Origin of the sequence: Halomonas sp. NO4 (assembly GCF_010994375.1) — a bacterium.
Classification (GTDB): Bacteria; Pseudomonadota; Gammaproteobacteria; order Pseudomonadales; family Halomonadaceae; genus Halomonas.
Window position 1 is genome coordinate 112,612 of record NZ_WHMA01000006.1, and the last position, 52,699, is coordinate 165,310.

49 protein-coding genes (1 of these 49 cut by a window edge) are annotated in these 52,699 nt (G+C 68.0%); 34 read left to right on the forward strand and 15 right to left on the reverse strand.

Annotated elements, in window-relative coordinates; translation table 11 throughout:
• The 12 genes from FEF15_RS07085 to FEF15_RS07140 all read left to right on the forward strand — a co-directional run.
• Positions 1 to 293 carry the 3' portion of a muconate cycloisomerase family protein gene (locus FEF15_RS07085; RefSeq protein ID WP_163558456.1) on the forward strand. Its footprint begins 826 nt before the window's first position, so only the last 293 of its 1,119 coding nucleotides appear in the window; its start codon lies off the left edge, out of view; the stop codon is at positions 291 to 293.
• Between the two features lie 37 nt (positions 294 to 330).
• Positions 331 to 621: a muconolactone Delta-isomerase gene (gene catC, locus FEF15_RS07090; protein ID WP_163558457.1), complete on the forward strand. Its 291-nt coding sequence runs from the start codon at positions 331 to 333 to the stop codon at positions 619 to 621.
• Positions 622 to 687: 66 nt separating this feature from the next.
• Positions 688 to 1,662: a catechol 1,2-dioxygenase gene (gene catA, locus FEF15_RS07095; RefSeq protein ID WP_163558458.1), complete on the forward strand. Its 975-nt coding sequence runs from the start codon at positions 688 to 690 to the stop codon at positions 1,660 to 1,662.
• A gap of 75 nt (positions 1,663 to 1,737) precedes the next feature.
• Positions 1,738 to 3,117 (forward strand): Rieske 2Fe-2S domain-containing protein, encoded by a 1,380-nt coding sequence (locus FEF15_RS07100; protein WP_163558459.1) that lies wholly within the window; start codon positions 1,738 to 1,740, stop codon positions 3,115 to 3,117.
• Positions 3,118 to 3,148: 31 nt separating this feature from the next.
• The gene (gene benB, locus FEF15_RS07105) at positions 3,149 to 3,637 is read left to right on the forward strand and encodes a benzoate 1,2-dioxygenase small subunit (protein WP_163558460.1); all 489 of its coding nucleotides are present in this window, start codon (positions 3,149 to 3,151) and stop codon (positions 3,635 to 3,637) included.
• A 24-nt stretch (positions 3,638 to 3,661) separates the two neighbouring features.
• A complete protein-coding gene (benC, locus tag FEF15_RS07110; protein ID WP_163558461.1) occupies positions 3,662 to 4,711 on the forward strand; it encodes a benzoate 1,2-dioxygenase electron transfer component BenC in 1,050 nt (349 codons plus the stop codon).
• The gene (gene benD / locus FEF15_RS07115) at positions 4,708 to 5,508 is read left to right on the forward strand and encodes a benzoate diol dehydrogenase BenD (RefSeq protein WP_163558462.1); all 801 of its coding nucleotides are present in this window, start codon (positions 4,708 to 4,710) and stop codon (positions 5,506 to 5,508) included. The genes benC and benD overlap by 4 nt, the downstream gene beginning before the upstream one ends.
• A 54-nt stretch (positions 5,509 to 5,562) precedes the next feature.
• A complete protein-coding gene (locus FEF15_RS07120; RefSeq protein ID WP_163558463.1) occupies positions 5,563 to 6,816 on the forward strand; it encodes a benzoate/H(+) symporter BenE family transporter in 1,254 nt (417 codons plus the stop codon).
• A 481-nt stretch (positions 6,817 to 7,297) separates the two neighbouring features.
• On the forward strand, positions 7,298 to 8,329 hold the full coding sequence (locus FEF15_RS07125; protein WP_163558464.1) for a TRAP transporter substrate-binding protein: 1,032 nt from the start codon (positions 7,298 to 7,300) through the stop codon (positions 8,327 to 8,329).
• Between the two features lie 5 nt (positions 8,330 to 8,334).
• Positions 8,335 to 8,862: a TRAP transporter small permease subunit gene (locus FEF15_RS07130; RefSeq protein ID WP_163558465.1), complete on the forward strand. Its 528-nt coding sequence runs from the start codon at positions 8,335 to 8,337 to the stop codon at positions 8,860 to 8,862.
• Positions 8,852 to 10,141, forward strand: a complete 1,290-nt coding sequence (locus FEF15_RS07135) for a TRAP transporter large permease (RefSeq protein ID WP_163558466.1) — start codon at positions 8,852 to 8,854, stop codon at positions 10,139 to 10,141. The genes FEF15_RS07130 and FEF15_RS07135 overlap by 11 nt, the downstream gene beginning before the upstream one ends.
• A gap of 175 nt (positions 10,142 to 10,316) precedes the next feature.
• Positions 10,317 to 10,760, forward strand: coding sequence for a hypothetical protein (locus FEF15_RS07140; RefSeq protein WP_163558467.1), 444 nt, complete (start codon positions 10,317 to 10,319; stop codon positions 10,758 to 10,760).
• Positions 10,761 to 10,823: 63 nt separating this feature from the next.
• Here the strand turns inward: FEF15_RS07140 and FEF15_RS07145 are convergent, their stop codons facing one another.
• Complete coding sequence (locus FEF15_RS07145) at positions 10,824 to 11,732, reverse strand: helix-turn-helix domain-containing protein (RefSeq protein WP_163558468.1); 909 nt, start codon at positions 11,730 to 11,732, stop codon at positions 10,824 to 10,826.
• 137 nt (positions 11,733 to 11,869) lie between these two features.
• Between FEF15_RS07145 and pobA the strand changes: the two genes are divergently transcribed.
• Complete coding sequence (gene pobA, locus FEF15_RS07150) at positions 11,870 to 13,054, forward strand: 4-hydroxybenzoate 3-monooxygenase (RefSeq protein ID WP_163558469.1); 1,185 nt, start codon at positions 11,870 to 11,872, stop codon at positions 13,052 to 13,054.
• Between the two features lie 338 nt (positions 13,055 to 13,392).
• On the opposite strand, the gene FEF15_RS07155 is transcribed toward pobA, so the two are convergent.
• The 4 genes from FEF15_RS07155 to FEF15_RS07170 all read right to left on the reverse strand — a co-directional run bounded on the left by FEF15_RS07155 (position 13,393) and on the right by FEF15_RS07170 (position 15,894).
• Positions 13,393 to 13,788, reverse strand: coding sequence for a hypothetical protein (locus FEF15_RS07155; protein WP_163558470.1), 396 nt, complete (start codon positions 13,786 to 13,788; stop codon positions 13,393 to 13,395).
• A gap of 95 nt (positions 13,789 to 13,883) precedes the next feature.
• Positions 13,884 to 14,192, reverse strand: coding sequence for an AzlD domain-containing protein (locus FEF15_RS07160; protein ID WP_163558471.1), 309 nt, complete (start codon positions 14,190 to 14,192; stop codon positions 13,884 to 13,886).
• Complete coding sequence (locus FEF15_RS07165) at positions 14,189 to 14,902, reverse strand: AzlC family ABC transporter permease (protein WP_163558472.1); 714 nt, start codon at positions 14,900 to 14,902, stop codon at positions 14,189 to 14,191. The genes FEF15_RS07160 and FEF15_RS07165 overlap by 4 nt, the downstream gene beginning before the upstream one ends.
• On the reverse strand, positions 14,899 to 15,894 hold the full coding sequence (locus FEF15_RS07170; protein ID WP_163558473.1) for an LLM class flavin-dependent oxidoreductase: 996 nt from the start codon (positions 15,892 to 15,894) through the stop codon (positions 14,899 to 14,901). The genes FEF15_RS07165 and FEF15_RS07170 overlap by 4 nt, the downstream gene beginning before the upstream one ends.
• A gap of 159 nt (positions 15,895 to 16,053) precedes the next feature.
• Between FEF15_RS07170 and FEF15_RS07175 the strand changes: the two genes are divergently transcribed.
• The 5 genes from FEF15_RS07175 (at position 16,054) to FEF15_RS07195 (ending at position 21,968) form a co-directional block, all read left to right on the forward strand.
• Entirely contained in the window at positions 16,054 to 16,230 is a 177-nt protein-coding gene (locus tag FEF15_RS07175) for a hypothetical protein (RefSeq protein ID WP_163558474.1), read from the forward strand.
• Between the two features lie 70 nt (positions 16,231 to 16,300).
• Positions 16,301 to 17,239 carry a cobyrinic acid a,c-diamide synthase gene (locus FEF15_RS07180; protein ID WP_163558475.1) on the forward strand — a complete coding sequence of 313 codons (939 nt, stop codon included), beginning with the start codon at positions 16,301 to 16,303 and terminating at the stop codon, positions 17,237 to 17,239.
• 73 nt (positions 17,240 to 17,312) lie between these two features.
• Positions 17,313 to 18,533, forward strand: a complete 1,221-nt coding sequence (locus FEF15_RS07185; protein ID WP_163558476.1) for a toxic anion resistance protein — start codon at positions 17,313 to 17,315, stop codon at positions 18,531 to 18,533.
• A 75-nt stretch (positions 18,534 to 18,608) separates the two neighbouring features.
• Entirely contained in the window at positions 18,609 to 19,913 is a 1,305-nt protein-coding gene (locus FEF15_RS07190; protein WP_163558477.1) for an ATP-grasp domain-containing protein, read from the forward strand.
• Between the two features lie 9 nt (positions 19,914 to 19,922).
• A complete protein-coding gene (locus tag FEF15_RS07195; protein ID WP_163558478.1) occupies positions 19,923 to 21,968 on the forward strand; it encodes a CocE/NonD family hydrolase in 2,046 nt (681 codons plus the stop codon).
• Positions 21,969 to 21,977: 9 nt separating this feature from the next.
• On the opposite strand, the gene FEF15_RS07200 is transcribed toward FEF15_RS07195, so the two are convergent.
• Together FEF15_RS07200 and FEF15_RS19395 are read right to left on the reverse strand one after the other, a co-directional pair.
• Positions 21,978 to 23,243: a GGDEF domain-containing protein gene (locus tag FEF15_RS07200; protein WP_163558479.1), complete on the reverse strand. Its 1,266-nt coding sequence runs from the start codon at positions 23,241 to 23,243 to the stop codon at positions 21,978 to 21,980.
• The gene (locus FEF15_RS19395) at positions 23,240 to 24,643 is read right to left on the reverse strand and encodes a transporter substrate-binding domain-containing protein (protein WP_240454102.1); all 1,404 of its coding nucleotides are present in this window, start codon (positions 24,641 to 24,643) and stop codon (positions 23,240 to 23,242) included. The genes FEF15_RS07200 and FEF15_RS19395 overlap by 4 nt, the downstream gene beginning before the upstream one ends.
• A 240-nt stretch (positions 24,644 to 24,883) precedes the next feature.
• Between FEF15_RS19395 and FEF15_RS07210 the strand changes: the two genes are divergently transcribed.
• From FEF15_RS07210 to FEF15_RS07230, 5 genes are all read left to right on the forward strand, one after another.
• Positions 24,884 to 26,272 (forward strand): MFS transporter, encoded by a 1,389-nt coding sequence (locus FEF15_RS07210; protein ID WP_163558480.1) that lies wholly within the window; start codon positions 24,884 to 24,886, stop codon positions 26,270 to 26,272.
• Positions 26,273 to 26,308: 36 nt separating this feature from the next.
• Positions 26,309 to 26,833, forward strand: a complete 525-nt coding sequence (locus FEF15_RS07215) for a TIGR02281 family clan AA aspartic protease (protein ID WP_163558481.1) — start codon at positions 26,309 to 26,311, stop codon at positions 26,831 to 26,833.
• 94 nt (positions 26,834 to 26,927) lie between these two features.
• Positions 26,928 to 27,965, forward strand: a complete 1,038-nt coding sequence (locus FEF15_RS07220; RefSeq protein ID WP_163558482.1) for a nitronate monooxygenase — start codon at positions 26,928 to 26,930, stop codon at positions 27,963 to 27,965.
• A gap of 56 nt (positions 27,966 to 28,021) precedes the next feature.
• On the forward strand, positions 28,022 to 29,746 hold the full coding sequence (locus FEF15_RS07225; RefSeq protein WP_163558483.1) for a VRR-NUC domain-containing protein: 1,725 nt from the start codon (positions 28,022 to 28,024) through the stop codon (positions 29,744 to 29,746).
• Entirely contained in the window at positions 29,743 to 32,112 is a 2,370-nt protein-coding gene (locus tag FEF15_RS07230; RefSeq protein WP_163558484.1) for an ATP-dependent DNA helicase, read from the forward strand. Before FEF15_RS07225 ends, FEF15_RS07230 begins: the two co-directional genes overlap by 4 nt.
• Here the strand turns inward: FEF15_RS07230 and FEF15_RS07235 are convergent.
• Complete coding sequence (locus FEF15_RS07235) at positions 32,052 to 33,869, reverse strand: monovalent cation:proton antiporter-2 (CPA2) family protein (protein WP_163558485.1); 1,818 nt, start codon at positions 33,867 to 33,869, stop codon at positions 32,052 to 32,054. The genes FEF15_RS07230 and FEF15_RS07235 overlap by 61 nt on opposite strands.
• A gap of 175 nt (positions 33,870 to 34,044) precedes the next feature.
• Between FEF15_RS07235 and FEF15_RS07240 the strand changes: the two genes are divergently transcribed.
• The gene (locus FEF15_RS07240) at positions 34,045 to 34,710 is read left to right on the forward strand and encodes a cupin domain-containing protein (protein ID WP_163558486.1); all 666 of its coding nucleotides are present in this window, start codon (positions 34,045 to 34,047) and stop codon (positions 34,708 to 34,710) included.
• Positions 34,711 to 34,809: 99 nt separating this feature from the next.
• Here the strand turns inward: FEF15_RS07240 and FEF15_RS07245 are convergent, their stop codons facing one another.
• Both FEF15_RS07245 and FEF15_RS07250 read right to left on the reverse strand, forming a co-directional pair.
• On the reverse strand, positions 34,810 to 35,619 hold the full coding sequence (locus FEF15_RS07245; RefSeq protein ID WP_163558487.1) for a DUF2182 domain-containing protein: 810 nt from the start codon (positions 35,617 to 35,619) through the stop codon (positions 34,810 to 34,812).
• A gap of 99 nt (positions 35,620 to 35,718) precedes the next feature.
• On the reverse strand, positions 35,719 to 36,360 hold the full coding sequence (locus tag FEF15_RS07250; protein ID WP_163558488.1) for a DUF1326 domain-containing protein: 642 nt from the start codon (positions 36,358 to 36,360) through the stop codon (positions 35,719 to 35,721).
• A 167-nt stretch (positions 36,361 to 36,527) separates the two neighbouring features.
• Here FEF15_RS07250 and FEF15_RS07255 point away from each other — a divergent pair, with 167 nt between their 5' ends.
• Both FEF15_RS07255 and FEF15_RS07260 read left to right on the forward strand, forming a co-directional pair.
• A complete protein-coding gene (locus FEF15_RS07255; protein ID WP_163558489.1) occupies positions 36,528 to 37,607 on the forward strand; it encodes a helix-turn-helix domain-containing protein in 1,080 nt (359 codons plus the stop codon).
• 134 nt (positions 37,608 to 37,741) lie between these two features.
• Entirely contained in the window at positions 37,742 to 37,921 is a 180-nt protein-coding gene (locus tag FEF15_RS07260) for a PLDc N-terminal domain-containing protein (protein ID WP_163558490.1), read from the forward strand.
• On the opposite strand, the gene FEF15_RS07265 is transcribed toward FEF15_RS07260, so the two are convergent.
• The 3 genes from FEF15_RS07265 to FEF15_RS07275 all read right to left on the reverse strand — a co-directional run bounded on the left by FEF15_RS07265 (position 37,918) and on the right by FEF15_RS07275 (position 39,107).
• Positions 37,918 to 38,136, reverse strand: a complete 219-nt coding sequence (locus FEF15_RS07265; protein WP_163558491.1) for a DUF3565 domain-containing protein — start codon at positions 38,134 to 38,136, stop codon at positions 37,918 to 37,920. The genes FEF15_RS07260 and FEF15_RS07265 overlap by 4 nt on opposite strands.
• A gap of 37 nt (positions 38,137 to 38,173) precedes the next feature.
• Positions 38,174 to 38,683 (reverse strand): GspH/FimT family pseudopilin, encoded by a 510-nt coding sequence (locus FEF15_RS07270; protein ID WP_163558492.1) that lies wholly within the window; start codon positions 38,681 to 38,683, stop codon positions 38,174 to 38,176.
• Between the two features lie 160 nt (positions 38,684 to 38,843).
• Positions 38,844 to 39,107, reverse strand: coding sequence for a PP0621 family protein (locus FEF15_RS07275; protein WP_163558493.1), 264 nt, complete (start codon positions 39,105 to 39,107; stop codon positions 38,844 to 38,846).
• Positions 39,108 to 39,205: 98 nt separating this feature from the next.
• On the opposite strand from FEF15_RS07275, the gene FEF15_RS07280 reads away from it, so the two are divergent.
• Entirely contained in the window at positions 39,206 to 40,837 is a 1,632-nt protein-coding gene (locus FEF15_RS07280; RefSeq protein WP_163558494.1) for an NAD+ synthase, read from the forward strand.
• A 105-nt stretch (positions 40,838 to 40,942) separates the two neighbouring features.
• On the opposite strand, the gene FEF15_RS07285 is transcribed toward FEF15_RS07280, so the two are convergent.
• On the reverse strand, positions 40,943 to 41,767 hold the full coding sequence (locus tag FEF15_RS07285; RefSeq protein ID WP_163558495.1) for an outer membrane protein assembly factor BamD: 825 nt from the start codon (positions 41,765 to 41,767) through the stop codon (positions 40,943 to 40,945).
• A gap of 116 nt (positions 41,768 to 41,883) precedes the next feature.
• Here FEF15_RS07285 and rluD point away from each other — a divergent pair, with 116 nt between their 5' ends.
• The 5 genes from rluD to ilvN all read left to right on the forward strand — a co-directional run bounded on the left by rluD (position 41,884) and on the right by ilvN (position 49,234).
• Positions 41,884 to 42,843 carry a 23S rRNA pseudouridine(1911/1915/1917) synthase RluD gene (gene rluD / locus FEF15_RS07290; RefSeq protein ID WP_163558496.1) on the forward strand — a complete coding sequence of 320 codons (960 nt, stop codon included), beginning with the start codon at positions 41,884 to 41,886 and terminating at the stop codon, positions 42,841 to 42,843.
• Positions 42,840 to 43,595 carry a peptidoglycan editing factor PgeF gene (pgeF, locus tag FEF15_RS07295; RefSeq protein WP_163558497.1) on the forward strand — a complete coding sequence of 252 codons (756 nt, stop codon included), beginning with the start codon at positions 42,840 to 42,842 and terminating at the stop codon, positions 43,593 to 43,595. Before rluD ends, pgeF begins: the two co-directional genes overlap by 4 nt.
• 284 nt (positions 43,596 to 43,879) lie before the next feature.
• Entirely contained in the window at positions 43,880 to 46,501 is a 2,622-nt protein-coding gene (gene clpB / locus FEF15_RS07300; protein ID WP_163558498.1) for an ATP-dependent chaperone ClpB, read from the forward strand.
• 517 nt (positions 46,502 to 47,018) lie between these two features.
• The gene (locus tag FEF15_RS07305; RefSeq protein ID WP_163558499.1) at positions 47,019 to 48,743 is read left to right on the forward strand and encodes an acetolactate synthase 3 large subunit; all 1,725 of its coding nucleotides are present in this window, start codon (positions 47,019 to 47,021) and stop codon (positions 48,741 to 48,743) included.
• Complete coding sequence (ilvN, locus tag FEF15_RS07310; protein ID WP_089687343.1) at positions 48,743 to 49,234, forward strand: acetolactate synthase small subunit; 492 nt, start codon at positions 48,743 to 48,745, stop codon at positions 49,232 to 49,234. Before FEF15_RS07305 ends, ilvN begins: the two co-directional genes overlap by 1 nt.
• Positions 49,235 to 49,301: 67 nt before the next feature.
• On the opposite strand, the gene ilvY is transcribed toward ilvN, so the two are convergent.
• Positions 49,302 to 50,189 (reverse strand): HTH-type transcriptional activator IlvY, encoded by an 888-nt coding sequence (gene ilvY / locus FEF15_RS07315; RefSeq protein ID WP_163558500.1) that lies wholly within the window; start codon positions 50,187 to 50,189, stop codon positions 49,302 to 49,304.
• Positions 50,190 to 50,364: 175 nt separating this feature from the next.
• On the opposite strand from ilvY, the gene ilvC reads away from it, so the two are divergent.
• Both ilvC and pssA read left to right on the forward strand, forming a co-directional pair.
• The gene (gene ilvC, locus FEF15_RS07320; protein WP_163558501.1) at positions 50,365 to 51,381 is read left to right on the forward strand and encodes a ketol-acid reductoisomerase; all 1,017 of its coding nucleotides are present in this window, start codon (positions 50,365 to 50,367) and stop codon (positions 51,379 to 51,381) included.
• Positions 51,382 to 51,518: 137 nt separating this feature from the next.
• Positions 51,519 to 52,397, forward strand: coding sequence for a CDP-diacylglycerol--serine O-phosphatidyltransferase (pssA, locus tag FEF15_RS07325; RefSeq protein WP_163558502.1), 879 nt, complete (start codon positions 51,519 to 51,521; stop codon positions 52,395 to 52,397).
• Positions 52,398 to 52,699: the final 302 nt, after the last annotated feature.

The window sequence follows — 52,699 nt, forward strand, 5'->3', positions numbered from 1 at the left end:
CCGGCGGTCTGCAGGGCGTGCTGGAGCTGGCCCACCTGGCCCAGACGGCCGGCATCGGCCTCTACGGCGGCACCCTGCTCGAGGGAACCATCGGCACCGCTGCCTCGCTGCACGCCTGGGCGACCCTGCCCGAGCTCGCCTGGGGCACCGAGATGTTCGGCCCGCTGCTGCTCAAGGACGACATCGTCGCCGAGCCGCTCGCCTACCGCGACTTCGGCGTCGCGCTGCCCACGGGGCCCGGGCTCGGCATCGCCTTGGATGAAGACAAGCTCGCTCACTACGCGCGCCGCTGAGCGGCCGAGCCCCGACACCCCAGCAAAGGAGACCCCCATGCTGTTTCAGGTGGAAATGACCGTGAAGTTGCCCCCGGAGATGCCGGCCGAACAGGCCGCCGAGATCAAGGCCCGGGAGAAGGAGTACGCCCAGGAGCTGCAGCGCGCCGGCAAGTGGCGCCACCTGTGGCGGGTCGCCGGCAGCTACGCCAACGTCAGCATCTTCGACGTCGAGGACAACGCCGAGCTGCAGGAGGTCGTCGCGGGCCTGCCGCTCTTTTCCTACATGGCGATCAGCGTCACGCCGCTGTGCCGCCATCCGTCCTCCATCCGCGAGGGCGATTCCTGAGTCACGGATGAAGCACGCCAGTGCCCGTCACCGACGGGCGTGATGACAACAACCGAGGACAACACCATGACCGTGAAGATATTCGATACCCCCGAAGTGCAGGATTTCCTGAACAGCGTCGCCGGCTTTGATCAGACAGGCGGCAACGAGCGCGCCAAGCGGATCATGCATCGCCTGCTCTCCGACCTGTTCAAGCTGATCGACGACTTCGACGTCACCCCCGAGGAGTACTGGTCCACCGTCAGCCTGCTCAACGCCCTGGGCGGCCAGACCCAGTTCGGCCTGCTCTCGCCGGGCCTGGGCTTCGACCACTTCCTCGACATGCGCCAGGACGCCATCGATGCCGAGGCCAAGCGCGTAGGCGGCACCCCGCGCACCATCGAGGGGCCGCTCTACGTGGCCGGCGCCCCGGTCGCCGAGGGCTTTGCACGCATGGACGACGGCCAGGACCCGGACGGCGAGACCATGTGGCTGACCGGCCAGGTGCGCGACGTCGACGGCAACCCCGTCGCCGGTGCCAGGGTGGAGATCTGGCACGCCGACTCCAAGGGCGGCTACTCCTTCTTCGACCCGTCGCAGTCCGACTACAACCTGCGCCGCACCATCGTCACCGATAGCGAGGGCTGCTACACCGCGCGCAGCATCATCCCCTCCGGCTACGGGGTGCCGGAAGGCGCGCCCACCGACCAGGTGCTCAAGGCCCTGGGCCGCCACGGCGAGCGTCCGGCGCACATTCACTACTTCATCTCCGCACCGGGCCACCAGCATCTGACCACCCAGATCAACCTGGCCGGCGACCCCTACACCTTTGATGACTTCGCCTTCGCTACCCGTGAGGAGCTGGTGGTGCCGGCACAGCGCATCGAGGACGCCGACGAGATCGCCCGGCGCGAGCTGGACGGACCCTTCGCCGAGGTGGTGTTCGACGTCGAGCTGGCCCGAACCGACGCACCCGAGCTGCAGGTGCGCCACAAGCGCCCCCGCGCCAAGGATGACGAGCAGGATCAGGCCAGCCAGCTGGCCGGTACCGCTCAGGTCTAATCCGGGACTGTCCCTGACCGCCGGCGGCTCGCGGGGCGAGCCGCCGGACACAACAAGATTGCGAGGAGCCTGACCATGACTACCCAACTTGATCGACTCGAAAAGCGTGTCCGCGGTGCCGTCGTCGACGACCCCGAGACCGGCATCTTCCGCTGCCATCGCAGCATGTTCACCGACCGCGACTTCTTCGAACTCGAGATGAAGCACATCTTCGAGGGCAACTGGCTGTTCCTGGGCCACGAGAGCCAGGTCGCCGAGCCGGGCGACTACATGACCGCGACCATGGGCCGCCAGCCGGTGGTGATCACCCGCGACAAGGCCGGCGAGCTGCACGGCCTGATCAATGCCTGTGCCCACCGCGGCGCTACCCTGTGCCGGCGCAAGCGCGGCAACAAGGGCACTTTTACCTGCCCCTTCCACGGCTGGACCTTCAAGAACGACGGCAAGCTGCTGAAGGCCAAGAACGAGAAGAACGGCGCCTATCCGGAGGGCTTCAAGCAGGAGGGCTCCCATGACCTCAAGCGCCTGCCGCGTTTCGAGAACTACAAGGGCTTCCTGTTCGGCAGTCTGAGCGATGACGTCGCCCCGCTCGAGGAGCACCTGGGCGAGACCACCAAGATCATCGACAACATCGTCGACCAGGCGCCGCAAGGCCTGGAGATCCTGCGCGGCACCTCGTCGTACACCTTCACCGGCAACTGGAAGCTGCAGGCCGAGAACGGCGCCGACGGCTACCACGTCAGCACCGTGCACTGGAATTACGCCTCCACCATGGAGCGGCGCAACTACGATGCCGGCGGTACCCAGGCGGTGGATGCCGACGGCTGGTCGAAGAGCATGGGCGGCTTCTATTCCTTCGAGAACGGCCACATGCTGCTGTGGACCCGCCTGCTCAACCCCGAGGTGCGTCCCGTCTACCAGCAGAAGGCGTGGCTCGAGCAGGAGCTCGGCGAGGCGCGGGCCGATTCCATCGTCAACCAGACCCGTAACCTCTGCCTCTACCCCAACGTCTACCTGATGGACCAGTTCTCCACCCAGATCCGCGTGCTGCGGCCCATTGATGTGGATAAGACAGAGGTCACCATCTACTGCTTCGCGCCCAAGGGCGAGTCCGCGGAGAATCGGCGGGTGCGCATCCGCCAGTACGAGGACTTCTTCAACGTCTCCGGCATGGGCACGCCGGACGATCTGGAGGAGTTTCGCGCCTGCCAGGAGGGCTATAACGGTCAGCTTGCCGAGTGGAACGACCTCTCGCGCGGCGCCAAGCAGTGGATCGAGGGTGCCGACGACAACGCCAAGCAGATCGACATGAAGCCGCGCTTGAGCGGGGCCTCTCCCGAGGACGAGGGCCTCTATGTGCTGCACCACCAGCACTGGGTCGAGGAGATGCAGCGCGCCATCGACAAGGAACGCAGCCGGTTTATCCCAACTGAGCCCGCCACCCAGTCCGCGTAAGCCCGCCACGACCTGACAAGGGAGAACAACCATGCACATCAGCCATTCGGATATCCAGGCCTTCCTCTACCGCGAGGCGCGCCTGCTCGACGACCGCCAGTGGGACGACTGGCTCGCGTGCTACAGCAAGGAGGCGCTGTTCTGGATGCCGGCCTGGGACGACGACGACCGGCTGACTCAGGATCCCGAGTCCGAGATCTCGCTGATCTACTACCCCAACCGCGAGGGGCTCGAGGACCGGGTCTACCGGATCAAGACCGAGCGCAGCGGGGCGAGCACGCCGGAGCCGCGCACCACTCACCAGATCAGCAACATCGAAGTGCTCTCCCAGGAAGGTGACCAGGTGGCGCTGCGCTTCAACTGGCACACCCTGAGCCACCGCTACAAGAAGACCGACAGCTACTTCGGCACCGCCTTCTACACCCTCGACGTGTCGGGCGAGGCGCCGCTGATCACCAGAAAAGTCGTGCAACTCAACAACGACTACATCCACCAGGTCATCGACGTCTACCACGTCTGATCCGGTGCGGGAGGAGATTCGATCATGAGCTATACCATTGCGCTCAACTTCGAGGACGGGGTGACCCGCTTCATCGGCTGCAAGGAGGGCGAGACCGTCCTCGACGCCGCCTACCGCCAGAAAGTCAATCTGCCGATGGACTGCTCCGACGGCGTCTGCGGCACCTGCAAGGGGCGCTGCGAGCAGGGGGCGTTCGATCTGGGGGACGAGTACATCGACGAGGCGCTCTCCGACGAAGAGGCCGCCGAGGGGCAGGTGCTCACCTGCCAGATGGTGCCCGCCTCGGACTGCGTCATCCAGGTGCCGGTGGCCTCGACCCTGTGCAAGACCGCAGTGGGCCAGGTCGAGGGCACGGTGGCCGCGGTCGAGTCGCTCTCCGAGGACAGCATCGAGCTGACCATCGACCTGGACGACGGCGCCGAGCTGGCCTTCCTGCCCGGCCAGTACATCCATATCACGGTGCCGGGCACCGGGGAGCACCGCTCCTACTCCTTCAGCTCCAGGCCGGGCGAGTCACGGGTCACCTTCCTGATCCGCAACGTGCCGAATGGGGTGATGAGCGGCTATCTCACCGAGCGGGCCGCTGTGGGGGATCGCCTGACCCTGACCGGCCCGCTGGGCAGCTTCTATCTGCGCGAGATCACCCGCCCGGTGCTGATGCTGGCCGGTGGCACGGGCCTGGCGCCCTTCCTCGCCATGCTCGAGCAGCTGGCCCGGAAGCGCGAAGAAGGGCAGGGCGGTGAGGCGCCGATCCACTTGATCTACGGGGTGAACCAGGACGACCACCTGGTCAAGACCGAGGCGCTGGATGCCTTGACCGAGCAGCTGCCGACCTTTACCTATTCCACCGTGGTGGTGGACGAGGCGAGCGACCACCCGCGCAAGGGCTACGTGACCCACCACATGGACGCCGAGGTGCTGCACGACGGCGATGTCGACGTCTACCTGTGCGGGCCGCCGCCCATGGTCGACGCCGTGCTCAAGCACTTCGATGCCCAGGGTATCGTGCCCCAGAGCTTCCACTACGAGAAGTTCACCCCCAACCAGGTCGCGGTGGCCGAGGAGGTGGCATGAGCGCCGCACGCTTCGATGGCTCGCGTTTCCAGGGACGGGTGATGGTGATTACCGGCGCCGCCCAGGGCATCGGGCGGCGGGTCGCCGAGCGCGCCGGGGCCGAGGGCGCCCGCCTGGCGCTGGTGGACCGGGCCGACCTCGTCCATGAGGTGGTGGCCGGCCTGCGCGAGCAGGGCGTGGAGGCCATCGCCCTGCAGGCCGACCTGGAGACCTGGGAGGGCGCCGCGGATGTGATGACCCGGACCGTCGAGCACTTCGGACGCCTGGACATCCTGATCAACAACGTGGGCGGGGCGATCCACTTCAAGCCGTTCACCGAGTTCAGCAGCGCCGAGATCTCGGCCGAGATCACCCGCTCGCTGATGCCGACCCTGTGGTGCTGTCGTGCCGCGCTGCCCACCCTGGTGGCGCAGGGCAGCGGCGTCATCGTCAACGTCTCCTCGGCGGCGACCCGCGGCATCCACCGCATCCCCTACTCGGCGGCCAAGGGCGGCATCAATGCCCTGACCGCGTCGCTGGCCTTCGAAGTCGCCGAGCACGGCATCCGCGTGGTGGCCACCGCGCCCGGCGGCACCGAGGCGCCGCCGCGGCGCATCTCGCGGGGCACGCCGGCGCCGCGCAACGCGACTGAGCAAGCCTGGTTCCAGGCGCATGTCGACCAGACCAAGGCGAGCTGCCTGATGGACCGCTACGGCACCCTGGACGAGATGGCTGCGCCGATCCTCTTCCTGGCCTCCGATGCGGCCAGCTACATCACCGGCAGCGTGCTGCCGGTGGCGGGAGGGGACCAGGGCTAGCCGTCCGTCACCCCGATCCGGATTCCAATCACAACAAATCCCCTGGAGCACAGCATGAAAAATCTCGAGAAGGGCGTCGGCCTCGCGTCGGCGCCACGCGACTTCCTTCGCGACCTCAACGTCGACAACCTGAGTGCCGGCCTGGTGGCAGGCATCTTCGGCCTCAGCGCCGGCATCATCCATATCAGCGCCGGCACCGCCGCCGGGCTCCCCCAGGAGTTCACCCTGCTGTGGGTGATCAGCTACCTGATGATCAACGGCCTGTTCGGCCTCTTCCTGCCGGCCTACTACCGGCTGCCCTTGCCCATGGCCAACTCCATCCCCGGGGCGCTGCTGTTCGCCGCCATCATTCCGGTGGTGGGGCTCAACGAGGCGCTGGGGGCCACGCTGATCGCCGGGGCCATCGCCCTGGTCGTGGGTCTGGCCGGGTGGATGAGCCTGGTCATGCGGCTGATTCCGATGCCCATCGTCATGGGCATGGTGGCGGGGGTGCTGCTCAAGTTCGGCACCAACATGGTGATGCCGCTGCAGAACGCCCTGCTGCCGGCGGCGGTGATGATCCTCTCCTTCTTCTTCGCCGCGCGCTACCTGCGCCGAGTACCGCCGCTGGTGGTCACCCTGCTGGTGGGCGTCGGCTACATGGCGCTTTCGGGTGCCGACTTCTCCAGCGTGACGTTCTCCTTCCGGCTTCCCGAGCTCATCCTGCCGACGTTCACCCTGGAGGCCTTCCTGGCCTATGGCCTGCCCCTGGCGCTGATCCTGGTGGGCATGGAGACCCCCGCCGGCGTGGGGCTGGTCAAGGGCATGGGCTACAAGGAGGCGCCGGCCAACGCCATCACCGCGCTGGGCGGTTTCGGGACCATGCTCTCGGCCTTCTTCAACCTGCACAGCACCTGCATCGCCGCGCCGATGACCGGCATCTGTTCGGGACCGGAAGCCGGCAGCCACGACAAGCGCTGGGTGGCGGCGGTGATCGTCGGCATCATCTTCGTGGTGGCGGCGCCCTTCTACGGCTTCGTGTTCAGCCTGATCGAGGCCATGCCGAGCTACTTCATCGCCATCATCGCCGGCCTGGCGCTGCTGCGGGTGATCAGCTCGGCGATGCACATGACCTTCTCCGGCAAGCATGAGGTGGGGGCCATGTTCTCCTTCCTGATCGCCGTCTCCGGCGTGGAAGTCTTCGGCATCGGCGCCTCCTTCTGGGCGCTGGTGCTGGGCGTCGGCCTGTCGATGCTCGTCGAATTCAAGGACTTCGAGTTCACCGTCGCGCTGCCCCGGCGGCGCAAGGCCAGTACCCTGGCGCGCTGATCGGTATCACAGGATCCTCCTTGGCCCGAGACGGCAATGCGGTCCGGGCCCTTTTTCGTCTCGCGACTTCTTGACCCACTCTTCAATAAAGGCCCTTGCCATAATGGTGGGGGGGACTGGCCTACCTTCTTCTGCACCGGACGCTGCACTTCGCTGGACGGGGAAAGGAGGGGGGAAGCGCCTCGGAGGCGTCCCGTTCATCCTGAGCCGGTGCGATACGGCCTCTTGTGGGGAGGCTGCCACTTTGGTCGTGCCACAATATGGGAAATGTCCAAGCAAGTGAGGGGATTTGCTCAGTTATTGCCCGAATAGAGCGCTATGGTGGTCTAGAGAGCCTTGCGTTGTCCGTTAGGGCAGGTGACCTTCGACCAAAGTAGGTTATCGGAGTCGCACGGCTTCAGTTACTTTTTACACAACATGCGAACGTAAGTTCGTTATGCGTACTCTGCCAGTCGTACAACGATAATCCCGGAGGATCCTGATGAACCGCACGCTAACCCGCTGCCTGCTGGCAGCCTCCATCGCCGGTCTGACCGCTGCCTCCGCCTCCGCCCAGGCGACCACCCTGCGCATGGCGCACTTCTGGCCGGGCGCTTCGGGCATCAACCAGGAGATCTTCGAGGCCTGGGCCGCGACCCTCGAGGAGGAGTCCGGCGGCGAACTCGAGGTCGAGATGTTCCCCTCCGGCACCCTGGCCAAGCCCGACTCCATCTACGAAGCGGTGGCCAACGGCATCGCCGATATCGGTGCGACTGCCCAGGGCTATACCGCCGGGCGCTTCCCGCTGTCGCAGATCGTCGAGCTGCCCGGCGTGGCGACCACCGCGACCCAGGGCGCCTGCGTGCTGCAGACCCTCTACAACGAGGGTCACCTCGACGAGGAGTACGCCGATACCCGGCCGCTGTTCTTCTTCACCACCGGCCCGGGCGGCATCCATACCATCGATACCGACGTCCAGGTGCCGTCCGACCTCGAGGGGCTGCGCATCCGCCGTCCCACCGCCGTGGCCGGCGACATACTCGAGAACATGGGGGCGAGCCCCGTGGGCATGCCGGCGCCGGACATCTACACCGCCATGCAACGTGGCGTCATCGATGGCCTGAGCTTCCCCTGGGAAGGCCTCAAGGGTTTCCGCATCAACGAGCTGGTCGAGTACCACACCGAAGTGCCGTTCTACACGTTGATCTTCGTGGCCACCATGAACCAGCAAACTTATGACAGCCTGAGCCCCGAGGAGCAGGCGGTGATCGATGACAACTCCGGCATGCGGTGGGCTGGTAACGCCGGCGAGGTCTTCGATCGTCTCGATGTCGAGGGCAAGCAGGAGGCGAAAGAGGCCGGCCACACCATCCGCGAGATCGAGAACCCGCTGGAGCACCCGGACTGGCAGCAGCCGCTCCAGGAGGGCATCGACAACTACCTCGCCCAGCTCGAGGAGCGCGGTCTGCCGGGCCGCGAGGTCTACGAAGCGGCACTGGCGGCCAGCGAGTCCTGCGCCGCCGACCAAGGTTAAGCGACATGCAGTTCTATCTGGAACGGGCCAGCCACTGGCTGGCCCTCGCCTGTCGCGTGGTGGCGGGCATCGCCCTGCTGGGGCTGCTGGCGGTGACCATTGCCGATGTCGGCACCCGTTACCTGTCGCGCCTCACCGAGGGGGTGATTGCTCTGCGGGTCATGGGCAGCGTGGAGCTGGTCAGCTACCTCATGCTGGTCTCCCTGCTCGCCGCCATGGCGGCCAACGTGGAGAAGAGCCAGGTGGTGGTGGAGGCCTTCTCCCATGGCCTCTCTCCCAACATCAAGAACCGCCTGCATGGCGTTTATCTGCTGGGCTTCGCCGCACTCGGCCTGATTCTCTTCGTCGGCCTGCTCGACTCGGCCACGGCCGCGGCGCGCCACGGCGAGGTGACCCAGGATTTGCGCCTGCCCATGGGGCCCATCTACACCGTGGCCGCCGTGTTCAGCTTCTTGCTGGGACTGCGCAGCCTGATCCATGCGCTGCTCAGCGCGCTCTTCGGTGCCGAAGGGGAGGTGTCCCATGGCGAGTGAGATGATCGGTGCCATCGGGCTCGCCCTGCTGCTGGTGTTGATGGTGCTGCGCGTGCCGGTGGCGTTGACCATGCTGGTCGTCGGGGTGGTGGGCTTCGCGCAGATCATCAGTTGGGATGCGGCCATCGCCCAGGTCAAGACCGTGCCGGTGGAGGTGCTCTCCAACTACAGCTTCAGCGCCGTGCCCATGTTCATCCTCATGGGCGTGCTGGCAGCGCATTCCGGCATGGCCGGCAAGCTCTTCCACTCTACCCGGGTGATCTGCGGTGGCTGGAAAGGGGGGCTGGCCATCGCCGCGGTGGGCTCCTGCGGGGTCTTCTCGGCGATCTCCGGCTCGTCGCTGGCCACCGCCAGCACCATGACCCGGGTCGCCCTGCCGGAGATGGAGCGCTACGGCTACAACCGTGGGTTGGCCACCGGGGCGCTGGCCGCCGGCGGCACCCTGGGCATCATGATTCCGCCCTCCATTGCGCTGCTGATCTACGCCATTCTCACCGAGCAGTCGGTGGGCGACATGTTCATGGCCGGCCTGGTGCCGGGGCTGATGGGGCTGGTCATGTATGCCCTGACCGTGAGCGTGATGATGCGCCTCAAGCCTTCCCTGGCGGTGGCCGGCGAGCCCACCGCCTGGAAGGAGAAGCTGGCCTCGCTCGGCGGGCTGCTGCCCTTCTTCGCGGTCTTTCTGGTGATGATCCTGGGCATCTACTTCGGCGCCTTTACCCCCACCGAAGGGGCCAGCGTGGGCGCCTTTGCCACCCTGCTGTATGCTCTGGTGAAGGGGCTGCGCGGCGCCGAGCTGTGGCGCAGCGTGCAGGAGACCCTGGCGCTCTCCGCCGTGGTGTTCTTCATGCTGGTGGGCGCCGAGATGCTCGGCTACTTCATCTCGGTGTCGCGCATCTCCTTCTCGATCAGCGACCTGCTCTACGGCATGGAGCTGGCACCCATCGTGGTGGTGCTGTGCATCCTGCTGCTCTACTTCGTGCTGGGGATGTTCATGGACTCCATCGCCATGCTGGTGATCACCGTGCCGGTGGTGTTCCCGATCATCCAGTCGCTGGGCATCGACCCGGTGTGGTTCGGCATCATCACCGTGCTCACCGTGGAGCTGGGGCTGATGACGCCGCCGGTGGGCATGAACGTCTTCGTGATCAAGGCGATGGCGCCCCATGTGGGGCTGGGCGAGATCTTCCGCGGCGTGGCGCCCTTCGTGGTCTCCGACCTGCTGCGGCTCACCCTGCTGATCCTCTTCCCCGTGCTCTCCACGATGTTTTTGATCTGAGCGAATCCGTGCCCTGGAAGCGCCCTGGCCAGGCTGGGGCGCTTCGCTATAACCATGGAGTTATGGGGAGTCGCCAAAGCCTCAATTGGCAGCCTGCCGCTGCCGGGTCATCCTTCAGGCAGAGAAACCCGCATGGCAGCCGGCCATGACGGCCTGACGGATCCGGAGGTGTGACATGACCGACAAGCAGACCCAACGCCAAGGCTGGCTGACTCGCCTGGAGGAGCGCCTGTTCGCGGCATCCATGCCGCAACTGGTGCAGGGGATGCGCAACGAGGCGTCCACGAGCTATCGCGAGATGGTGCGCGACCTGGCCACGCCGATGGCGCCGGCCTTCGAGCGCGAGGTGGCGCGCACCCTCAACCGCGGCGGCAGCCGCGAGTTGATTCCTGCCGAGACCCTGATGCCCGAGATGATGCAGCGCTTCGACCTGGCGGTCGCGGACTTCGGCGCCGAGGAGGCGACCCACCTCGAGGAGCTGCAGACGGTGTGTAACCGCTGCCCGGCGGTGGGGCGCTGCTGGAAGGCGATGCGCGCCGGCGAGGGCTGGGAGAAGTGCCGGGGGTTCTGCCCCAATGCCGAGGCCTTTGAACAGAAGACGCTGGCCACCATCGGCTGAGCCACTTCAGCCGTACCTTGCGTCCCGGCAGGCATCGCGTCTGCCGGGGGCCTGCGTTGGGCGTCACGTCTCGGGCTGGCGCAGCCGGAAGTCCCGCGGCGAGAGACCGGTCAGCCGCTTGAAGAAGCGGGTGAAGTAGGCCGGTTCGGAGAAGCCCAGCCCATCGGCGACCTGGCCGATGGTCAGATTGGTGTAGGTGAGCTGGCGCTTGGCCTCCAGCAGCAGCCGCTCGTGGAGCAGCTGCAGGGCGCTGCGCCCGGCCAGGCGACGGCACAGCAGGTTGAGGTGGGTACCGGTCATGCCCAGCTGGTCGGCGAACTGCTCGATGCTGGGCTGCTGGCGGAACTGGGCTTCGATCAGCGCCTGGTAGTTCTGCAGATGGCCCCGGGCCCGGTCGCGGCGGCGGGGCACGCGGCGGACGCCGGGGCGCCCGTCGCGGTCGGCCAGGCGGGCGAGCGCCACGGTCAGGGCCTCGATCAGCGCCTCCAGTAGCCGGTCGCGGCCGGGGGCCGGATGGCGGTATTCGTCCTCGACCTGGGCCACCAGGGACACGAGGCGCCCCGCCTCGCGTCCCTCACCCAGGGGATGGGCCTCGGCGCGCGTCAGCACCGTCGCCTGTTCGGCCAGCCGGGCGTCGAGCCGCTCCACCAGCGGCCGCGCCAGGGTGATGATGTGGCCCTGAACGTCCGGTGAGAAGTGAAAACCGTGGATGCTCATCGCGGGTATCACGATCACCAGAGGCGCCGCCTGGGAGCGGCGGCTCCCCTCCAGCTCCAGGTCCACCTGGCCGGCCGAGAGGTGGAGCAGGTGGACCAGGTCGGCGTGGCGGTGGGGCTGGATGCGCCAGTCATGGCGTCGGCTGCGTTCGGGGATCGATTCGCAGTGCAGCAGGTCCGGCGTCGGCCAGTGGCGGGTTTCGCCGTAGAGCTTGAAGACGGGAACGGTGTCGGTGGGCAGAGGGCCGTAGGTCATGTCGTCCTCGACGAAAGTCGATACGCTATGTTGAAAATATCCAAGACGTCATGGCGATCATGCCTTATTTGGGCGGTGGTTTCATTGAAAAATACAATTCATACAACCCGCGGTAAACAGAACAACGGAGTCCCCTCATGAAGACACAGGTTGCTATCATCGGTGCCGGCCCCTCGGGCCTGCTGCTGGGTCAGCTGCTCGCGCGTCAGGGCATCGACAACGTGATCCTCGAGCGGCGCAGCGGCGAGTACGTGCTCAGCCGCATCCGCGCCGGGGTGCTGGAGCAGGGCATGGTCGACCTGCTGCGCGAAGCCGGGGTCGCCGAGCGCATGGATGCCGAGGGCATGGTGCATGACGGCGTCGAGCTGGCGTTTGCCAATCGCCGGGTGCGGGTCGACCTCGCCGGGCTGACCGGGGGCAAGACGGTGATGGTCTACGGTCAGACCGAGGTGACTCGCGACCTGATGGCAGCCCGTGAGGCCAGCGCCGCCACCACGATCTACGAGGCCGAGAACGTCCAGCCTCACGACCTCGACACCGACACCCCCTACGTCACCTTCGAGAAGAACGGTGAGACCCACCGCCTCGACTGCGACTACGTGGCCGGTTGCGACGGCTTCCACGGTGTCTCGCGCCAGTCGATTCCCGAGGGTCGCATCAAGGAGTTCGAGCGGGTCTACCCTTTCGGCTGGCTGGGTCTGCTAGCCGACACGCCGCCGGTGGCCGACGAGCTGATATACGCGCGCCACGACCGCGGCTTTGCGCTGTGCAGCATGCGTTCGGCGACGCGCAGCCGCTACTACCTGCAGGTGGGGCTCGACGAGACGGTGGAAGACTGGTCCGACGCGCGCTTCTGGGAGGAGCTCAAGCGCCGGGTGCCGGACGACGTGGCCGACAGGCTGGTCACCGGGCCTTCCATCGAGAAGAGCATCGCCCCGCTGAGAAGCTTCGTCGTCGAGCCCATGCAGTACGGCCGTCTCTTCCTGGTCGGCGACGCCGCCCACATCGTGCCGCCCACCGGGGCCAAGGGCCTCAACCTGGCGGCCAGTGACGTCGACGCCCTCTACCGGGTGCTGGTGGCGGTCTACCAGGAGGGGCGCACCGACCTGATACCGCGCTACTCCGAGGTGGCCCTGAAGCGCATCTGGAAGGCCGAGCGCTTCTCCTGGTGGATGACCTCGCTGCTGCACAAGTTCTCCGAGGAGGAAGACTTCGGCACCCGCATGCAGCAGGCCGAGCTGGACTACCTGACGAGTTCCACCGCAGGGTTGACCACCATCGCCGAGAACTACGTGGGCCTGCCTTACGAGCCGCTGGAGTGAGCCTCCCTATGGGCCGGATCGAAAAGGCCTATTGGTCCGTGGGAGGTCCACCGGTGTAACGTGGTGTTGTCCGGTTCCCGCTGGACCTTCGATCTCGTGTCGTCGCGAGTCGATCCCCTGCATGACACTTCTTGTAGCCCGCCCCCTGGCGGGCTTTTTTCCTTTCGCGCCCGCGAGCCCGTCTGGCCTGCGCCCGAGCCCAGGCCCGACCATTCTGGACTCCGATACCGTCTATCTGGACCCGTGAGTCGTCGACGCCAGCGGCCGGGTGATTGCCGATGGCCCCAGCCAGTGCGTGAGGTGGGCTGATTGAGTGATCGTGGTTAAGGCGCTGTCGCTCAGGAACGGGGCTTGTCCTCGTCCTCGTCTTTCACTTCGTAGTTGCCTTCCAGCACCTGCTGCTCGCGCTGGGTTCCCTGTGCGGAGCGACTTTCCCGATAGTGGGTCTCGCGGTAGTGGAAGCCGCCGCCCACGTCCTGCGCCTGGTCGGCGCGCATCTGCTCCATGCGCTTCTTGAGCCGGTGGCGCAACAGCGGCATCAGGGCCCAGCCGAGCAGCATAAAGACCAGGCCGAGCACCAGGGCGACGATCATCAGGGCGCCGAACAGCAGCCAGGCGAGCAGCATCTTCAGGCTACCGAGCAGGCCGCTGCTCTGGGACTGGCGGGCCCGCTGCTGCCACTCTCGGGCGGCTTGCCAGGCCGGGTTGCGGCGGGGGTCGTGGGGATCGGGCATGACGCTCTCCGAATGAAGGGGGCGACGCCGGGCGTCGCGAAATGGCTGCTCCTTGGAGGCCCGGGTGGCGGAATCGTTCCGGGCTCTGTCGGCCGCTACCACAGCCGCCACAGCGCCGCGGCGAGGATGCCGGCGGCGATCGCGACCAGGGCCTTGCGGGTAGCGAGCATCATCCCGAGCGTGGCCACGAGCGCCAGGCGCGCGCCCCAGTCGCCGTGCACGGCCATGGGGGTGATCACCGCCACCAGCACCGAGCCGGCCATGGCATTGATGAAGCGCTCGACGCGGGGGCCGATAGGCACGCGCGACATCACGAACACCCCACCCGAGCGGGTCAGGTAGGTGACCAGCGCCATGATGACGATGGCAAGCAGCGTACCGGCGAGGCTGGCGGGCAGCGTCATGAGGCCGGCTCCCTGGGGCCGGGCAGCAACAGCCCCGCCAACCCGCCGGCCAGGGCGCCGACGATCACGTGGGAGTGAGGCGGCAGCCAGGTCATGGCGGCCAGCGCGGCCAGCGCCGCCGCCGTCCACGGCAGCAGGATGGTGAGGTCGCGACGTCCCCCCACCAGCATGGCGAGCAGAAAGCAGCCCATGATCACGTCCAGCCCGAAGCGCTCCGGCTGGGTGATGCCGCTGCCGAACACCACGCCGAGCAGGGTGCCGGCGACCCAGGCCGCCCACAGGGCGATGCCGCCGCCCACCAGCATGCCGACGTTGGTCTTGCCGCTGTGGTAGTCGGCGGCGGCCATGGCCCAGTTGGAGTCGCTCATCAGCACCACGCTGGCGTAGCGCTGACCCGCCGGCAGGTGGGACAGCCAGGGCTGGATGGCGGCCCCCATCAGCAGGTGCCGGGCGTTGATGGCGAAGGTGATGGCGATCAGCGGCAGCAGGGGGATCTCGGCGCCCCACAGCTCCAGGGCCGCGAACTGGGAGGCCCCGGCGAACACCAGGGCGCTCATCAGCACGGCTTCCAGTCCGGAGAGCCCGTGGGACAGCGCGGCCACGCCGAACGCCAGCCCGAAGATCACGACGAACAGGCACAACGGCGCCATGCGGCGTAGACCGGTAACAGTCCCGGCCAGGTCGAGCCGGACGTCGGAGGCGCGGCTCATGATCGCCACGCCTCGGCGACGATCTCGTAGCTCGCCAGGCGGTTCTCGGCGGCAAACACGTCGGTGGCGAGCATCAGCTCGTCGGCGCCGGTACGTTCGAGGAAGGCTTCGAGACCGTCGCGGACGCTCTCCGGCCCGCCGATCACCGCCGCGCCGAGAAACTGCTCGACCTGGGCGCGCTCCCTCGGCGTCCAGTCGAGCGTCTCCACCGGCGGCAGCGAGCGGGTGGGGGCGCCGCGAATCAAGTTGAGAAACTTCCGCCGGGCGGTGGTAGCGAGAAACTCGGCGCGTGCGTCGCTCTCGGCGGCGATCACCGGCAACCCGACCAGGGCGTAGGGACGCTCCAGCACCGCCGAGGGGCGGAACTGGTCGCGGTAGAGCCTGAGCGCCTGGTGCAGGTAGCCCGGGGCGAACTGGGCGGCGAAGGCGAAGGGCAGCCCCTCGCGGGCGGCGAGCTGGGCGCTGTAGCCGCTGGACCCCAGCAGCCACAGCGGCACTCGCGTGCCCTGGCCGGGAATGGCGCGCACCCGCTGGCCGGGCTCGGCTTCCTCGAGAAAGCCCTGCAGTTCGGCCAGGCGTTGCGGAAAATCCTCCACGCCGGCGTAAGGGTCGCGACGCAGGGCCGCCATGGTGGCGGCATCGGAACCCGGCGCCCGGCCGAGCCCCAGGTCGATGCGCCCTGGGTAGAGCGTCTCCAGGGTGCCAAACTGTTCGGCGACCACCAGCGGCGGGTGGTTGGGCAGCATGATGCCGCCGCTGCCCACGCGGATTGTCGAGGTGGCACCGGCCACGTGGCCGATGAGCACCGCCGTGGCGGCGCTGGCAATGCCATCGATGCCGTGGTGCTCGGCCAGCCAGTAACGGCTGAAGCCCAGCCGTTCGGCGAGCCTGGCCAGGGCAACGCTCTCGCGAAAGCTGTCGGCGGCCGTGCCGCCCTGGCGAATCGGGGCGAGGTCGAGCACGGAAAGCGGGGTGTCGGCGAGTCGGGGCATAGGGCGTCCGGTGATTGATTAGCCTGCTGCGTTTCTTCCGCATCATCGGGGCCCCACCGCGTCAATGCAATCCCCTTGTGGCGGCAGTGGCAAGCAACCCAGCCAGACCGTAAGCTCAAGCAAAGGGCAACAAGCCAAGGGCTAAGGGGGTTGTCGGCCATGTCGCTTCTCGGTTCCCGCCGCAGTGCCCCGCGCCGCGGCGCATCCCGCCGTCGCCCGCCGCGCCGCCTGGCTCCCGGCACCGTCGACCGCTGGCTCGACCGCGTGGTCGACGTCGCCGTCATCACCGCGTTGCTGGTCAGTGGCACGGCGCTGGTGTTGACGTGGCTGTTGTAATGGGGCGTGCGCCCAACGCCGGCCACCCGTACACTCAGGCCATCGCCCCTGGTTGCTGGAAACGAGGCCCATGCTGGGATTCCTGCAGGGATTTGCCTACGGACTCTTTCTCACCTGCCTGCCCTGGTGCCTGGCGGGGCTGGTCAACCCGCGCCTGGTGCTGCCCACCGAGGCCCCCAGCCGGCTGCAGGTGATCTTCCGCTATGCGCTCTTCGCACCCTTCCTGAGCTTTCTTCTCTGGCTGACCTCGCTGTGGGGCGGCTTCGGCCCGAGCCTGGGCGGCTGGCTGGCGGGGCTCACCGCCATCGCCGTGGAGGTGCCCCTGGAGCGCGCCTGGCGGCGCTGGCGGGAGCGTCGCCACCGGCGGCGGCTCGAGGCGCGGCTTGCCGCCGAGGCCGAGCGGCGCCGTGCCGAGGGGGAGCGCGAGGCACGCGAACGCGGCGTGGCGGTGCTCGACCCGGCCCAGCCGCCGGCCAGCGCCGACGAGGTGGTGCTGGCGCTGTGCCGCGCCAAGCAGGGACTGCTCGACGTGCGCCGCCCCGACCTGGCGATCCAGGCCGACCGCGTCTACAGCCGCTATGCCCAGGTACTGGACGTCCTGGCGGCGCGCTTTTCTCCCGAGGAGCTTGCCTACCAGCGCGCTCAGCAGCTGGTCAGCGAGGTGTGTCTGGGGGTGGTCGACAACTTCACCGCCATGGCCTCCCAGGCGCGCGGGGTGGTGGGGCTTGACGCCGACTTCGTGCGCCGTCGCCTGGAGCGCGAATCGCTCACCGTCGAGGAACGCATTGCCCTCAAACGGCGCCTGGAGCTGATCGATGGCACCGAGAGCCGCCTGCGCCATCTGGCGGCGCGCAACGAATCGGCGCTGACCCTGCTCGACGATGCCAGCGTGGCCTTGGCGCGCATCGAGACGGGGCGGCCCCAGGCCTCGGTGGCCACCGACCGCGCCCTGGAGGAGCTGCGCCGCTTCATTGGCCGGGCGGAGCGCTACGGGCGAACCAGCCAGTGATTGCCTTGTCCTTGAGGTAACGGTTCTTGAGACAAGAACGGGTCAACCTGTCGAGACGTGGAGAACGCCACCCATGAAACAGCCATCCGACCAGGGCTCGCCCCTCTCCCTGCCGGCGGTGGAAGAGATCGAGAGCGAGCTGGAGCGGCGCTCGACGGACGCCGCGGCCGAGGCCCAGGAGGACGAGGACCCGGAGCTTGCCGCGCGCGCCGACGCTTTCGTCGAGGAGGTGCTGGGGGAGGGCATGGATGCCGAGACCCTGGCCCGCCAGCGCCGGGCGGTGGACGAGATGGGGCTCGAACTGCAGCAGCAAGCCGCCCACCACAGCGCCATGCTGCAGACTCCGTTGCGCAAGCTGGCCCACCAGGGCGACGACGGCGGGCCGGTGGCCCAGGCGCTGGTCGACCTTCGCGGGCGCATGCAGTCCCTCGACCCGCGCCATCAGCGCCTCGACCAGGGGCGCCTCGACCGCATCCTGTCCCGGCTGCCCGGCGCCGGCAGCCGCCTGCAGCGCTACTTCCGCAAGTTCGAGAACGCCCAACAGGCGCTGGATGCGATCATCGCCGACCTGGAGTCGGGGCGCGACATGTTGCATCGCGATAACCTCACCCTGGGCGACGACCAGCAGGCGCTGCGCGAGATCCTCGACCAGCTCGAGCGCCAGGTGGCGCTGGGGCGGCTGATCGACCGGCGTCTGGCTGCGGCCATCAAGCGGCGCGACACGGAGGACCCGCAGCGCACCTTCCTCGAGGAGGAGCTGCTCTTTCCGTTGCGCCAGCGCATCCTCGACCTGCAGCAGCAGCAGGCGGTGAGCCAACAGGGCGTGCTGGCCCTGGAAGTGATCATCCGCAACAACCGCGAGCTGATGCGCGGCGTTGACCGCGCCATCCATGTCACCGTCTCGGCGCTCACCGTGGCGGTCGCCGTGGCCTTGGCGCTGGCCAACCAGCGCCTGGTGCTCGACCGCGTCGAATCGCTCAACACCACCACCTCGGAGCTGATTGCCGGCACTGCCCGTTCGCTGCGCCAGCAGGGAGTGGAGATCCAGACCCGCGCCGCCTCGGCGCAGCTCGACATGCAGGCGCTCGAGCAGGCCTTTGGCGACGTCATGGGGGCCATCGACGATCTCTCCCGCTACCGCCAGGAGGCGCTACCCAAGCTGGATGCCCAGATTGACCGCCTGGCGGGCCTGGCCCGCGAGGGAGCCGGGGCCATCGAGCGTCTGCAGCGCGGCAACGAGGAGCGCGCCGACACGGTCACCGACGACGGTCGGGCACCGCGCCGCTCCCCCTGATCCCGTGTCTCGCCCGCGCTGGACTATGCTGCGGTAAGGGCGTGGCACATCGCGCGAAGCGAAAGGGTGGCGGTCATGGGCGAGTACAAGAATGTTTTCGTGGTAGGGCTGGATGACTTCAATCGCGAGCGGCTGACACGGCTGCGCGGTGCCGATCACTACCGTATCCACGGCGTGATCGCACCGGAGCAGGTCTATGACACCGAGCAGTTCGACATCGCTGCGATGCTCTCCGAGGCCAGCCGGGTGCTCGAGGCCTTCGATGATCACATCGACGCCATCGTCGGCTACATGGACTTTCCCGTTTCCACCATGCTGCCGATCCTCTGCGAGCGTTTCGGCGCTCGCACGACAAGCCTGGAGAGCCTGCTCAAGTGCGAGCACAAGTACTGGAGCCGACGCGTGCAGCGCGAGGTGATCGCGGAGCACATCCCTGCCTTCACCGCCTTCGACCCCTTCGATGACGAGGCGCTGACCCACATCAGCGAGGCCGGGCTCTACTTCCCCTTCTTCGTCAAGCCGATCAAGTCGTCGGGGTCGCGGCTGGGCTTTCTCATCGACAGTCCGGAAACCTTTTATCGGGCCATCGAGCAGCTGCGAGCCGAGATCGGCCTGATCGCCGACCCCTTCAACACGGTGCTCGAGCACGCCCGGCTGCCGCCCGAAGTCGCCGAGGTGGATGGCCATTTCTGCATGGCCGAGGCGATCATCGGTGGCTGGCAGTGCACGGTCGAGGGCTATGTCTTTGACGGCGAGGTGGTCAGCTACGGCATCGTCGATTCGCTGCGCTATCCCCAGGTGCTGAGCTTCTTTCACTACCGCTATCCGTCGGGCTTGCCCGAGCCGGTGCAGGCCAAGATGCGCGAACTCACCGAGCGCGTCATGAGGCACATCGGCTACGACAACGCCGCCTTCAACGTCGAGTTCTTCTGGGATGAGGTGCAGGACCACGTCTGGCTGCTGGAGATCAACACGCGCATCTCCCAGTCGCACTGCGACCTCTTCGAGAAGGTGGATGGCGTGAGCCACCAGCAGGTGACCGTCGACCTGGCGCTGGGCCGGCGGCCCGACATGCCGCATCGCCAGGGAGCCTTCCCCTTGGCGGCCAAGTTCTTCCATCGTGTCTTCTTCCGGGATGCGGTGGTGAGCCGGGTGCCCACCGCCGAGGAGCTTGCCGCGCTGGAGGCCGACTTCCCCGGCAGCCTGATCGCCGTGCAGGTGGGCGAGGGGCAGCGGCTCTCCGAACTGCCCGAACAGGACAGCTACAGCTATGCACTGGCCTATGTGTGGTTGGGTGCCGAGGACGTGGAACAGCTGCACGCCCGCTACGAGAGCCTGGCCGCGCGGCTGGCGTTCGAGTTCACCGACATCGACGGCTGAGGAGACGCCATGCGCATCGTCACCGACTTCCCGCGCCGGATCATGGAGGAGGAGACCTGGATTCCCCTGCCCGACGGCACCCGCCTGGCGGCACGCATCTGGCGGCCAGTGGATGCCGAACGCCATCCGGTGCCGGCGATCCTCGAGTACCTGCCTTACCGCAAGCGGGATCTCACCGCCGAGCGTGACGTTCAGATGCACCCCTACTGGGCGGGGCACGGCTATGCCGGGGTGCGCGTCGATATCCGCGGTACCGGCGAGTCCGACGGCGTGCTCACCGACGAATACCTGCCCAGCGAGCTCGAAGATGGCCTGGCGGTCCTCGCCTGGCTGGAGGCCCAGCCCTGGTGCACCGGCGACGTCGGCATGGTGGGCATCTCCTGGGGCGGCTTCAACGGGCTGCAGATCGCCGCGCTGCGTCCGCCCCAGCTCAAGGCGGTGATCGCCCTGTGCTTCACCGACGACCGCTACGCCGACGACATCCACCACATGGGCGGCTGCCTGCTGGCCGACAATCTCTCCTGGGCCTCGACCATGTTCGACGGCAACGCCTGCCCGCCCGATCCCGAGCTGGTGGGAGAGCGCTGGCGCGAGATGTGGCTGGAGCGCCTCGATGGCAGCGGCCTGTGGCTGGCTCAGTGGCTGGCTCACCAGCGCCGCGACGCCTACTGGCAGCACGGTTCGGTGTGCGAGGACTACTCGCGCATCCAGTGCCCGGTCTATGCCATCAGCGGCTGGGCCGACGGCTACTGCAATGCGGTGTTCCGCCTGCTGGCGGGGCTCGAGGTGCCGCGCAAAGGGCTGGTCGGCCCCTGGGCCCACAAGTATCCCCACCTGGGCGAGCCGGGGCCGGCCATCGGCTTCCTGCAGGAGTCGCTGCGCTGGTGGGACCAGTGGCTCAAGGGCAGCGATACCGGAATCATGGACGAACCCATGCTGCGGCTGTGGATGCAGGAGTCGGTGCCGCCCTCGGCCCGCTATGCGGAGCGACCGGGACGCTGGGTGGCCGAACCCGAGTGGCCCTCGTCGAATATCGAGAGCCGTGCCTTTCGCCTCACCGCCGGCCACGACCTGCTGCCGGAGGCTGCGGGCGATGCCGAAACCGAGGTGGGCGACGGCGATGCAACCCTGGATATTCGTTCGCCGCTCTCGGTGGGGCTCTATGCCGGCAAGTGGTGCTCCTACAATGCCCCGCCGGACCTGCCCCACGACCAGCGCGACGAGGATGGCGGGGCGCTGATCTTCCAGAGCGAGCGCCTCGAGGCGCCGCTGGAAATCTGCGGCTCCCCGGTGGTGGAGCTCACCCTGGCCGCCGACCAGCCGGTGGCCATGGTGGCGCTGCGCCTGTCCGACATCGCCGAGGACGACAAGGCGACACGCGTCTCCTACGGGCTGCTCAACCTGACCCACCGCGACAGCGACGAGCACCCCGAGCCGCTGACGCCGGGAAGCCGCTACCGGGTGCGTATCCCGCTCAAGCACATCGCCCAGCAATTTTCCGCCGGCCATGCCCTGCGCCTGTCGCTCTCCACCAGCTACTGGCCGCTGGCCTGGCCCGCGCCGCACCCGGTGCGCCTCACCCTGTGGCCGTCCGAGAGCCGGCTGGTGCTGCCGGTGCGTGAGCCGCGGCCCGACGAAGAGGCCCGACTCGCTCCCTTCGCCGAGCCGGAAGGCGCGCCGCCGCTGGCCAAGACCCTGCTGCAGCCCACCCAGGAGACCTGGCGGGTGATCCGCGACCTGGCCAACGACGAGACGCTGCTGGAAGTGATTCACGACGAGGGGTGCTACCGCATCGACGACATCGACCTGACCATTGCCGCCAAGGTCACCGAGCGCTACCGCTACGCCTACGGCAGCTACGACAGCGTCAGCGGCTGGACGGAGTGGCAGCGCAGTTTCCAGCGCGGCGACTGGGCGGTGCATACCCTGACGCGGACGCAGCTGACCAGCGACGCCGACAATTTCCGCATCCGCGCCACCCTCGACGCCTGGGAGGGCGACACCCGAATCTACGCCCGAACCTGGGATGAGACGATCCCGCGCGATCTCGTCTGACCCTCGCTGTCAGGATTCCCAGACGATCTGGTCGCGACCCTGGTGCTTGGCGCGGTAGAGCTGGCCGTCGGCTCGCTCGAGCAGGGCCTCAAAGCCGAATTCGTCCGCCTCGGCAGGGTGGGCCGCGGCGACCCCGAAGCTCGCGGTGACGTGATCGGCGCGGGGGGCGCCGGCATGGGGAATGGCCAGGGCGTGGATGGCCTCGCGCAGGCGGTCGGCGACGCGCCGGGCGCCGCCGAGGTCGGTGTCGGCGAGCACGCAGACGAACTCCTCGCCGCCGTAGCGGGCCACCAGGTCGGTGGCGCGGGGCACCGCGGCGGAGAGGGTGCGGGCTACGTCGCGCAGGGTGTCGTCGCCGATCACGTGGCCGTAGTGGTCGTTGAAGTCCTTGAAGTTGTCGATGTCGATGAAGATCAGCGACAGCGGCTGGCGCGAGCGCCGGGCGCGCTGCCAGGCGTCGGGCAGGAAGCTGTCGAAGCGGCGCCGGTTGGCGATGCCGGTGAGGCCGTCCAGGGTGGAAATCTGGTGCAGCTGGTCGCGCTGGTCGAGCCCGCGCTGGAAGGCGCGCAGCAGCCGGTCGAGGCTCTCCACCAGATGGCCCAGCTCGTCGTCGGCGTGGCGGCCCAGGCGCGGCTTGGGCCACTCGCCGGGCCGGCGCGGGTCGGTGTCGACGATGGCGGCATGCACGCGCAGCAGCGGGCGGGTGATGAAGGCATGGAACGCCACCACCATCAGCGCGGCGATGGCCAGCGCCTTGATCACGCTCAGCGTGAAGACCAGCAGGCTGCGGTTCATGAAGTCGCGGCCCAGGCTGTCCAAGGCGAGGGTCAGCTCGATCTCGCCGACCGGCGTGGTCGGGGCGCCCTGGCCAGGGTCGTACTCCAGCGAGCGGCGGTAGTGGAGGATGTCGCCGAACAGGCGCCGTACCAGCCAGTTGGCGGTCTCGGCGGCGTCGCGCTCGTGGCTGGCCATGATGCGTCCGAAGTCGTCGCGCAGGGTCACCCGGGCCACCCGATCCCCGCTGAACAGCCCTTCGGCCACCTGGCTGGCCAGGTCGGGGTTGAGCTGGAAGGCGGCCTCGGCGGCGGTGCCGTCGACCAGCGTCAGCAGGTGGCGAGTCTGGCTTTCGACCTCCTCGCGCATCAGGCGTGCGTCCCGGGCCAGTTCCACGCTGCCGGCCACCAGGCTCAACAGCCCGGCGATGATCAGGGTGAGTACCGCCTGCTTGACGGTGAGGCTGCGGCTGCGCCTCACCGGTGCGGTCGGGGCGCTCACGGCAGGGCCTCCAGTCGCTCGAGCACCTCGCGGCGCAGCTGTGTGCCGCGTGCGCTGCCGACCAACCCTGCCAGGGCGGCCTGCAGGCGGGCGACGACGTGTTCCGGCACCGACGGGTGGCAGGCCAGGTAGAGGGGCTCCCGGCCGAAGCGGAAGAGGCGCTTGAGTTCAACGCCCGCCTCGGCGGCGAGCTGACGGGCGGTCTGCTCGCCGGTGACCCAGGCGTCGATCACGCCGGCCTCCAGTCGCCCGATGTTGTCGCGCTCGGCGGGGGCCAGCAGCACGGGAATGCCCCGGGCCTCGACGTACTGACCGATGGCATCCTCGCGGAAGCTGCCGATTCGTGCGGTGGCCAGGTCGTCGAGGCGCGCGGCCGCGAGCGGGCTTTCCGCCAGGGCGAAGGCGGCCCAGTCGTTGGTGGCCAGGGGGCCGATCCAGGTGAAGTGGGGCTCGCGGCGCGGCGTGCGGGTGGTGGCATAGACGCAGTGGTTATCGCGCAGGCGCGCCTCGGTGTAGGCGCGCGCCCAAGGCAGCAGGCGGAAGTCGGCGGCCAGGCCGGTTTCATCGAGGGCGGTTTCCAGCAGCCGGGTGGCGATGCCGTCGATCTCGCCAGCCGCGTTGAGGAAGTTGAACGGGGGGTACTCCTCGGTGTTGAAGATCAGGGTGTCGCCGGCCGTGGCGGCAAGCTCCCCCTCGGCGCGCAGGCGGTCCAGGGCGGCCTGCATGGTCGCCACCAACGCCGGGTCGGTGTCGCGGTGCAGGGCGAAGTAGAGGTCGGATTCGCTGATCGGCAGCACCGCTTCGAAGTCGGTCAGCGGCAGCCCCTTCTCTTGCATCAGCCAGAAGGCGACGTCCTGGCCGTAGGCCCAGAGGTCGACGCGACCCCGCTCGAGCATGTGCAGAGCGCTGTGGTTGGACATCGCCACCTGGATGCGCGAGTCCGGCACGCCGGCTTCCTGCAGGCGCTGGGCGCCGATGTCCTCGCGAATCACCGCCACCCGGTAGTCGCTGTCGATCAGGGCGTCGAGATCGTCGAGGGCAATGCCGCTGTCGCGCCGGGCGATCAGCGAGACCCGGTCGGTGGCGATGGGCCCGACCCACTGGAAGAGCGGCTCGCGCTGGGCGGTTCGAGTGGTCGAGAAGAGCACGGTGTCGGGCTCGCTGAGTGCCGTATCGTAGCCGCGCGCCCAAGGGTAGAAGTGAATGGCGTCCCGCGTCAGCGGCGTCCCGGTGAGGGTGAAGAGGCGCTCGAGCAGCTCCACCGCGGTGCCGGCCGGGCGCCCGTCGCGCTGGTAGTTGTAGGGCGGATATTCCTCGGTGATGAAGGTCAGGCCCGAGAGATTGGCGGTCGCCGACAGGGGCAGCAGCAGGCAGGCCGCCACCAGTAACCCTTTGCGCATGAGTTCCCTCGTCTTGTCTTCTTGTTATTTCTTGTTGTGGCCGGGCCGTCCAGGGCGAATCACCGGCGGGCGCGTCGAGTCCTGGTGACCGGGATCGGCGCTGCCCCGAATGCAACCTAGCCGAATGCATGAGGAAAGTCATCTTCGAGCACTAACGCTGTCATCGCGATGGCGTCGACGATGGTGGCTCGGGCGCCCCAGGTGCTAGGCTTCCGAGGTCACGACCACAGGGACGTTGCCATGAGCCTGACCCACGCCGCTGCCCCGCCGAGATCGCGTGCCTCGCGGCGTGAGATTCTCGGCTGGGCGATGTTCGACTTCGCCAACCAGGCCTATACCCTCTTGATCATCACCGTGGTGTTCGGCGAGCTCTTCACCACGGTGATCGTCGGCGACCGCGGTGACAACTATCGGTTGGCCAACTTTCTGTGGAGCCTGGCGCTGGCGCTGAGCTACCTGCTGGTGGTGATCACCGGCCCCCTGTGCGGCGCGGTGATGGACTACCGGGCGGAGAAGAAGCGGTTCCTCTTCGCGAGCTACCTGGCCACCGTGGCCACCACCGCCATGCTCTATTTCGTGGCGCCGGGCTATGTGGTGCTGGGGCTCGTGCTGATCATCGTTTCCAACTACGCCTACTCCATGGGCGAGTCGTTCATCGCCGCCTTCCTGCCCGACCTCGGCCCGCCGGAGGACCTGGGCAAGATCTCCGGCTTCGGCTGGTCGCTGGGCTACGTGGGCGGGCTCTTCGCCGCGGGCTTCACCCTGCTCGTCCTGGGCGAGGCCACTGCCGAGAACTTCGCACGCATTCGCTGGGTCGGGCCCTTTGCCGCTGCCTTTTTCCTGGTCACGGCGATTCCCACCTTCCTGTGGGTGAAGGAACGCGGCGTCCCCCAGCCGACGGGCAAGTCCTATCGCGAGATCGCCTGGGAGCGGGTGGCAACCACCCTGCACGAGCTGAAGCGCTTCCGCGACCTGGCCGTCTTCCTGGTTTCGCTGCTCTTCTCCATGGCGGGCATCTACATCATCATCGCCTTCGCCTTCATCTACGGGGCCCAGGTGATCGGCTGGGACGAGTCGATTCGCAACGTCATGTTCATCATCGTGCAGGTCACCGCCGCCGCCGGCGCCCTGGGGTTCGGTTTCCTCCAGGACCGCATCGGCACCAAGGTCACCTACCTGCTCACCCTGACGCTGTGGGTGGCGGCCATCCTGGCCATCTGGGCTACGCCGCAGCTGACCGCCCTCCTCAATGCGCAGCTGGGAATCGGCTGGGAGGCGCAACACCTCTTCCTGGTGGTGGGCTGCCTGGCGGGTCTCAGCCTGGGTTCCAGCCAGTCGGCCAGTCGCGCCCTGGTGGGGCTCTTCTCGCCGCCCCGCAAGGCCGCGGAATTCTTCGGCTTCTGGGGCCTGGCCAACAAGCTCGCCGGCGTGGGCGGCATCATCGGTCTGGGACTGCTGCAGTCCCTGGTGGGGCTGCAGGCCTCGATCCTGCTCTGCGCGGCGCTCTTCCTCGTCGCTATTCTGATTTGCCTGTTCGTCGATCAGGCACGCGGTCAGCAGGCGGCGCGTGACTGGGAGGCGCGCAACAGCGCTCCGGCAACGGGGGCCGGACAATCTGGTCCATACTGACAGAGCGTGAGAGGCGGCTGTCGCCGGGAGGCTCCCATGGGGGATGACAAGACCGTGCACCGTACCGGGCTGGGCATGATGCTGCTCTTCTGGCTGCTGTTTATCGCGGTCGGTACTTGGTGGTTCCACGACTTTCTGGAATCGCAGCGCAACCCCAATGCCCATCTCGTCGATGCGGTGGAAGGCGGCGACGGGCCAATCACCCTGGAGCGCAGCCGCTCCGGCCACTTCATGGCCACCGGGCGCATCAATGGCGAACCGGTGGAGTTTCTGCTCGACACCGGCGCCACCTACGTGGCGGTGCCCGCCAGCATGGCCGATCGGCTGGGGCTGGAGGCGCAGGGCTCGGCCTGGTTCAACACCGCCAACGGCCGGGTGCGCGGCGAACTCACCACCCTCGACGAGGTGAGCCTGGGCGGCTTCTCCGCCAGCGACGTACGCGGCTCCATCAGTCCCGGCATGGAAGGGGAGGTGGCGCTGATGGGCATGAGCTTCCTCAACCGCTTCGACATCCAGATTCGCGACTCGCGCATGGTGCTGCAGCCGGCCGAGAATCGTTGAGCCATGCTCTGCGCCCTTGGTCGTCTTGCCGCCAGGGCGGGATAGCGGCAGGTTGCCTGATTACGGCTAGGTCCCATTTCGGCTCGGAGGCGCCATGACCCTGCATGAACGACTCGGTATCGCCCTGCCCATCTTCCAGGCGCCCATGGCCGGCGCCCAGGGGGCGGACCTGGCCATCGCCGTGAGCCGCGCCGGCGGCCTGGGCGCGCTGCCCTGCGCCATGCTCGGCCCCGAGACCATGGCCGAGGCGCTCACCCGTATTCGCGAGGAGGCGCCGGGCCCCATCAACGTCAATGTCTTCTGCCACACCCCGCCCGAGCCGGCTGACGATCACCAGGCGCGCTGGCTCGACGCTCTGGCGCCCTATTACGCCGAATGGGGTCTCGACACGGCCGAGGTGACGGCGGGCCCCGGCCGACGCCCCTTCGATAGCGCGACGTGCGACATCCTGGAGGCCTTTCGCCCCGAGGTGGTGAGCTGCCACTTCGGCCTGCCGGCCCCGGCGCTGCTCGACCGGATCAAGGCCTGGGGAGCCATGGTCGTCTCCTCGGCCACCACGGTGGAGGAGGCGCGCTGGCTCGAGGCCCACGGCGCCGATGCGGTGATCGCCCAAGGGCTGGAGGCGGGCGGCCACCGCGGCTTGTTCCTCTCCCACGACCTCTCCACCCAGTTGGGCACCTTCGCCCTGCTACCCCAGGTGCGCGAAGCGGTCGGCGTGCCGGTGATTGCCGCCGGCGGCATCGCGGATGCCCGCGGGGTGGCGGCGGCCCGGGCGCTCGGCGCCGACGCCGTGCAGGTGGGTACCGGCTTCCTGTGCTGCCCGGAGGCCACCACCTCGGCGCTGCACCGGCGTGCCCTGATGAGCGAGGCGGCCCGCCATACCGCCCTGACCAACCTCTACAGCGGTCGCCCGGCCCGCGGCATCGTGACCCGCCTGATGCGCGAGCTCGGCCCGATGAACCCCGCCACCCCGGCCTTTCCCCTGGCCACCGCCGCCATCGCCCCCTTGCGTGCCGCCGCCGAGGCGCGTGGCAGCAGCGACTTCTCGCCGCTGTGGGCCGGGCAGAACGCCAGCGCCTGCCGCGAGGTGCCCGCCGCCGAGGTGGTGCGCGAACTGGCCCGGGGGTGGTGAGACTGCGAGGGTGGCGGGTCATGCCCTCGTCGCCCCCCGCCTGATATCATGGATGCATGACCAGTGCCCTTGCTACCTCGGCGGTCACCGCGCCGCTGGACGATCCGCGCTACTACCTGACGAACTTTCGCTGCGTGCTCGACTGGGTGGCCGAGCGCCATGCCGATCTGCTCGCCGCCCCGGAGCGCGCCTTTCTTGCCGGCTTCGCCGCGTTACCCGAGGCGTCCCAGGCGCTGCTCGTGCGCCTGGTGATGCGCAAGGGAGAGCACTTTCGCACCGCGAAGCTGGCCTACGCCGAGATCGGCGCGACCCAGGCAGCCCTGGCGCCGCTGGTCGAGGCCGGTTTCGTCGAGGCCGATCCTGCGCTGGATATCGCCACGCTCTTCTCGCAGCTGCGCCTGGCTGAGTTGCGCGAGGCACTGGCCGGCGAGATCGTCGCCGCGGGGCTGCCTCGCGCCACGCCCAAGGCGGCGCTGTACGAGGCGCTGGCACCGGTGCTCGTCACGCCGCGGCGGCTGGTCGAGTGGTGGCCTGCGGCGCCGGATCGGGTCGTGCGACTCACCGTGATGGCGACCTGCGACCGGCTGCGCCTGATGTTCTTCGGCAACCTGCGCCAGGACTGGGCGGAGTTCGTGCTTGCCGAGCTGGGTGTGCAGTGCTTCGAGTCGGTGCCCTTCACCGCTGATTCCCGTGCTTTCCAGCGCCGCGAGGAGGTGGACGCCTACCTGGCTCTGCACCGCCTGCGCGAACGGCTCGACGCCGGGGAGTCTGCCGCCGCGCTGCAGGCGGAACTGCCCGCGGTGCCGGCGGGCAACGCCTGGCTGGCGGCGCGTCGCGACCGCCTGTTGCTGGCGCTGGGGCGCCAGGCTGAGCGCGACGGCGCTGTCGAGCTCGCGCTGGCGTGCTATGCCGCCGCGGGGTGGGGCGAGGGTGCCAGCGGCGAGGCACGCATCCGCCGCCTGCGCCTGCTGGAGCGTCAAGGGCGCCATGCTGAAGCCTTTGCCCTGGCGCAGCCGCTGGTGGCAGCGAGCCACGAGCGGGCCGGCGCGGAGGCGGAAGCCCAGGCCCTGGGCCGGCTGCTGCCGCGGCTGGCACGTCGGCTCGGGGAGCGCGTGGTGCCACGCCCCGCAGCGCCGCCTCCCGAGCGCTTCATACTGGCACTCGACCCTGGAGCGGCCTCGCTGGGCGTGGAGCGTGTCGCAGCCGTCCAGCTGCACCGCGACAGCGCCCCGGTGTACTACGTGGAGAACGCGCTCATCACCGGGCTGTTCGGCCTGATGTGCTGGGAGGCGTTGTACGCCCCGCTGCCCGGGGCCTTCTTCCACCCTTTCCACGCCGGGCCGGCGGACCTCTACCGCGAGGATTTCGTGGCCCGGCGCCGCGAGCGCTTCGACGCCTGCCTGGCGTGCCTCGATGACGGCCGCCACGCCGCGACGATCCGCGCCGCCTGGCGGGCCAAGCATGGCCTCGCCTCGCCCTTCGTGCACTGGGAAGTGCTCGACGCCGCGCTCATCGACCTTGCCCTGGCGTGCCTGCCCGGCGCCCACCTACGGGCCTGCTTCGAGCGCCTGCTCGGTGATCTCAAGGCCAACCGCGCCGGCCTGCCCGATCTGATCCAATTCTATCCCGAGGCGGCGCCGGGCGAGCCGCGCTACCGGCTGATCGAGGTGAAGGGCCCCGGCGATCGCCTCCAGGACAACCAGCGGCGCTGGCTGGCGTTCTTTTACCAGCAGGGCATGCCCGCCGAGGTGTGCCATGTCACCTGGCGGGCGGCACCATGAGCGAGGCGCCAAGCTATCGCGTGGCGGTGCGCGCGCTGTGCGCCTTCACCGCCCGCACGGGCGATCTCGACCACCGCTTCACGCCTGCGCCGAGCGCGCGGGAAGGCATCGCCGGGCATGCTCAGGTTGTCGCGCGGCGGGGGCCGGGTTACGAAACCGAAGTGCCGCTCGCCGGGCGCTACCGGGGGCTGGCCGTCGGCGGCCGGGCCGACGGCTATGACCCCGCGACCCACCGCCTGGAGGAGATCAAGACCCACCGTGGTAGTCTCGAGCGGATGGCGGCCAACCAGCGCACCCTGCACTGGGCGCAGCTCAAGGTCTACGGGGCGCTGCTGTGCGCCGAGCGCGGCCTGGACACGGTGGAGCTGGCGCTGGTCTATCTGGAGGTGGCCAGCGGACGCGAGACGGTGCTCACCGAGCGGGCCGAGGCCAGCGCGCTGCGGGCGTTCTTCGCGGACCAGTGCGAGCGCTTCCTGGCCTGGGCCGAGCAGGAGGCGGCCCATCGCGAGCGGCGCGACGCCGCGTTGCGCACGCTCGGCTTTCCGCACGGCGACTTCCGCCCCGGTCAGCGCGCCCTGGCCGAGGGCGTCTACAAGGCCGCCGCCACCGGGCGCTGCCTGCTCGCCCAGGCGCCCACCGGCATCGGCAAGACGCTGGGCACCCTCTTCCCGATGCTCGCCGCCACACCGCGTCACGGCCTCGACCGGCTTGCCTTTCTTACCATGAAGACGCCGGGGAGGCGTCTCGCGCTGGATGCCCTGGCCTGCCTGGGTGCCGCCCCGGCGCCGGCGGGGCCATCGCCCGAGCGGCTACCGCTGCGCGTGCTGGAACTCGTCGCCCGCGACAAGGCCTGCGAGCACCCCGACCGGGCCTGCCACGGCGAGGCCTGCCCGCTAGCCGCCGGCTTCTTTGATCGCCTGCCGGCGGCGCGTTCGGCAGCCGTGGAGCGGGGCTGGCTGGACCGCGACGGCCTGCGTGCGGTGGCGCTGGCGCACGACGTCTGTCCCTACTACCTCGGCCAGGAGCTGGCGCGCTGGTGCGACGTGGCGGTGGGTGACGTCAACCACTGGTTCGACGCCAGCGCCCTGCTGCATGGCCTGGCACGGGAAAACGGCGACCGGGTCGGCCTGCTGGTGGACGAGGCACACAACCTGGTAGGACGGGCGCGCGGCATGTACAGCGCCGAACTCGACCAGCGCCGCCTGAACCGCCTGCGGCGCACGGCGCCGGGCGCGCTGAAGGGGCCGCTTTCGCGCCTGGCGCGGCGCTGGCAGTCGGTGGTGAAGGCGGCGGGACTGAGCGAGGCCGGCGAGCCGGGACGGCCCGCCTACCGCGTGCTGGCGGGGCTCCCCGACGGCCTGGCCGGCACCCTGCAGGGCGTGGCCGCGGCCATCACCGACTACCTGGGCGAGCACCCCGGGCGGGCCAGCGCGGAGCTGCAGGAGCTGCTCTTCGAGGCGCTGGCCTTCACCCGTCTCGCCGAGACGTTCGGCGCGCACTCGCTGTGCGATCTCAGCCGTCATGGGCGCGGTCGCGCCGTGCTCGGCATCCGCAACCTGGTGCCGGCCGACTTCCTGGCGCCGCGCTTTGCCGCGGCACGCGCTGCCGTGCTCTTCTCCGCGACCCTGAGCCCGCCGGAGTATCATCACGACCTGCTGGGTCTGCCGGAGGCAAGCGTCTGGCGGGATTTTCCCTCGCCGTTCGCGGCGGAGCAGCTCGAGGTGCGTATCCGCGGCGATATCTCCACCCGGCTTGCCGACCGGCCCGCCTCCGTGGCGCCCATCGTTAGCGAGCTGGCCGACCAGTTTCGTCGCCGCCCCGGCAACTATCTGGCCTTTTTCAGCAGCTTCGCCTACCTGGCGGCGGTGCACGAGCGCTTCGTTGCCGAGCATCCGGCCATTCCCGTCTGGGCGCAGACCCGCGGCATGGGCGAGGGCGAGCGGGAGGCCTTTCTCGGGTGCTTTCGTCCCGGCGGCGAGGGCATCGGCTTCGCCGTGCTGGGTGGCGCTTTCGGTGAGGGCATCGACCTGCCCGGCGAGCGGCTGGTGGGCGCCTTTATCGCCACCCTGGGGTTGCCACCCGCCGACCCCTTCAACGAGGTGCTCAAGGCCCGCCTGGCCGCGCGCTTCGGCCGCGGCGACGACTACGCCTACCGCATCCCCGGGCTGATCAAGGTGGTGCAGGCCGCCGGGCGGGTGATTCGCGGCCCGGCGGACCGCGGCCTGGTGGTGTTGATGGACGACCGCTTCGCTCGGGCCGAGGTGCGCGAGCGGCTGCCGGGCTGGTGGCCGCCGGCGGAGACGCTTCAGGCACCGCGGCGAGGGGAGGCCTCGACACGGGTGATCACCTCTTCGTCGGCCTCGTAGAGCGCCTCGAGCTCGCGGGCCGCTTCCTGGATGGTCTGGATCAGCTTCTTCTCGTTGCCGAACACTTCGTGCTGGCGCAGCAGCGCCTGTTCGTCGTGCTCGCGGAAGGTGTCCACGGTGTGCTGGGCACGCTCGCGGGGAATGCCCAGGCCAATCAGGGCGTCGCGGGTCAGCTCCAGGCTCGCCGGCAGCAGCTCGCGCACGATGTGCGACACCCCGGCGCGCATCAGCAGGTGGGCGTGATAGCGGTTGCGAGCCCGGGCGTAGAGCCTCAGGTGCGGGAAGTGGCGCTTGGCCAGCTCGACGATGCGCATCGAGGCCTGGGGGTCGCCCACCGCCACCACCAGCACCCGGGCACGGTCGGCGCCGGCCGCCTGGAGCAGGTCGATGCGCGAGGCGTCACCGAAGTAGACCTTGTTGCCGTAGCGGCGCACGAAGTCGACCTGGTCGGCGTTGATGTCGAGCACCGTGTAGGGGATCTTCAGGCCCTGCAGGGCACGCCCCATGATCTGCCCGAAGCGGCCGAAGCCGGCCAGGATGATCTGCGGCGACTCGTCGTCGGGGCGGTCGAAGGTCGGCTTGGTGCGGCGCCGGTCGAGCCGCGGACGCAGGCCATGCACGTGGAGCTGGAAGAGCAACGGGGTGGCGGCCATGGAAAGCGAGATCACCAGGATCAGCCGGCTCACCAGGGCATCGTCGAGCAGCGCGGCCGCTGCGGCGGCGGAGAGCAGTACGAACCCGAACTCGCCGCCCTGGGAGAGCAGCACCCCGAGGTTCAGGGTTTCCCGCCAGCCGCTGCGGTAGAGGCGCGCGGCCAGGCCCACGGAGATCGCCTTGATGGCCACCAGCCCCAGGGCGAGGCCGAGGATCGTCAGCGGCTCCTCGGCGAGCAGGGCGATCTCGGCGGTCATGCCCACGGCCATGAAGAAGAGCCCCAGCAGCAGGCCGCGGAACGGCTCGATGTCGGCCTCGATGCTGTGGCGATACTCGGAGTCGGCCAGCAGCACTCCGGCGATGAAGGCGCCCAGCGCCATGGAGAGTCCCGCCAGCTCCATCAGCAGGGCGGCGCCGATTACCACCAGCAGGGCGGTGCCGGCGAACACCTCGCGGCTGCGCGTGGCGGCGGCGTAGTGGAACAGCGGGCGCAGCAGGTAGCGGCCGCCGACGATCAGGCCTGCGAAGGCGCCGACGGAGAGCAGCATCTCGCGCAGCAGCGGGGCGGCGCCGTCGGCGAGCAGCGCTTCGGCGGCGATCAGCGGCAGCGCCGCGAGCACCGGAATGGCGGCCAGGTCCTGGAACAGCAGCAGCGCGAAGGCGTGGCGGCCGTGACGCGTCTGCAGCTCCTTGCGCTCGCCGAGCAGGTGCAGCACCAGCGGCGTGGAGCACAGCCCCAGGCTGAAGCCCGCTACCAGTGCCGCGGCGGGCGGCAGGCCCAGCCCCCAGCCGGCCAGGGTGAGCAGTGTCGTGGTCACCGCTACCTGCAGGCTGCCGAAGCCGAACACCGCCTTGCGCATCAGCTTGAGGCGGCGCGGCTTGAGCTCCAGGCCGATCACGAAGAGCAGGAAGACAATGCCCACCTGGGAGAACTGCAGTACCGCCTCGGCGTCGGGCACCAAGGCCAGCACCGAGGGGCCGATGACCACCCCGGCGGCCAGGTAGCCCAGCACCTCGCCCAGGCCCAGGCGCTTGAACACCGGCACGACCAGCACGGCGGCGGCAAGGAAGATCAGGGCGTTGTAGAGCAGTTCGGCGGCCAAGGGTACCTCCTGGCAGCGGTCGGTGATGGCACCATTCTACCTGATGGGCCTCTGACCATTGATAAGCAAGTCTCGGGCCAACGGTCCGGTGGCGGGAACGGCCGCCAAGCGGCGGGGTCTGATAGCCAGGAAGACCCTGACGGCCTGGTACACAGGACCGCGAGAGGAGAGCGCCATGCGACTCAACGCCGACTTTTCCCGGCGGGTGGTGGTCACCCCCGACACTTATCGCTGGGTGGACTCCCCCATCCCGGGGGTGACGCGGATGCTGCTGGATCGCATCGGCGAGGAGGTGGCCCGCGCCACTTCGCTGGTGCGCTATGCGCCCAACAGCCGCTTTCCCACCCACGAGCACGGCGGCGGGGAGGAAATTCTCGTGCTCGAGGGCGAGTTCGCCGACGAGCATGGCCGCTATCCCGCGGGCTGCTATCTGCGCAACCCCATCGGCACCGCTCATACGCCGGAGGTCGGCGAGCCAGGGGCGCTCCTTTTCGTCAAGCTGCACCAGTTTTCACCGGATGACGACGAGCGCAAGGGCATCGACACTCACGCGGCCGCTTGGCGGCCGGGCGGCGAGAGCGGCATCGAGGTCATGCCCCTGCACGACTTCCAGGACGAACACGTGGCGCTCGAGCGCTGGGCGGCGAAGGCGCGGCCCGCCCCCCGGGACTATCGGGGCGGCGCGGAGCTTCTGGTGCTGGAGGGGGGCTTTCACGACGAACACGGCGACTACCCGGCCGGCAGCTGGCTGCGCTGCCCGCCTCAGAGTCGCCATACGCCCTCCCCCGGGGCGGACGGGGCCCTGCTCTACGTCAAGGTGGGGCACCTGCCGATTCGTTGAATAGCGGTTTATCGCAGATCGGCGTGCACCGGCCGGTAGAGCCTTTGGGGGCTGTTTCCTCGATGGGCATCACGGCGATCGGTCAAGTCCGACAGCTTGCTAGGGGACCGGCAGCAGCAGCCAGACTCCGCCGGCGATCAGCAGCAAACCAACGCCGTATCCGAGCCAGTGGCCCAGGGGCAGGGTCTTTTCCAGGAGCACGAGCAGCGCCAGCCCGGCGATCCAGTAAAGGTTCATGACGCCGCCGAAGAACAGCAGCAGCATCAGGAACCAGCAACACCCCAGGCAGTAGGCGCCATGGCCCAGGCCCATGATCAAGGCTCCCCGCTTGCCGGGGCGCCAATGGGAGGCGAGATACATCGCCGGAAGGCGGCAGTGACGCAGGCAGGTGCGCTTGATCGGTGTAAGCTGATAGAACCCGGCGGCGAGCAATAGCCCCGCCCCGAGCCACTGACCGGTCAGGGCCATTGCCGGTGTCAGCAGCCCGGCACGCGCCAGGGTCCAGTGCATGGCGGTGGCTCCGAGGCTGAAACCGGCCCACGCCAGCATATATCCCAGGGTGAAGATCGTGGTCGGCACATGGCGATTGCCGGCCCGGTGTTGCCGAGTCTGGATCACGGCAAACAGCAGGATCATGGGAGCGGCGCTGGGCAGCATCATGGCGATCATCATGCTCCACCACATGACGAACGACACCAGGGCATAGCCGGCCGACCAGGTCACGATCAGGCCCATATCGCCCATCGGCGCCGTCGTCCCGTTCATTCGGGTCATGTCGAGGGCCGACATGCCCATGCCCGCGCCGGCCAGTAGATACGCCCAGCTCGCGGCGATCACCGCGACCAGCAGGGCCGCGGCCACCCACTGGTCGCGGCGCAGCAGCTTCTTCACGGTGCCATCCAGATCCATGCTCCTTCCTCCCGGCCAGGAACGGGGCTCGCGCCCTTCACCGCGTCGGCACCGCGCTCGATCGGCTCTGGGCGAACGCGGTGCCGAAGTCACTCGTGCTCAGGCATGCACGACGCCCTGCGGCGTCCAGGTGACGCGGGCGAAATGGGCATGACCGGCGGTCCATTCGAGCGGGATGAGGGTCTCGTGGGTCTTGACCGAGCTGCTGCCATACTCGGCCTCGTGGTATTCGAAGCCCTCCGGCAAGGTGACCCGGGCCCGGTGGGGCTCGCCGGTCACGGGATTGCGGATCGGCTCACCGGTGCCCTCGACGACGCCGGGAATGGCGATACGGCCGGTTCGTGCTTCCACGTCCGCCTGGAATTCGATGGGGCTCACGAGGGGCTCGAAGTAGGTGTCGATCACGTTGCTGAACACATTGAAGATGGTGGCGCCGGGCTCGGTTTCCTCGCCCTTGAAGAGTGCCGTCAGCGCCTGGCGCTGGGCATCCGTCGTGTGCTCGTCCAGGATCAGCTGCGCCTGCCCCCGGCCTTCGTGAATCGCGCCCGGCCAGGCGAGCAGGCCGACGAACACCGCGCCATCGAGGGCGGTGTCGCCGAAGTGGCCGTGCTCGATACGCATCCCGACCGCGGCCCGGCAATCGCCGTGGGTCGGCGGGGCATTGAATTGGCAAGGGCAGCTGAAATCGCAGTTGCAGGTCGTGAAGTCGGTCGCTTCGATCTTCCAGTCTACGGATGACATCTCGTCCTCCTCGCCGTTGGACGGCTCGGCAATGCGACGAAGGCGTCGCGTGTGGATACGTGGCTGGCGTCCCTGCCACCGTCTTCGAGTCTGCGACTTGTCGGGGGACAGGGTAAGAGCCAGACTGACCACAACCGGTCCATTCAGCTCAGGGGAGGGCCTGCACCATGGTGAGCCAGCCCCGACCCACGCATATCAGCATCGTGGCCCTGCCGGAGTCGATGGCTACGCCGGTCCACGGCCTGTACGAGACGCTGATGATGCTCGAGGCGGTGGGGCGGAACCTGTCCGGGGACGGAACGCGCCTGTTCGAGATCGAGATCGTCGGGCCCGCCCCCGGCATCCTGCGTGGTGCCTGTGGACTGCCGCTCGATGTCCACCGGGCGATGTCGGAGGTCCAGCAGACCGATATCGTGATCGTCACCTCGATGTTCTTCGAGGACGAATGGATCACCGGGCGTCATCCGCAGACCGTGGCCTGGCTGAAGGCGATGCATGACCGCGGTGCCAGCCTGTGCTCGGCCTGTGCCGGGGCACTGCTGCTGGCGGAAACCGGCCTGCTCGACGGCCAGGAGGCCACGACCCACTGGGCCTTCGCCCCGACCTTCCGCCAGAACTTCCCCCAGGTGCGGCTGTGCATCGAGGAAATGCTCGTTACCGCGGGACCCCGCCACGAGTTCGTGATGTCCGGCGCCGCCAGCTCGTGGCAGGATCTGATCCTCTACCTGATCGCCCGTCACTCCAGTCCCTCCACGGCCATGGCCATCGGCAAGTTCCTGCTGTATTCGTGGCATGAGGCCTCCCAGGCTCCCTATATCTCATTCATGCCCCCCGCAGACCACGGCGATGCCGTCATCCGCGCGCTGCAGGCCTGGCTGCATGAGCACTATGCGGTCCCCTGCCCGGTGGAGGAGATGGTACAGCGTTCGGGATTGCCCGAGAGCAGCTTCAAGCGCCGCTTTCGTAACGCCACCGGCTACTCGCCCCTGCACTACGTGCAGCACCTGCGTGTGGAAGAGGCCAAGACGCTGCTGGAACGGACCGCGATGCCGATCGACCAGGTCTGCTTGGCGGTGGGCTACGAGGAACCGGCCTTCTTTCGGCGGCTGTTCAAGCGTCTCACCCGGATCACACCCGGCCAGTACCGGCGCAAGTTTCATTTCCCGTTCCCGGCCAGGGGAGTCACCGAGCCGGTAGACGTCGGGGGGAAACCGCGGCATGCGGGGAGGCCGGTAGGCTTGCCTTGAACGCGGAATCGCCATCAGGCATCGCCGCCGAGCACGACGCTGCGACCGGCTCGGCAGCGGGGGCGTTTATGTCGGCCTCTGAAGTTATGCTATTCAAGCCGGGCGGATCCCTCCAACTGCAAAGGAGCATGCACATGGGTATCGAAGTAACCGGCCTGCTGGGCCTGATCTGGCTGATCATCATCATCTGGGCCATCGTCAAGGTGGCCAAGAGCGGCGCCGGCGCGATTTCGAAGCTGCTGTGGATCCTGATCCTGCTGATCTTTCCGGTGGTGGGGCTGATCATCTGGTTGCTGCTGGGGCCCAAGGGCTAGGAGGCAGGCAATGGATTGTCGGGCGGGGCGCCCTCGTCGCATTTCTTGCAGGCGAGCTCGAAACCGAGCATGCGCCGGCGGCCGGCGGGGGTGGTGACCCAGGGACGCTCGACCCAGGGCGGCTGGTGGCGCACGTGCTGGTTGTGGCCGCACGCCAGTTCGGCGACCCAGTGGTTCTCCTCGTCGCGATGGTAGCCGACGATGGGTTGCAGCATGATGGGCTCCGCTTCAGCGAGGCTGGCGGAGAGTCTTTCAGCAATCCGCGCCGTTTTCCACCCGCACGCGCCCGAAGTTGCTGACGATGACGCTTGCAGCGTTGCCGTGACGGCCGCAGACATGGAAGGTGCCGTTGTGGCCACTGGCCCGCCCCAGTGACTTGTAGCGTACCGGGTAGCCGCGGCTGAAGGTGATGGCGGGGCCGCCACTGCCCTCCAGCACACGGAGCGTCTCGGTCGCGGAGAGATTGCCGCCGGGCGCCTGGCCCTGCACGACCACGAGCGGCAGCGACCAGTCGGTGAGGTCGCAACTCGTGCTGGTGGCACTGGGGCGCGGGCACACCGAGATCGTCGTTCGGCGAGTGATGGCGGTGTTGCGCGCCAGGGCCAGTGCCGTCTTGAGGCGCATGACCTCGGTGACGACCTCCTGGCGGGCGGCCTGGGCCTGGAAGCTCGGCACCGCCCAGGTGGCGAGGATCGCCATGACGGCGAGGGTGATCACCAGTTCGACCAGGGTGAAACCCCGTACGCTGCGAGGGCCCGGCAACGACCGCCTCCTGCGGTGGCCGGGGGGTGGCTTTGCATAGCGCATGCCGCTCTCCCGAAGTGAAGTTCCTTGTCACAGGGGTGCCTTCACTCTAGTCGAGCCGGGGGATGTGTCCGTAAGACATTGCTGATATTTGCCGTGAGCCAACTCGCACGGACGCTCAGTCGTCAGGGCGCTGCTCCTGCAGGTAGCGGTCGCGGTGGGCGCTGCTGCAGAACCATTCGCCGGCGCTCTTGTCGCGCAGCGCTTCGGTCTCGGGGACGTGCACCTGGCACCAGGCGCAGCGCACCATCTGCCCGCCGCTCTGCTGCTCGTCCGGCTCGCCTTGCTGGGCCAGCTTCCACTCGCGGTACATGCGATAGAGTTTCAGGCCGGCAAAGAAGAGCACGGCGAAGATGATCAGGCGAATGAGCAACAGGTTCATCCTTTTGAGGCTCCCTGTAAGGGGCGGGCGGCTTTGCCAGTCGGGCGCCCTTGCGGGACAATGGCGATACATTGGATTCTCGAGAGATTTCTACGCCCATGCAAGACTTGACGCTGGTGATGGCACAGCTTGACCCGCTGGTGGGAGACATCCCCGGCAATGCCGAACGGGCCATCGAGGCGGTGCGCGAGGCGCGCATCGAGCATGGTGCCGATATCGTGGTGTTTCCGGAGCTCTTCCTGAGCGGCTATCCCCCCGAGGACCTGCTGCTGCGCCCCTCCATGGAGACCCGCCTGCGCGAGGCGCGCTCGCGCATGGCCGCCAAGGTCGCCCGCGACGTACTGGTGGTCATCGGCTACCCAGGGCGCCGGGAGGGGCACGGCTACAACCTGGCCGGGGCGCTCTACAACGGTGAGTGGCTCGACGAGTACGCCAAGCAGGCGCTACCCAACTACCAGGTCTTCGACGAGCGGCGCTATTTCGTCACCGGCGATCGTCCCCTGGTGATCGAACATCAGGGGGCGAAGCTGGGGGTGCTGATCTGCGAGGACCTGTGGGAAGGGACGCCGGTGCGTGCCGCACGCGATGCCGGCGCCGAGATCCTGATCACCCTCAACGCCTCGCCCTACCATCAGGACAAGCCCGCCGAGCGTTTGCGTCTGCTCGAGCAGCGCGCCGCCGAGGTCGAGCGGCCGGTGGTCTACGTCAACACCATCGGCGGCCAGGACGAGCTGGTCTTCGACGGCGGCTCGGCCTGCGTGGACGCCGGCGGCGAGCTGCGCGTGCTGGCGCCCTACTGGCAGGCGGGGCTGATGCCGGTGCAATTCGTCCGCGAGAACGGCCGCTGGGTGCCCCGCGAGGGTGAGATCGAACCCTCCGTCGAGCCAGAGGAGAGCCTCTACTGCGCGCTGGTCACCGGGCTGCGCGACTACGTCAACAAGAGCGGCTTCGAGGGGGTGGTGCTGGGCCTCTCCGGCGGCATCGACTCGGCGCTGTCGCTGGCCATCGCCGTGGACGCCCTGGGGCCGCAGCGCGTCCAGGCGATGATGATGCCCTACCACTACACCGCCGACATCTCCCGGCAGGACGCCGCCGAGCAGGCGCGCCTGCTCGGCGTGCACTATGAGGTGCTACCCATCGAGCCGATGGTCGAGGCGTTCATGGAAACGCTGGCCGACACCTTCGCCGGCACGACCCGCGACACCACCGAGGAGAACCTGCAGTCGCGCTGCCGCGGCGTGCTGCTCATGGCCATCTCCAACAAGAAGGGGCTGATGGTGCTCTCCACCGGCAACAAGAGCGAGATGGCGGTGGGCTACGCCACGCTCTACGGTGACATGGTGGGCGGCTACAATGCCTTGAAGGACGTCTACAAGAGCTGGGTCTACCGCGTGGCGCGCTGGCGCAATACCCAGTCGCCGGCGATCCCCGAGCGGGTCATCGAGCGCCCGCCCTCCGCCGAGCTCGCCCCGGACCAGAAGGACACCGACTCGCTGCCCGACTACGACGTGCTCGACGCCATCCTGATGCGCTACATCGAGGGCGACATGAGCGCCGAGGCGATCATCGCCGCCGGCTTCGACCGCGACGACGTCTACAAGGTGGTCAAGCTGGTCGATCGCAACGAGTACAAACGGCGCCAGGCGGCGGTGGGCGTGCGCGTCACGCCCCGCGGTTTCGGCCGCGACCGGCGCTACCCCATCGTCAATGGCTGGCAGCCGGGAGAGTAGACGCAAAGCAGCGCCCCGCCCCGGCGCCCGACCAAAAAAACGCCACCGTCCCGAAAGGCGGTGGCGTTCTGCTTTACGGCATCCAGCCTTGTCAGCCCGTAGCTGTCAGGCCGACAGCGATTCGCCGTCGACGTGCCGGGGCTGGAAGGTGCGGCCGCGCAGCTGCTCGTGGCGCGGGGCGTTGTCGATCAGCACGTTGAGCACTTCGCGGGCGCGGTCGCGCATGTCGAGGCCCAGGTAGCCTTCCACCATCATCGCCAGCGCATCGCGGGTGGCTTGGGACTCTGGATACTTCTCGATTACCCAGCGGCCGCGCTCGACGGCAGCGAGGTAGGCGCCCTTGCGCAGGTAGAAGTCGGCCACGTGCAGTTCGTGACGCGCCAGGACGTTGCGCAGGTAGACGAGTCGCTGCTCGGCGTCCGGGGCGTATTCGCTATCGGGGTAGCGGTTGATGAGCTCGCGGAAGTCGGTGTAGGCGTCGCGCGAGGCGCCCAGGTCGCGCTTGGAGATGTCGATCAGGCGCAGCCGCTCGAGACTGAAGCGCCCGGCCTGCCAGGCGGCCAGGCCGCGCAGGTAGAGCGCGTAGTCGGCGCGGGGATGGCTGGGATGCAGGCGGATGAAGCGGTTGGCGGCGGCGCGGGTCGCCTCCCAGTCGCCGGTCTCGTAATAGGCGTAGATCAGCTCGAGCTGGGCCTGCTCGGCATGGTTGCCGAAGGGGAAGCGCGTGTCGATCGCCTCGAGGCGGGAAATGGCCGTGGTGTAGCGGCCGTCCTCGAGGGCTTCGCGGGCCTCCTCGTAGAGCTCGCGCTCGGCGACGCCGGCGAACTCGTCGGCTTCCTCTTCCGGCGCGCCATTGCTGGCACAGCCAGCCAGCAGGGTGAGGGCCATCAGGAGGGCGGCAAGGCGGGTGGCGATGGGGAGAGCGCGCATCGTGATCCTCGTGTCAAACATCCCGTGTCGGCCATGGTAGAATCGACCGCAAACCCGTCCACTATAAAGCACCTGGCGTGAAAACGCAGTCCTCGGTGCCCGCAACGATCGTCTCTATGCCCCAGACACTGGAAGCCCAGCACCGCGTGCCCGATGCCCTGGCAGGCAGTCGCCTCGACCAGGCCGCCGCCGAGCTCTTTGCCGACCACTCCCGCGAGCGTCTCAAGGGCTGGATCAAGGCCGGCGCGCTGACCGTCGACGGCCGCCCCGGCAAGCCCAAGGAGAAGGTGGCGGGCGGCGAGTGGCTGCGCCTGGTGGCCGAGCTCGAGGAGCAGGCGCGCTTCGAGGCCGAGGACATCCCGCTGGCGGTGGTGTACGAGGACGACGCCGTGTTGGTCATCGACAAGCCGGCGGGGCTGGTGGTCCATCCCGCGGCGGGCAACCCCGACGGCACCCTGCTCAATGCCCTGCTGCATCACTGTCCGGCGCTCGCCGCGGTGCCGCGCGCCGGCATCGTGCACCGTCTGGACAAGGACACCAGCGGGCTGATGGTGGTAGCCAAGACGCTCGCCGCCCAGACCGCCCTGGTGGAGCAACTCCAGGCGCGCAGCGTCTCGCGAGAGTACGACGCCGTGGTCACCGGGGTGATGACCGCAGGCGGCACCGTGGACGCCCCCATCGGGCGGCATCCCCGCGACCGCAAGCGCCAGGCGGTGCATGTCACCGGCAAGCCGGCGGTGACGCACTACCGCGTGGTGGCGCGCTTCCGCGGGCACACCCACGTGCGCTGCCGGCTGGAGACGGGACGCACCCATCAGATCCGCGTGCACATGGCCCATCAGCGCTTCCCGCTGGTGGGCGATCCCGTCTATGGTGGGCGTCTGAAACTCCCCGCGGGCGCCGACGAGGGCCTCAAGGCGCTGCTGCGCGAGTTTCCGCGCCAGGCGCTGCACGCCCGCAAGCTCGCCTTCGACCACCCCGGCAGCGGCGAGCGCCTGACCTTCCGTGCCGACCAGCCCGACGATCTGCTGCTGCTGATCGATGCCCTTCGCGCCGATGCCGAGACGATGACATGAGCGATGCGCCCCATCTCAAGCCGACCCTGATCACTCCTGACTGGCCGTCGCCGGCGGGTGTGGGTGCCTTTGTCACCACCCGCGAGACCGGGCCCAGCCAGGGGGAGTTCGCCTGTTTCAATCCGGCGGCGGGGGTGGGCGACAATCCCGCTCACGTGACGCTGTGCCGGCGCCTGCTCGGCCACGAGGTGGGCGACGACCGGCCCCTGCTGTGGCTCGATCAGGTGCACGGCGCCCGCGTGCAGGCGAGCTACGCGGCCGAGGCGCCCGAGGCCGACGCCGCCGTGGCCTTCGATCGCGGCTATGCCTGCGCGGTGCTTACCGCCGACTGTCTGCCGGTGTTCTTCTGCGACCGCGAGGGCACCCGCGTGGGCGTGGCCCATGCGGGATGGCGCGGCCTGGCCGGCGGCGTGCTGGAGGCCACGGTGGCGGCGCTCGGTGCCCCGTCGGAGCGGCTCATGGCCTGGCTGGGGCCGGCGATCTCCAACGCCCAGTTCGAGGTGGGCCCCGAGGTGCAGCAGGCCTTCGTCGGCGTGCATCCCGAGGCGGCTGCCGCCTTCGACCCCAGCCCCTATCGCCTGGGGCACTTCATGGGCGATCTCTACAAGCTCGCCCGGCTGCGTCTCGAGCGCCTGGGCGTGGCGCACATCAGCGGCGGCCACTTCTGTACCGCCTGCGAATCGCGTTTCTACTCCTACCGTCGCGACGACGCCAGCACCGGGCGGATGGCCAGCGTGATCTGGCTGCGCTGACACGCAAGGCTCGAGGTTCAAGGGTCAAGGTTCGAGGAATCTCACACGCAACCCAGTGCCGGCTGGCTATCCTGCTCTCGTCCCTCGTCCCTCGTCCCTCGTCCCTCGTCCCTCGTCCCTCGTCCCTCGTCCCTCGTCCATTGACTCATATCAACCCAGCGGTCCCTTTCCCTGGCCGTCGACTTGAAAGTCGGCCAATCCGACTCCATTGATTCTGTCAAGACGAATTGACAGGGCAACACGGGGCGTCCGACCGCGCCGCTACCCCGATGGAGGATGGATTGATGCGTTTCGACAAGTTCACCGCCAAGCTGCAGAACGCTGTGGCCGAGGCCCAGTCCTTGGCCGTGGGCCGCGGCCACAACCAGCTCGAGCCCGGCCACCTGCTGCTGGCGCTGCTCGATGCCCGCGACACCGGCGTCAAGGCGCTGGTGCAGCGGGCCGGCGGCGATGCCGCCAAGCTGCGCGACACGCTGGTCAGCCACCTCGACGACCTGCCCCGGGTCGGCCAGTTCGACGGCGAGGTGCAGCCCTCGCGCGACCTGGGCAAGCTGTTCAACCTCACCGACCGCGAGGCGCAGAAGCGTGGCGACCAGTACATCGCCAGCGAACTGGTGCTGCTCGCCGCGCTGGAGATGCGCCATGCGGTGAGCAAGCTGCTGGGGCAGGCCGGGGTGACCCGCCAGGCGCTGGAAGGCGCCATCGACAGCGTCCGCGGTGGCGAGAAGGTTGACGACCCCAACGCCGAGGAGAGTCGCGAGGCGCTGGACAAGTACACCCTGGATCTCACCGAGCGCGCCGAGCAGGGCAAGCTCGATCCGGTGATCGGTCGCGACGACGAGATCCGCCGCACCATCCAGGTGCTGCAGCGGCGCACCAAGAACAACCCGGTGCTGATCGGCGAGCCGGGCGTGGGCAAGACCGCCATCGTTGAGGGTCTGGCTCAGCGCATCGTCGACGGCGAGGTGCCGGAAGGCCTCAAGGACAAGCGCGTGCTGTCGCTGGACATGGGCGCCCTGCTGGCCGGTGCCAAGTACCGCGGTGAGTTCGAGGAGCGCCTGAAGGCGGTCCTCAAGGAGCTGGCCCAGGAAGAGGGCCGCATCATCCTGTTCATCGACGAGCTGCACACCATGGTTGGCGCCGGCAAGGCCGAGGGCGCCATGGACGCCGGCAACATGCTCAAGCCGGCGCTGGCGCGCGGCGAGCTGCACTGCGTGGGTGCCACTACCCTCGACGAGTACCGCCAGCACATCGAGAAGGACGCGGCGCTGGAGCGGCGCTTCCAGAAGGTGCTGGTCGATGAGCCCACCGAGGAGGACACCGTGGCGATCCTGCGCGGCCTCAAGGAGCGCTACGAGGTGCACCACGGCGTCGACATCACCGACGGCGCCATCATCGCCGCGGCCAAGCTTTCTCACCGCTACATCACCGATCGTCAGTTGCCCGACAAGGCGATCGACCTGGTCGACGAGGCGTGCTCGCGCATCCGCATGGAGCTTGACTCCAAGCCCGAGGAGATGGACCGCCTCGACCGTCGGCTGATCCAGCTCAAGATGGAGCGCGAGCATCTCAAGAAGGAGACCGACGAGGCCTCGAAGAAGCGCCTCGAAAGCCTGGAAACCCAGATCGCCGAGTTTGAGCGCGAGTACGCCGACCTGGAGGAGATCTGGAAGGCCGAGAAGGCGAGCATCCAGGGGGCCGCCCAGTTCAAGGACGAGCTCGATCGCGCCCGCGTGGAGCTGGAGCAGGCGCGCCGCCAGGGCGATTTGGCGCGCATGTCGGAGCTGCAGTACGGGGTGATCCCGGAGCTCGAGAAGAAGATCGCCGAGTCGAGCGCCACCGAGGTGGACACCGCCCGGCACCAGCTGTTGCGCTCCAACGTCACCGAGGAGGAGATCGCCGAGGTGGTGTCGCGGTGGACCGGCATTCCGGTGGCCAAGATGCTCGAGGGCGAGCGCGACAAGCTGCTGCGCATGGAGGAGGCGCTTCACGAGCGGGTGATCGGTCAGGACGAGGCGGTGGCCGCAGTGGCCAACGCCGTGCGCCGCTCGCGGGCCGGTCTCGCGGACCCCAACCGCCCCAACGGCTCCTTCCTGTTCCTCGGCCCCACCGGGGTGGGCAAGACCGAGCTGTGCAAGGCGCTGGCCGGCTTTCTCTTCGACACCGAGGAGGCGATGGTGCGCATCGATATGTCGGAGTTCATGGAGAAGCACTCCGTGGCGCGGCTGATCGGCGCGCCCCCCGGCTACGTGGGCTACGAGGAGGGCGGTTATCTCACCGAGGCGGTGCGTCGCAAGCCGTACTCGGTGCTGCTGCTCGACGAGGTGGAGAAGGCCCACGCCGATGTGTTCAACATCCTGCTGCAGGTGCTCGAGGATGGCCGCCTCACCGATGGCCAGGGGCGCACGGTGGATTTTCGCAACACCGTGATCGTGATGACCTCCAACATGGGCTCCGACATCATCCAGCGGATGGGGGCGGGCAGCGACCAGGACGATGTCGACAAGAGCCATGTCGACAAACACTATGCCGAGATGAAGGAGATGGTGATGGCGGTGGTGGCCGATCACTTCCGGCCGGAGCTGATCAACCGCATCGACGAGGTGGTGGTCTTCCATGCCCTCGACCAGGCGCAGATCCAGGCCATCGCCGCGATCCAGCTCGACCGGCTGCGCGCCCGCCTCGCCGAGCACGACCTGTCGCTGGAGGTCTCCAGCGAGGCACTGGCCCAGCTCGCCGTGGTCGGCTTCGATCCGGTGTTCGGGGCGCGACCGCTCAAGCGGGCGATCCAGAGCCGCCTCGAGAATCCGCTGGCTCAGGACCTGCTGGCCGGCAAGTTCTCGCCCGGCGACATCATCCGCGTGGAGGTCGAGGAAGAGGGGCGCCTGGTCTTCCATACCGCGTGACACGCCCCTTGCCCGGCCATTCACAAGTCGTTACGTGGATCGCCGGGCGCGCCGCCTAGGGCGGACTAGACTGATTATCAGGTTGCGTCCTGTAACCCCCTTGCCCGTCGACTTCCCCAGCCGGCGGGTTTTTTTCGCGCCGCTTCCTTGCCAACACCACGGCCTTGGTCTAGCGAACGGCCCCTGGCGGTTGACACCCTTGCCGCGCTAATGGAATCTTGAGCCTTCCTGATACGCGGGCGCGGCCACCAGCGGGCGATCCCCCCTTGCCGCGCGAAGGGTAGGCCGGCTGGCCTCTACCCGCCGAAGGACTTCCGCCGTCGGTCAACCGCCGATGACGGCCAACGCCCCGACGCGGCGATCCGCCGTGATGAGAGTGCAGGCCCCAACAGGGCCCTTCAAGCCAGGGTTTGGCATCAGGTGCCGGCATGGCCGGCAGCGGCATACCGCCGCACTCGACCCCGTGTTCCCGACTTGGACACGGATCGCACTCGAGACCTCCAGGGGAGAAACATCCGTGGAACTGCTTTCCGGCGCAGACATGATCGCCCGCTTCCTTCAGGACGAGGGCGTCGAATACATCTATGGCTATCCCGGCGGCGCGGCGCTGCACATCTACGATGCGCTGTTCCGCCAGGACAAGGTCAAGCACATCCTGGTTCGCCACGAGCAGGCGGCCACTCACGCCGCCGACGGCTATGCGCGCGCCTCGGGCAAGCCGGGTACCGTGTTGGTCACCTCCGGCCCGGGCGCCACCAATGCCGTCACCGGCATTGCCACCGCCTACATGGACTCGATTCCCATGGTGGTGCTGTGCGGCCAGGTCATGAGCCACCTGATCGGCGATGATGCCTTCCAGGAGACCGACATCGTCGGCGTGACGCGGCCCATCGTGAAGCACAGCTTCTCGATCAGGCACCCCAGCGAGATTCCGACGGTGCTCAAGAAGGCCTTCTACCTGGCCTCGACGGGGCGCCCTGGCCCGGTGGTGGTGGACATTCCCAAGGACATGACCGCCCCCACCGAGCGTTATGAGTACGTCTATCCCAAGAAGGTGAAGCTGCGCTCCTACAACCCGGTGGCGCGCGGCCACACCGGCCAGATCAAGAAGGCCGTGGAGCTGATGCTCAAGGCCAAGCGGCCGGTGTTCTATACTGGTGGTGGCGTGGTTACCGGGCGCGCCAGCGAAGGGCTCACCGACCTGGTCAAGCGGTTGGGTTTCCCCATCACCACTACCCTGATGGGTATCGGCTCCTATCCGCAGAGCGACCGCCAGTGCCTGGGTTGGCTGGGCATGCACGGCTCCTACGAGTCCAACATGGCCATGCACCATGCCGACCTGATCGTGGCCATCGGCGCGCGCTTCGATGATCGCGTGACCAACAACACCTCCAAGTTCTGCCCCACGGCCAAGATCATCCACGTCGACATCGACCCCAGCTCCGTCTCCAAGACGGTGCGCGCCGACGTGCCCATCGTCGGCCCGGCGGGCAGCGTGATCAACGAGATGATCAGCCTGGTCCAGGGCCAGGAGATCGCTTACCCGGAGGCACTGGCCGAATGGTGGGAGAAGATCGACGGCTGGCGCGAGGAGCGTCACGGCAAGCTCTACGAGCCGTCCCAGCCGGGCGAGGCGCTCAAGCCCCAAGAGGTGGTCGAGGCGATCTGCGAGGCGACGCGTGGCGAGGCCTACGTGACCACCGACGTGGGGCAGCACCAGATGTTCGCGGCTCAGTACTACAAGTTCGACAAGCCCAACCGCTTCATCACCTCCGGGGGGCTCGGCACCATGGGCTTCGGCTTCCCGGCGGCCATGGGGATCAAGCAGCACTTCCCCGAGGAGCAGGTGATCTGCATCACCGGCGAAGGCAGCTTCCAGATGATGATGCAGGAACTTTCCACCTGTAAGCAGTTCGGTGGCGGGGTGAAGATCATCAACCTCAACAACGCCTCGTTGGGCATGGTGCGCCAGTGGCAGGATCTCAACTACAAGTCGCGCCACGCCCACTCCTACATGGAATCGCTGCCCGACTTCGCGAAGCTGATCGAGGCCTACGGCTTCACGGCGCTGCGAGTGGAGACCAAGGAGCAGCTGGGGCCGGCGCTCGAGCGCACCCTGGCCGACAAGGACGAGCTGGTGTTCCTGGATGTCATCGTCGATCCGCGCGAGCACGTCTATCCGATGCAGGTGCCCCTGGGCTCCATGCGTGACATGCTGCTTTCCAAGACGGAGCGGACCTGATGCGCCATATCATCTCGATTCTGATGGAAAACGAACCGGGCGCCCTGTCTCGTGTGGTGGGGCTCTTCTCGCAGCGCAACTTCAACATCGAGACGCTCAACGTCGCGCCCACCGAGGATGAGACCCTGTCGCGGCTCACCGTGACCACGGTGGGCGACGACCGGGTGATCGAGCAGATCACCAAGCACCTCAACAAGCTGATCGACGTGGTCAAACTGGTGGACCTCACCGAGGGCAACCACATCGAGCGCGAGCTGATGCTGGTGAAGGTCAAGGCGCTGGGGGCGGCCCGCGACGAGGTCAAGCGCACGGTGGACATCTTTCGTGCACAGATCGTCGACGTCTCGCCGAGCCTCTACACGGTGCAGATCACCGGTGACGCCGGCAAGCTCGACGCCTTCCTGCAGGCCATGGCGCCGGTGGGCATCCTCGAGGTGGCCAGGACCGGTGTTTCTGGCATTGCCAGAGGAGATAAGGTTCTCAGCCTCTGAGCTTGAGACTTGCTGGAATGACAAAGCCGCCCCTCGAGGCGGCTTTGTCGTATCCGAGCCATCACGGCTAGCGCTCGGCGACCTCGTCCCAGAGCGCCTGGATCAGCGGGCTCTTCAGGCGCCGCTCCAGCACGCAGAGGCCCACGTCGTAGTGGGGCAACTCCGGCTTGACCGGGAGCACCCGAACGCGCTCCACCAGCGGGCTGTTGTCGAGCACGATCTTGGGCACCACGCCGATGCCGAAGCCCAGTCCCACCATGCTGACGATGGCCTCGTGGCCGGCTACCTGGGCGTAGATCCGAGGGGCCACGCCCAGCGCGCGGAACCAGGTGTCGGAGTACTCCCGCGACAGCCCCGCCTCGGAGAGGATCATCGGCACCTGATGCCACTGCGCGACGCGAGGTGTCTCCGGAGTGGCGGGGATCCAGTCGTGTGCCTCGTGGGGGGCGATGAACACCAGCGGCGAGCGGGTCAGCGACTTGAACGCCAGCGCCTCGGGGGCCTGGCGCGGGCGCGGGGTGATCGCCATGTCCTCGTCGCCGGCGAGTACGCGAGCCATGGCTTCGGCGGGGTCGCCGGTGTGCAGCTTGAGTTCGATGCCCGGATGGCGACCGCGGAAGTCGCTGAGCAGCGCGTAGAGGAAGCTGTAGCTGGCGGTCACCGAGCAGTAGATGCTGATCTCGCCGGTGAGGTGCGTTGCCTCGCTCATCAGCGACAGGCGCAGTGTTTCCCACTGGGCGAGAGTCTCCCGGGCGAAGCGTTGGAAGGTCTCGCCGTGGCGAGTCAGGGCGACATGGCGGTTGTCGCGCTCGAAGAGCGGTACGCCGAGGCTCGCCTCGAGCTGGCGGATCGAGCGGGAGAGCGTCGAGGGACTGACGTGGCAGGCTTCGCTGGCGCGACCGAAGTGCAGTGTGTCGGCCAGGGTCAGGAAGTGCTTGAGGGGGCGAATGTCCATGCCGGAATTATTGCATATCCTGGCATATGACGTTGCAAATATCGCGTTTTACGCAACGGAGGGGCTGGCGTAAGGTGTCTGCATCGAATGACCGACTCCCAGCGCCGCGACAGACGGTGCGGGTGGCCATCAACGCGGACACGATCTTCCACCATCGACTTTCAGGAGCACTGCCATGCGCGTCTACTACGACAAGGACTGCGACCTCTCCCTCATCCAGGGCAAGCAGGTCACCATCGTGGGCTATGGATCCCAGGGCCATGCCCATGCCAACAACCTCAAGGAGTCCGGCGTCGACGTCACTGTCGCGCTGCGTTCTGGCTCTTCTTCCGCGGTCAAGGCCGAGGCCGCCGGTCTCAAGGTCGCTTCCGTCGAAGAGGCGTGCCAGAGCGCCGACGTGGTGATGATCCTGGCGCCGGACGAGAACCAGAAGGCGATCTACGAGAACCAGGTTGCACCCAATCTCAAGCAGGGGGCTACCCTGGCCTTCGCCCACGGCTTCAACATCCACTACAACCAGATCGAGCCGCGCGCCGACCTCGACGTGATCATGGTCGCTCCCAAGGCGCCAGGCCACACCGTGCGTTCCGAGTTCGTGCGCGGCGGCGGCATCCCCGACCTGATCGCCATCCAGCAGGATGCCTCTGGCCGGGCCAAGGAGCTCGCCCTCTCTTACGCCGCGGCCATCGGCGGCGGGCGCAGCGGCATCATCGAGACCTCCTTCAAGGACGAGACCGAGACCGACCTCTTCGGCGAGCAGACCGTGCTGTGCGGCGGCGCCGTGGAGCTGGTCAAGGCGGGCTTCGAGACCCTGACCGAAGCCGGCTACGCCCCGGAGATGGCCTATTTCGAGTGTCTCCACGAGCTCAAGCTGATCGTCGACCTGATGTACGAGGGCGGCATCGCCAACATGAACTACTCTATCTCCAACAATGCGGAGTATGGCGAGTACGTGACCGGCCCCGAGGTGATCAACGAACAGTCGCGCGAGGCGATGCGCAACGCCCTGAAGCGTATCCAAACCGGTGAGTACGCCAAGATGTTCATCAATGAGGGCAACACCAACTACCCGTCGATGACCGCGCGTCGCCGTCTCAACGCCGAGCACGAGATCGAGCAGGTGGGGGCCAAGCTGCGCGGCATGATGCCGTGGATTGCCGCCAATCAGCTGGTCGACAAGAGCAAGAACTGAGGCCGCCGGGCTTCCTTGCTGCTGCCGAGGGCGCGGACTTCCGCGCCCTCGCTGTTTTTGGCTGCCGACAGCGTACCTTTTCGCACTTCCGGCAGCGTGCAAGAATGGGCTCTTCCTTTGGGCAACGGACGACAGGCATGAGTCAGGATTCCCGCAATACCGCGCATGACACCCGGCGGCCCGGTACTGAGTCCCATCGGACGACGCAGGAGTCGGCTCCTGGCGAGGACGAGGATCTGGCGGCCGCCTTCCTGCGCGAGACGGAGGTGATCGAAGAGTCCATCGAGGATGGGCGAAAGGTGCGGCGTAAGGGGATCTACCTGCTGCCCAACCTCTTCACCACTTCGGCGCTCTTCGCCGGCTTCTTTGCCGTGATCGCGGGTATCAACGGCGACTTCACCGCCGCCTCTGTCGCCATCTTCATTGCCATGGTGCTCGACGGGTTGGATGGCCGTGTCGCCCGCCTGACCAACACCCAAAGCGCCTTCGGCGCCGAGTACGATAGTCTCTCCGACATGCTCTCTTTCGGGGTGGCACCGGCACTGGTAGCCTTCACTTGGATTCTGCAGGATGTCGGCAAGACCGGATGGGTGGTGGCCTTTCTCTACGTGGCCTGTGCGGCATTACGCTTGGCCCGCTTTAACGTGCAGATAGGTAGCGTCGACAAGAAATGGTTCATCGGGCTGCCAAGCCCTTCGGCTGCGGCTCTGGTGGCAGCCAGCGTCTGGACCTTCCACAGCTTCGATGCCGAGGCGCTGGGCTTCAAGCTGCTGATGATGTTCGTGGTGGCCGCGGCGGGCGTGTTGATGGTCAGCAATATTCGTTACTACAGCTTCAAGGACATCGACCTCAAGGGGCCGGTGCCCTTCGTGGTGCTGCTTGCCATCGTGCTCGGCTTCGTGGTGATCTCGGTGGAACCTTCGGTGATGCTGCTGCTGCTGTTCGGCACCTATGTGGCTTCCGGGCCGACGCTGGCCATCATGCGCAAGATGAAGCACTCGCCCCCTGCAAAATGAGCCGTTAAGCAAGACCGACGCCCGCCTCTGCGCGGGCGTTTTTGACGGCGGGCATCGCGCCGCTTCATCCACAGGCCCTCTCCTTCGAGCGCCTGTGGATCGTTTTTCGCCACCGTTCCGACATCGCTTCGCCGCGGGCCTGAAACTTTTTACACGAAGCCCTTGCGAGGTCTCGGTGAAAGCCGTAAAGTACGCATCCGCTGCCGGCGACGGGCAACGTGGCCGGCGGTGGGAAGAGTGGCAAGTGGCTGTCTTGATTTGGGTTTTTCGACTCGTGTCGCAAAATCCGCCCTTGACGCCCA

What these genes read in the sequence shown, in the direction of transcription:
- catC (WP_163558457.1), top strand. Translation starts at nt 331, where the DNA reads ATGCTGTTTCAGGTGGAAATGACCGTGAAGTTGCCCCCGGAGATGCCG.
- catA (WP_163558458.1), top strand. Translation starts at nt 688, where the DNA reads ATGACCGTGAAGATATTCGATACCCCCGAAGTGCAGGATTTCCTGAAC.
- FEF15_RS07100 (WP_163558459.1), top strand. Translation starts at nt 1,738, where the DNA reads ATGACTACCCAACTTGATCGACTCGAAAAGCGTGTCCGCGGTGCCGTC.
- benB (WP_163558460.1), top strand. Translation starts at nt 3,149, where the DNA reads ATGCACATCAGCCATTCGGATATCCAGGCCTTCCTCTACCGCGAGGCG.
- benC (WP_163558461.1), top strand. Translation starts at nt 3,662, where the DNA reads ATGAGCTATACCATTGCGCTCAACTTCGAGGACGGGGTGACCCGCTTC.
- benD (WP_163558462.1), top strand. Translation starts at nt 4,708, where the DNA reads ATGAGCGCCGCACGCTTCGATGGCTCGCGTTTCCAGGGACGGGTGATG.
- FEF15_RS07120 (WP_163558463.1), top strand. Translation starts at nt 5,563, where the DNA reads ATGAAAAATCTCGAGAAGGGCGTCGGCCTCGCGTCGGCGCCACGCGAC.
- FEF15_RS07125 (WP_163558464.1), top strand. Translation starts at nt 7,298, where the DNA reads ATGAACCGCACGCTAACCCGCTGCCTGCTGGCAGCCTCCATCGCCGGT.
- FEF15_RS07130 (WP_163558465.1), top strand. Translation starts at nt 8,335, where the DNA reads ATGCAGTTCTATCTGGAACGGGCCAGCCACTGGCTGGCCCTCGCCTGT.
- FEF15_RS07135 (WP_163558466.1), top strand. Translation starts at nt 8,852, where the DNA reads ATGGCGAGTGAGATGATCGGTGCCATCGGGCTCGCCCTGCTGCTGGTG.
- FEF15_RS07140 (WP_163558467.1), top strand. Translation starts at nt 10,317, where the DNA reads ATGACCGACAAGCAGACCCAACGCCAAGGCTGGCTGACTCGCCTGGAG.
- FEF15_RS07145 (WP_163558468.1), bottom strand. Translation starts at nt 11,732, where the DNA reads ATGACCTACGGCCCTCTGCCCACCGACACCGTTCCCGTCTTCAAGCTC.
- pobA (WP_163558469.1), top strand. Translation starts at nt 11,870, where the DNA reads ATGAAGACACAGGTTGCTATCATCGGTGCCGGCCCCTCGGGCCTGCTG.
- FEF15_RS07155 (WP_163558470.1), bottom strand. Translation starts at nt 13,788, where the DNA reads ATGCCCGATCCCCACGACCCCCGCCGCAACCCGGCCTGGCAAGCCGCC.
- FEF15_RS07160 (WP_163558471.1), bottom strand. Translation starts at nt 14,192, where the DNA reads ATGACGCTGCCCGCCAGCCTCGCCGGTACGCTGCTTGCCATCGTCATC.
- FEF15_RS07165 (WP_163558472.1), bottom strand. Translation starts at nt 14,902, where the DNA reads ATGAGCCGCGCCTCCGACGTCCGGCTCGACCTGGCCGGGACTGTTACC.
- FEF15_RS07170 (WP_163558473.1), bottom strand. Translation starts at nt 15,894, where the DNA reads ATGCCCCGACTCGCCGACACCCCGCTTTCCGTGCTCGACCTCGCCCCG.
- FEF15_RS07175 (WP_163558474.1), top strand. Translation starts at nt 16,054, where the DNA reads ATGTCGCTTCTCGGTTCCCGCCGCAGTGCCCCGCGCCGCGGCGCATCC.
- FEF15_RS07180 (WP_163558475.1), top strand. Translation starts at nt 16,301, where the DNA reads ATGCTGGGATTCCTGCAGGGATTTGCCTACGGACTCTTTCTCACCTGC.
- FEF15_RS07185 (WP_163558476.1), top strand. Translation starts at nt 17,313, where the DNA reads ATGAAACAGCCATCCGACCAGGGCTCGCCCCTCTCCCTGCCGGCGGTG.
- FEF15_RS07190 (WP_163558477.1), top strand. Translation starts at nt 18,609, where the DNA reads ATGGGCGAGTACAAGAATGTTTTCGTGGTAGGGCTGGATGACTTCAAT.
- FEF15_RS07195 (WP_163558478.1), top strand. Translation starts at nt 19,923, where the DNA reads ATGCGCATCGTCACCGACTTCCCGCGCCGGATCATGGAGGAGGAGACC.
- FEF15_RS19395 (WP_240454102.1), bottom strand. Translation starts at nt 24,643, where the DNA reads ATGCGCAAAGGGTTACTGGTGGCGGCCTGCCTGCTGCTGCCCCTGTCG.
- FEF15_RS07210 (WP_163558480.1), top strand. Translation starts at nt 24,884, where the DNA reads ATGAGCCTGACCCACGCCGCTGCCCCGCCGAGATCGCGTGCCTCGCGG.
- FEF15_RS07215 (WP_163558481.1), top strand. Translation starts at nt 26,309, where the DNA reads ATGGGGGATGACAAGACCGTGCACCGTACCGGGCTGGGCATGATGCTG.
- FEF15_RS07220 (WP_163558482.1), top strand. Translation starts at nt 26,928, where the DNA reads ATGACCCTGCATGAACGACTCGGTATCGCCCTGCCCATCTTCCAGGCG.
- FEF15_RS07225 (WP_163558483.1), top strand. Translation starts at nt 28,022, where the DNA reads ATGACCAGTGCCCTTGCTACCTCGGCGGTCACCGCGCCGCTGGACGAT.
- FEF15_RS07230 (WP_163558484.1), top strand. Translation starts at nt 29,743, where the DNA reads ATGAGCGAGGCGCCAAGCTATCGCGTGGCGGTGCGCGCGCTGTGCGCC.
- FEF15_RS07240 (WP_163558486.1), top strand. Translation starts at nt 34,045, where the DNA reads ATGCGACTCAACGCCGACTTTTCCCGGCGGGTGGTGGTCACCCCCGAC.
- FEF15_RS07245 (WP_163558487.1), bottom strand. Translation starts at nt 35,619, where the DNA reads ATGGATCTGGATGGCACCGTGAAGAAGCTGCTGCGCCGCGACCAGTGG.
- FEF15_RS07250 (WP_163558488.1), bottom strand. Translation starts at nt 36,360, where the DNA reads ATGTCATCCGTAGACTGGAAGATCGAAGCGACCGACTTCACGACCTGC.
- FEF15_RS07255 (WP_163558489.1), top strand. Translation starts at nt 36,528, where the DNA reads ATGGTGAGCCAGCCCCGACCCACGCATATCAGCATCGTGGCCCTGCCG.
- FEF15_RS07260 (WP_163558490.1), top strand. Translation starts at nt 37,742, where the DNA reads ATGGGTATCGAAGTAACCGGCCTGCTGGGCCTGATCTGGCTGATCATC.
- FEF15_RS07265 (WP_163558491.1), bottom strand. Translation starts at nt 38,136, where the DNA reads ATGCTGCAACCCATCGTCGGCTACCATCGCGACGAGGAGAACCACTGG.
- FEF15_RS07275 (WP_163558493.1), bottom strand. Translation starts at nt 39,107, where the DNA reads ATGAACCTGTTGCTCATTCGCCTGATCATCTTCGCCGTGCTCTTCTTT.
- FEF15_RS07280 (WP_163558494.1), top strand. Translation starts at nt 39,206, where the DNA reads ATGCAAGACTTGACGCTGGTGATGGCACAGCTTGACCCGCTGGTGGGA.
- FEF15_RS07285 (WP_163558495.1), bottom strand. Translation starts at nt 41,767, where the DNA reads ATGCGCGCTCTCCCCATCGCCACCCGCCTTGCCGCCCTCCTGATGGCC.
- rluD (WP_163558496.1), top strand. Translation starts at nt 41,884, where the DNA reads ATGCCCCAGACACTGGAAGCCCAGCACCGCGTGCCCGATGCCCTGGCA.
- pgeF (WP_163558497.1), top strand. Translation starts at nt 42,840, where the DNA reads ATGAGCGATGCGCCCCATCTCAAGCCGACCCTGATCACTCCTGACTGG.
- clpB (WP_163558498.1), top strand. Translation starts at nt 43,880, where the DNA reads ATGCGTTTCGACAAGTTCACCGCCAAGCTGCAGAACGCTGTGGCCGAG.
- ilvN (WP_089687343.1), top strand. Translation starts at nt 48,743, where the DNA reads ATGCGCCATATCATCTCGATTCTGATGGAAAACGAACCGGGCGCCCTG.
- ilvY (WP_163558500.1), bottom strand. Translation starts at nt 50,189, where the DNA reads ATGGACATTCGCCCCCTCAAGCACTTCCTGACCCTGGCCGACACACTG.
- ilvC (WP_163558501.1), top strand. Translation starts at nt 50,365, where the DNA reads ATGCGCGTCTACTACGACAAGGACTGCGACCTCTCCCTCATCCAGGGC.
- pssA (WP_163558502.1), top strand. Translation starts at nt 51,519, where the DNA reads ATGAGTCAGGATTCCCGCAATACCGCGCATGACACCCGGCGGCCCGGT.